The following is a 57,443-nucleotide window of genomic DNA, read 5'->3' as shown; positions in this document are numbered from 1 at the left end:
GTCGGCTCCTCCAGCCAGAGCTGGAGGTTGGCGCCGTCGAGCTGTTCGATGTCGCCGACCATCTGCTCGCGCAGCGCCCAGGCCTCGAGGCTCTTCTCCGCATGCAGCACCATGACTTCGCGGTCCGAGCCCCGCTGCGCCAGCGAGCGGAGGGCCGAGGCGGAGGGGGTGCAGCCGATGCCGGCCGTCGCGAAGACCAGCGGGCCGTCGCCGTCGTCCAGGGTGACGTCGCCATACGGGTTGGACAGCTCCAGCACGTCGCCCACCTGCACATCGTTGTGCAGCACCGGGGAGACCTCGCCGCCGTCGTCGCGCTTCGTGGTGAAGACGCGCCGCGTGGTCGAATCCACGTCGGCGGAGAGCGAATACTGCCGGCACTGCCGCAGCCCGTCGGGCAGGGTGACCTTGACGCTGACGAACTGGCCGGCAACGGCGCGGGTGACCGGGGTTTCGTCGGCGGGTTCGAGCACGAAGGTGACGCAGCCGGCCCCGGCAAAGGTCTTCTCAACGACCCTCCAGGGGGCCCACATCTTGTCGTTGGCCTGCCGCGCGTAGAGGCCCTTTTCGATCTTGATCAGGGCGTCGGCCATCAGCCAGTACACCTCGGTCCAGGCCTCCGCGATCTCCGCGGTGATGACGTCGGCGAGTTCCTCGGCGATGGCTTCGAAGAGGTAGTTGTACACGATCTGGTACTGGTCCTCGGTGATGCCCAGGGAGGTGTGCTTGTTGGCGATGCGGCTGAGCATCTGCTCGGGTACGAGGTCCGGGTTCGCGACCAGCGCCGACGCGAACGCGGCGATGGAGCCGGCGAGGGCCTTCTGCTGCTCTCCGTTGCGCTGGTTGGCCCGGCTGAAAAGGCCGTCGAGCAGTTCGGGGCGGGCAGCGAACATGCGCCGGTAGAAGTTGGGGGTGATGGCCCCGAGCCGCTCGCCGACGAGGGGAAGAGTGGCTTCGATGATGGGGCGGGACTTCTCCGAGAGCATCGTTACTCCTTGGGTCAGAGGTGTTTGACGCCTCAAAAGTAGCACCGCAAATGCTGGTTTAAATCCATGCTTCTACGACGCGTAGAAAAGTTCCTTGAATTAGCGGGGAAGCTCCGGACGGCGTGTGTTCAACATCACAAAAACGGGCTCCATTTGTGACTGGTGCGGCAGGCTCGAGACCACGATGCCGTCGAGTTCGCGGTAGAAGGCTTCGCGGGCACGGCGAAGGGCCCCGCGCAGGCCGCAGTTGTTGTTCAGCGGGCAGCCCCGGCCCTCGGTGCTCTCGCACTCGACGAGGTCTTCGCGCTCGTCCAGTTCGCGCAGCAGCCAGCCCACCGTCGTCGTACGTCCCCGCGCGCTCAGCCGCACGCCTCCGGACCGTCCGCGGACGGCGTCGACGAGTCCCAGCGAGCGCAGCTTGAGGACCGCCTTGCTGACGTGGTTGTACGGGGTGCCGACGCCGTCGGCGATCGCCTGCGTGGTCAGCAGTTCGCCCTCCGGCGACGCGCTGAGCAGCATCAGGGCGCGCAGGCACACATCGGCGAAGGCATTGATCCGCATGCAGGCATTTTAACCCCGCGGGTCAGTTGCTGCCGCCGCCGGCCGGCCAGACGATGCGCTCCTGCGGGTCGATGAACGGGTCGGGATAGATCCACCTTCCCGTGTCATCCGTGCTGTAGGGCTGGATGGCGGCGATGGCCGTGCCCCGGCTGTGTTCGGTGGCGACGTGGATCGCGTCGGTGTCGTGGTCCGGCAGGTAGATGTCGCTGATCACGGCGACGGCGCGGAAGCCGTCCTTCTGCTGCTGCAGCGCGGCGTAGATGTCCTGGATCATCGCGTCCGCGTCCACCTCGCCGGACTCCTCGCCGTCGCCGGTCTCCGGCGGTGCCACGGCGATCAGGCGCAGCTCGCCGCCGTTGTCCAGGACCAGGGCGGCAGGCAGGAAGGCGCCGTGCTCTTCCAGCTGCTCCTGCGCCATGCCCAGGCCGGTGCCGAAGAGCGTGTCGATGTCTTTCAGGATTTCGGGGTCGACGCCGTCGCGCCAGGACACGCTCATGCGCCCTGCCTTACGAGGCTGAGGACCTGGTCCCGGATGCGTTCCATGGTGGCCTTGTCGCGGGCTTCGCCGTTGTAGCGGAGGAAGGGTTCGGTGTTGGAGGGGCGGAGGTTGAACCAGAAGGAGCCGTCGGTGGCGGTGACGGTGGTGCCGTCGAGGTTGTCGATGGTGACGTCCTGGCCGAGGCAGGCGTCGAGCACGTGTTCGATGGCTGAGTCCTTGTCCGCGACGGTGGAGTTGATCTCCCCGGAGGCGTGGTAGGGGCTGTATTCGGCGGCGAGCTCGGAGAGCGGCTTGTCCTGGTGGCCGAGGGCGGCCAGGACGTGCATGGCGGCGAGCATGCCGGTGTCGGCGTTGAAGAAGTCGCGGAAGTAGTAGTGCGCGGAGTGTTCGCCGCCGAAGACGGCCTGTTCGGCGGCCATGACGGACTTGATGAAGGAGTGGCCGACGCGGGTGCGGACCGGGCGGCCGCCGTCCGCGGCGACGAGTTCGGGTACGGCGCGGGAGGTGATCAGGTTGTGGATGATCACGGGTACGGGTTCGCCGGCGGCCTTGGCGCGGGCGATTTCGCGGCGGGCGACGAGCGCGGTGATGGCGGACGGGGAGACCGGGGCGCCGGTTTCGTCGATCACGAAGCAGCGGTCCGCGTCGCCGTCGAAGGCCAGGCCGAGGTCGGCGCCGTGCGCGGTGACGGCGGCCTGCAGGTCGGCGAGGTTTTCCGGTTCCAGCGGGTTGGCCGGGTGGTTGGGGAAGGTGCCGTCGAGTTCGAAGTAGAGCGGTTCGATGTGAAGCGGCAGGGCGGGGAGGATGGCGTTGCCGAGGACGGCGGGGGTGGTCAGGCCGGCCATGCCGTTGCCGGCGTCGACGACGACCTTCAGCGGCCGGATGCCGGTGAGGTCGACGAGCGAGCGCAGGTAGCCGGCGTAGTCGGCCAGGACGTCGCGTTCGGTGATGCTGCCCACGGCGCCGGAGCCGGGGATGCCCTCGGCGAGGTAGCGGGCGGCGGCGTCGCGGATGTCGAAGAGGCCGGTGTCGGAGGAGACCGGCCGGGCGCCGGGCAGGGCCATCTTCATGCCGTTGTACTGGGCCGGGTTGTGCGAGGCGGTGAAGACCACGCCGGCGGCGGACAGGGTTCCGCAGGCGAAGTAGAGCTCGTCGGTGGAAATCAGTCCGAGCATCACGGGGTTGGCGCCGCGGGCGGCCGCGCCCCGGGCGAAGGCGGCCGCGAAGCCGGGGGAGGAGGGTCGCATGTCCCCGCCGACCAGCACGCTCCGGCCGGCCAGGCCGAGGACGTCCACGAAGGCGGCGCCGGTGGCCTCGACCGTGGCCGCGGTGATCGTCTCGTCGACAATCCCGCGCACGTCGTAGGCCTTGAAGGACTCCTGGAAAGAAACACTGAGATCGAGACTGGTCACCCGGCCAGCATATAAGGAATGCCTGTGGACAACCCACCGGGACTGTCAGCCGCGGCTGTAATACTGGGGGACATGGCTGAAACCGAGAGCATGACAGTTCCGCTGGTCGACCAGGCGACGGAGATCCTGCGCCGACTGGTCGGCAATGAGGAGGCCCGCTTCCACGACGGCCAGTTCGAGGCCGTGGAGGCGCTGGTCGCCGGCGGACGCCGGGCCCTGGTGGTGCAGCGCACGGGCTGGGGCAAGTCGGCGGTGTACTTCGTGGCCAGCCTGCTGCTGCGGGCGCGCGGTGCCGGCCCGACCCTGATCGTATCGCCGCTGCTGGCCCTGATGCGGGACCAGGTCGCCGCGGCGGAGCGTGCCGGTGTTCGGGCGGCCGCCATCAACTCGGCCAACCAGCTGGAGTGGGAAGAGGTCCAGGCGCGGCTGGCGGCGGACAGCGTCGACGTGCTGCTGGTCTCGCCCGAACGCCTAAACAATCCCAGATTCCGCGACGAGCAGCTGCCCCGCCTGGTGCAGAGCTCCGGCCTCCTGGTGATCGACGAGGCGCACTGCATCTCGGACTGGGGCCACGACTTCCGGCCCGACTACCGCCGGATCCGCGACCTGATCGCGCAGCTGCCGCCGTCGGTGCCGGTCCTGGCGACGACCGCCACGGCGAACTCCCGCGTGGTCCATGACATCGAGGAGCAGCTGGGGTCCGCCGCGGGCACGGGCGGCGGGGTGCTGACCATCCGCGGTCCGCTGGCCCGGGAATCGCTCCGCCTGGGCGTGCTTCGGCTTTCCGGTCCGAAGGCCCGGCTGGGCTGGCTGCTGACCCATCTGGAGGACCTGCCGGGCAGCGGCATCATCTACAGCCTCACAGTGTCCGCCGCGGAAGACACCGCCCGGCTGCTGCGCGAGGCCGGCCACCAGGTGCTCGCCTACACCGGCCGGACCGATCCCGCGGACCGGGAACTGGCCGAGGCGGCGCTGAAGGAGAACCGCGTCAAGGCGCTGGTGGCCACGAGCGCCCTCGGCATGGGATTCGACAAGCCGGACCTGGGCTTCGTGGTGCATCTCGGCGCGCCGTCGTCCCCGGTGGCCTATTACCAGCAGGTGGGCCGTGCCGGCCGCGGCACTCCCAACGCTGACGTACTGCTGCTTCCAGGCACGGAGGACCGGGACATCTGGGAGTACTTCGCGACCGCCTCGATGCCGAACGAGGGCACCGCCAACGCCGTGCTCCGCGAGCTCGCGGCGCCCGGGACGGTGCTCTCCACGGCCGCTCTGGAGACACTCGTCAACCTGAAACGCTCGCCCTTGGAACTGCTGCTGAAGGTCCTGTCCGTGGACGGGGCGGTACGCAAGGTCGGCGGCGGCTGGGAAGGCACCGGACAGCCGTGGACGTATGACCGCGACCGCTACGAGCGGATCGCGAAGGCGCGGGTGGCCGAGCAGAACGCCATGCTTGATTACGAGAACACCGGCGGCTGCCGGATGGAGTTCCTCGCCCGGGAGCTCGACGACCCTGCGGCCGCTCCATGCGGGCGGTGCGATACCTGCGCCGGGGCCTGGTATCCGGACACGGTGGCCGCCGAAGCGACCGAAAGCGCCGGCGCCTCCCTGCAGCGCGCCGGCGTCGAACTGGAGCCCCGGGCCATGTGGCCCTCCGGGATGTCCCGGCTGGGGGTGGAGGTCAAGGGCAAGATCGGCCCGGCCGAAGCGAATTCGACCGGCCGCGCGCTGGCCCGGCTAACGGACCTCGGCTGGGGCGGCCGGCTGCGCGAGATCTTCGGCCGGGACTCCGCCGACGGCCCGCTGGATCCGCAGACGCTGCAGGCCTGCGTGCGTGTCCTGGCCGAATGGGGCTGGACCGAACGCCCCGTGGCGGTCGTGAGCATCCCCTCCCGCAGCCGCCCGCAGCTGGTCCACTCGCTGGCCCGCGGCCTGTCCGAGATCGGCCGGCTGCCCTACCTGGGCGAGCTCGCCGTGCCCGGCGGCGGTCCGAGGAACGGCCCGGGCGGTAACAGCGCCTTCCGGCTGGCGGACGTCTGGGACCAGTTCCAGGTGCCCGACGGCGGCGAGGCCTGGCTGGCCGAGAACCCCGGACCGGTGCTCCTGGTCGACGACCTGGCCGACAGCCGCTGGACGCTCACCGTCGCGGGCCGCGCCCTCCGCCGCGCGGGCGCCGCTTCCGTGCTGCCCTTTGTGCTGGCACTCAAGGCCTAGCAGGTCGCGCCTGGCGCGGGGCCGGCCCGTGCCGGGCGCGACCTGCCAACGCAAAAGGCCCCTGCGGTGTCCTTTCGGAACCGTCAGGGGCCTGGCGCGGAGACGGGGGGATTTGAACCCCCGGTCGAGTTTAACCCCGACCCTTCATTAGCAGTGAAGTCCATTCGGCCGCTCTGGCACGTCTCCAGGTGCTGTTGCCAGCCCATCAAGACTACCCAGAATTTCCGGCCAGATCAAAACCAGTCCCGGCTGCGGGCGAACAGGGGCGGGGCCGTCCGCCGCGGCGGGTCAGTCCGTGAGCGCGCGCCACAGGAAGGCGTGGGAGAGTGCCTGCAGCCGGGCCGCCTGCCGGTTGTCGCTTGCACCGGCGTGCCCGCCTTCCAGCGCCTCGTGGAACCACACGTTCTCCACACCCAGCTCCAGCATCCGCGCCGCCATCTTCCGGGCCTGCACCGGCCCGACCCGGTCATCCGAGGTGGCCGTCCAGATGAGCGTGTCCGGGTAGTGGGCGCCGGCCTCGAGCAGATGGTAGGGGGAGAACGTGCGGATGAACTCCCACTGCTGCGGATCGGCCGGGTCGCCGTACTCGGCGATCCAGGAGGAACCGGCGGACAGCTGTGTGTAGCGGGCCATGTCGAGCAGCGGGACGCCGCAGGAGACGGCGCCGAACAGGTCCGGGTAGCCGGTGAGCATGTTGCCCACCAGCAGCCCGCCGTTGGAGCCGCCGGAGCAGCCCAGGCGTTCGCGCGAGGTTACCCCGCGGCTGATCAGGTCCCGGGCCACGGCGGCGAAGTCCTCGTAGGCGCGGTGGCGGTCGGCCTGCAAGGCGGCCCGGTGCCAGCCCGGCCCGTACTCGCCGCCCCCGCGGATGTTGGCCAGCACGTACACGCCGCCGCTTCCGGCTTCGTCGGTCCGCTGCAGCCAGGCCCGACCGGTCACCCCGCTGTAGGCGGGAGTGCGGCTCACCTCGAACCCGCCGTACCCGGCCAGCAGGGTCGGGTTGCCGACGTCGTACTCCATGTCCTTGGGTCCGACCTGGAAGTACGGCACCTTGGTGCCGTCCGCGGACACCGCGAAGTGCTGCTCCACGCTGTAGGCGGCGGCGTCGAAGAACGACGGCGACTGCTTGACTTCCGTTGCCGGCCCGCCGATCGTGCCGCGCGAGAGGGTGGAGGGGGTGAGGAAGCCGGTGGCCACGAGCCAGTAGTCGTTGCCATCCTCCTCGTCCACCGCGTAGGCCTCCACCGCATGCAGCGGCGGGCAGTCGTCCAGTTCCCCGGCGGCCCAGCCCGCCGCGGGATCCAGCACGAGGATCCGGGAGGAGACGTCCTGCAGGAGATTCAGCAGCAGGTAGTCGGCGGTCCAGCTCCATGACTGGAGCGAGGTGCTCGCGTCCGGCCGGAAGAGCACGGCCAGGTCCCGGCTGCCGGCCAGGAAGTCGTCGAGCCCGATAGCCAGGAGCGATCCCGCCGGGAAGGTGTCCTCGGCAGGCCGCCAGTCCGTCTGCGGCCGCAGCGTCAGCCACTGCCGGTGCAGGCCGACCTCCACGTCAGTCGGCACGTCGATGGGCAGCCAGTCACCGCCGCGGCGCAGGTAGGTGCGGGCGTTGAAGAAGTCTATGACGTCCACCGCGACGTCGCGTTCGAAGCCCGGTGTGGGATCGTGCACGGCCTGGGCGAGCATGTGCTCACCGGGGATCTCGAAGTACGGCTCGGCATTCGCCAGGGCGGCCCCGCGGCGCAGGACGCGGCTGGTCCGCGGGTAGGACGAGCCGGTCAAGGAGCCGGGGCCGTAGTCCGTGCCGAGCAGCAGGCTGTCCTCGTCCAGCCAGCTGCAGCGGCTCTTGGCCGCGGGGATGTCGAAGCCGCCGGGCACGAACCCACGCGCCTCGACGTCAAACTCGCGGATCCGCACCGCATCTCCGCCGTCCGGCGAGAGCCGCAGCAGTGCCTTCCGGTAGCTGGTGCCGTCGGCGGGGCGCAGGAACCCGGCCCCGGCGAAGACCCAGTCGATGCCCTCGTCCGCCGCAAGCGCATCTACGTCCAGCAGGACCTCCCACTCGGGGTCGTCCGCGAGGTAGCCCGCCCAGCTGGTCCGGCGCCACAGGCCGCGCGGGTTCCGGCGGTCCCGCCAGAAGTTGTAGTAGTAGCCGCCGCGCTTCGTGACGGAGGGGATCCGGTCCTCGGAGTCCAGCACTGCGAGGATGTCTTCCTCTAGCCGCAGGAAGTCCTCGTCCACCAGCCGGGCTTCCGTCCGCGCGTTCTGCCGGTGCACCCACTGCAGCGGCTCCGGGCCGTGGATGTCTTCGAGCCAGATGAATTCGTCCGCGGGAAGGTGGCCGTGCTCCGTCATGCCTTCCATCCTAGGCAAGCCCGGCCCCTTGCCCGGGCAGCCACGGTCGCTGCCGCGGGTGACCGGTCGCTGCACCTGGCAGGCCGGCCCTGTGCCGGCGGCTCCGTTTTGGCGTCCTGCTCCGTTTTGGCGTTCCCGCTCCGGCTCGAGCGGGAGCTTGGAACCGAACCGGAGGCGACCCCTCCCGCCGATAAGCTAAGGGCTATGGATTCCCAGCACGGCCACCGCGTGGCGATTGTGGGCGCCGGTCCTCGCGGCCTCTCCGTGCTGGAACGGCTCCTGGCCCGGCTGCGGCAGCGGCCGCAGGATCGGAAACTGCAGATCCACCTGATCGACCCGTTTCCGCCCGGCCCGGGCCACGTCTGGCGGCACGGGCAGTCGCGGCTCTTCCTGATGAATACCCCGTCGCTGTTCCCCACGGTCGTGCCCGGGGACGGGTTCGACGCCGGCGCCGTGCCTTCCGTCGCCGGCCTCACCTTCGATGCGTGGCGCGAGGGGGTGGCCGCCGGGTCGATCGGCGGCGTGCCCGCGGACGACCGCGACGAGGCGGCGGCTCTGGCGCCGTCGGACTTCCCCAGCAGGCTGCTCTACGGACGCTACCTGGCGTGGATTTTCTCCCGGCTGGCGGAGGAAGCCGGTACCCATGCGGCGCTCTCCGTCCACACCACCGAGGCCGTGCGGCTGCACCGGCACGACGGCGGCTACCGGCTGGACCTGGCCGACGGCGGCGAAGTGGAGGCGGACAGCGTCGTCCTTGCGCTCGGGCACCTGCCCACCGCCCTGAACCCGGAGCAGCAGCGCCTCCAGGACGACGCCGCCCGCTTCGGACTGCACTACCTCCCGCCGAACGTGCCGCCGGACCTGGACTTCGGGCGGATCCCGGCGGGCCGCACGGTGCTGGTCCGCGGCATGGGACTGAACTTCTTCGATGTGATGATCCAGCTGACGGAAGGCCGCGGCGGAAAGTATCTGCCGGCGTCGGACTCCGGACCGATGCGCTACCTGCCGTCGGGCAAGGAACCCCGGTTCGTGGCCGCGTCCCGCCGCGGCACGCCGTACCGGGCCAAGGCCAAACTGGAAAGCTACCTGCCGTCGAGCCTGGACATGCGCTGGTTCACCCCGGCGGCGGCGCGGCTGTTCGCCGAGACCGGCGTGCAGCCGGGCTTCGACCACGACCTCTGGCCGCTGCTGCAGCGGGACGTGCTCTGGGCCTACTACTCCACGCTGGTCCGGGTGGAACCGCTGGCCGTGGCCGTGCCCGCGCGGGATTTCCTGGACGGCCTGCAGGAGCTGTTCGCGCGGAAATCCGCGCCGGGCAGCCGGGTGCTGTTGAATGCCGTGCACGCCTATCTTGCCGAGCGGGTCCTGCCGGACCGGCTGCTCGATGTCGAGGCGCTGGCCAAGCCGTTTGCCGGCCGGAAGTTCGCCTCCGCCGAGGAGTACCAGGCGGCGATGCTCGGGTACCTGGACGCGGATGCGGCCGGATCGGCCGACGGGGAGGACGACCCGCTGAAGATGGCCATCGGCGCCCTGAATGCGGGCCGCAGCCTGCTGAAGGAGGTGGTCGCGGACGGAGGCCTGACCGAAGAGTCCTGGCTGGCCGAGCTGCGCGGCTGGTTCGAACCGCTGGTGGAAGGGCTCGCCAGCGGCCCTCCGGCGCAGAGGATCGAACAGCTCGCGGCGCTGGCTCGCGCCGGCCTGGTGGACTTCGTCGGGCCCGATCCGCACTTCGAGGTGGAGCCGGAGACGGGCCGCTTCCGCGCCACCTCGCCCTGGGTGGATGGAGCCTCCTATTCCGCGGCCCACCTGGTCGAAGCGATGATGCCCGCGAACCGCGTGGCCCACAACGTCTCGCCGCTGCTGCGCCACCTGCTCGAGGACGGCCTGGTCCGGACCAAGCTGATGCTCGGACCGGACCGCCTGCCGGTGCCCACCTCCGGACTGGACGTGACCCTGCCGCCCTACCGGGCGGTCGGGGCCAGCGGCCAGGCCACCCGCGGCCTGTACGTCCTGGGCCTGCAGCTTTCCTCGGCTCAATGGGGGACCGCGATCGCCGCCGAGGCCGGAGCGCCGCCGGAGCAAGGCAGCCGCACCCTCAAGGATGCGGACGACATCGCCTCGCATATTCTGGCTGCGGCCGAAGGCCCGCTACCGGTTGCGGGAGGCTTCATCCCGCCGCGTCTTGATGAAGGTATCGACGACGTCCCATAGCGTGAAGCCGGCGATGCACGGCAAGGGCCGGCGTCCGGAAGAATCCCGGGCGCCGGCCCTTGCGGTCCATTGCCTGCGCAGTCAGCGGCAGTCAGCGGCTGTGCGCCTCCGCCTTCGCCGTCGGCAGGTCCAGGCCGACGATGAGCGGGTCATGGTCGCTGGCCCGATAGGCATCCGGCGCGTAGAAATTGGTGGCGTTGTAGTTGTAGCGGCTGTACTCCAGCGCGACGGACTCGACCGAGTTGATGTTCCAGACGTCGGCACCGGCCACGGCGGCATCCGCGGACGGCGAGGCGAAGATGTGGTCGAGCGAGCCGACCATGCCGTCGAAGCTGTAGGTGTGCTCGCCGGTCTTTTCGCCCTGGTCGATATAGCCGGCCTCGCGGAGCACCCGGATGGGATCTTCCTGCGCATAGGAGTTGAAATCGCCGGTCAGGAAGACCTTGTCCGTGCTGAACTGTTCCTGCAGCCCGTCGGCGAAGGCCACCAGGGACTCGGCCTGGGCCGTCCGCGCCGCGTTCCAGGCGCCCTGGCCGTGGTCCGCGTTTTCGCCGGTGGCCCCGCCGGAGCCCTTCGACTTGAAGTGGTTGGCCACGACGATGAACTTGGTGCCGGCGCCGCCGTGCTTGACCTTGAAGGTCTGTGCCAGTGGTTTGCGGGCATTGGCGAAGGCGTCAGTGTCGTTGTGGATGACGGACTCGTCGATGGTCTGGACGGCGTCCTTCTTGTAGATGAACGCCGTGCGGATGAAGTCCTCGTCCGCCAGCGCCGGCAGTTCCCCGGGCGACCGCACGTAGTCCCACTCCGCGGGTTCGCCCTCGGCGGCCAGTGCCTCGTTCAGTGCGGCGGTCAGGGTCGCCAGGGCGGCGTCGCGGTCCTTGCCGAACTTCGCGGAGTTCTCGATCTCTTCGAGCGCGACAACGTCGGCGTCGAGGGCGTTGATGGCCGCGACGATCTTCGCTTCCTGGCGTTCCAGGTTCTCCGCGTCGTAGGCGCCGCGGGCGTCGCAGTTGCGCGCACTGACCGGATTGCCTTCGCGGTCCGTGTAGGCGGCACAGCCCGCAAGCTGGTCGCCCGTGGTGGTGAAGTAGTTCAGCACGTTGAAGGAGGCGATGCTGACGTTTCCGCCGACTTCCTCCGGCGCCGCGGTGCGCGTGTTGGAGAACGACGCCGGCTGCAGGCCTGCGCGGTCGTCTCCCGTCAGTTCGCCCACGGGCTGGAAGCGCCACAGGTCGAAGCGGTAGTCGAGGATGACGTCCCCGGTGAAGTCGGCGGAGGAGCCGATGCGGACCGGGTCCTCGGGGGACAAGTATGGCAGCGGGATGTCCTTGTTCCGGTCGCTGCCGAGGAAGTTGGTGGTGGCGCCGTCGTCCAGGGTCACGGCGAGGGCCGCGTTCTTCTCCGTCTCGGCCCAGAAGGCGTCCGAGCCGTATGCGCCGACTGCGGTGGGCTGGACGAGCGGCTTTTCGCCGGCGGCCAGGCCGACCTCGCCGTACTGGTTCAGCGAGTAGTTGTCCGTGACGGTGAAGGCGCCCTCGGGGCGCAGCAGCATGCCCTCGAGCTTCTCCCGCTCCGCGTCCGTGGCGGGCCATGCGACGGCCGCAGCCTTCACGGCCTCGGCCGGCTGCGCAAGCTGGGCGAGGCCGCCGTCGTCCACGCTCAGCTGGGTCATGCCGTAGTGCTCGCCGACCTTGCCGGTGACCTCGACGTAGTCGCCGATGGCAACGTCGTCCACCGTGGCGGGGGAGTAGACGAAGATGCCGTCGGACGCGGTACGCGCCGTGGGGTCCTGTTCGCCGCCGGTGCCCGGAGTCTGCAGGTAGTAGCCGTTGAAGCCGCCGCTGGGGTAGGCGGCGGTGACCACGCCGCGGGCGGCCACCGTGTCGCCTGCAAGCGGCGAAACGTTTGACGTGCCCTGTATTTCGGCGATGGTCCGCAGGGCGGGAGCCTCGGGCTCGGGTTGCGGCTCCGGGGCTGTCCCGTCCGAGGCGACCGGCGTGACGGCGTCGCTGAGGGCGAAGTCCGCGGCGTTGTTGTCGCTGTCCACCCCGCCGGAGCGGTTCATCGAGAGCGGGTTCATAGTGCCGTTGGGGGAAGCGGCCGCGGCCGTCTCGAAGGTGTTGGAGCTGCCGTAACCGAGCAGGTCCACCACCCGCTCGTCGTCCAGTACCGAGCCTGTCGCGAGCCCGGTCAGCGCGGTTGCCTGGCCAGCCAGCACTATGGTGCCGGAGCTGCCCGACGGGTTGAGCGCGCCGCTGGCCTGGTCCGCTTCGGGCAGCGCCGCGCCGGTGCCGCCGTTGCTCCCGCCCTGGACCAGGAAGTAGCCGTTGGCCGGGATGGTGCCCTTCAGCGCGACCACCCCGGTGGGCGCTGAGGTGCCGCCCGAGGAGCGGTACTGCAGCGACATGCCGTCGAGTGTGACCGGCGCGTCGCCGGGATTGAAGAGTTCGACGAACTTGTGGGTGTACGGCGCGTTGGCGCTGCCGCCGTTGACATACGCCTCATTGATCACGACGGCGCCGGCAGCGGCCTGCGCAGCCGAGGCGGCGGGTGCTGCGGTAGCGGGCAGCGCGGCGAAGCCGGATGCCAGGACGCCAGCGGCGATGGCGCCGCAGGCGGCCGGTTTCCAGGTGTTCCTGGTCATGGTTCTCTTTCCTTGGGTGCGGGTGGTGGGAATTGGTCAAAGGGAGGGGGCCTCCTTCGCGGAAGGAAGCCCCACGGGAAAGCGCTAGCGTCCTGCCTGCTTGCGGCGCCGGACGGCCAGGACGGCGGCGGTGCCTCCGCCGATCAGGACCAGCGCCCCGATGCCGAGCGGCAGCAGGCCGCTGGCGCCGGTGAACGGCAGTGAGCCGTCGGCCGGGGCGGGCGGGGCCGACGCGTCCGGACCGGCGGTGCCGCCGCCGAGCGGGCTGGTAGTGGGCGCGGAAGTCGGCTCGCCGCCGCCCGGCTGCGGCTGGTCCGCCGGCTCTTCGGCGCCGGGCTGGTCCGTCGGCTGTCCGCCGCTACCGGCCTGCCCGCCGTCCTCGTCCGGGAGGCCCGCCGTCGGGACCTCGATCGGCAGCCGCACCAGCGTGCCGGACGGCGCGGCCGTCAACGTGAAGGCCCCGCCGCGCAGCTCGGACGGAACGGTAAAGGAAACCGTTGCGCCGCCGTCGGTAACGTCGAAGGTGCCCAGCTCCGCCGGCAGCGCCGCGGCGGGAACGGCACGCGAGAAGGCGCTGGCGCCGCTGTCCGCGGGCTCGTAGCGCAGCGTCAGGGTCTTGTTTTCCGGCGCCCCGAGCGAGGTCAGATCCAGTTTGGAGACCTGGAACGAGACGTCCTGGCCCGGTTCGACCGCCGCCGGGACGCCGGAGACCGCGGCCGCACGCCGCTCGAACGATGGGGCCAGCGGGCTGTTCTTCTCCAGGTAGGAAATCCAGGCATCGCGGTCCACCAGCCCGGAGTCCCGGGTGTTGGCGCCGTCGGCGAACACGTGGAAGTTGTCGCCGCCCTGGGCGAGGAAGCTGAAGGTGCCGATGCGGTACTCGCGCTCCGGATCCAGCTGCTGGCCGTCGATCCAGACGCCGGTGATGTGGGAGCCCTGGCCGGCGTCGGCATCGTAGGTGTAGCTGACGTTGTCCGAGAGGCCCAGCTGCAGGTAGGGACGGCTGGGGACTTCGCCGTCCGCGGTCAGCTGCCACTGCTGCTCGAGCAAGGTCTTGAACTGGGCACCCGTCAGCGTGGTGGTCCAAAGGTTGTTGACGAAGGGCAGGACTGCGTTGGCTTCGCCATAGCTGACTTCGCCGTCCCGGCGCCCGTCATCATCCAGCGCCGGGTCGTCGACGTAGTAGAGCTCGGAGCGGAGGCCGCCCGGGTTGACCACGCCGATTTCGGCCCCGCCGAGTTCCTCCGGGGAGAGGGTATCCGCCAGGGAATCCGCGACGAGGTTGCCCAGCGTCGATTCGGAGGCGCGGTCGTCACGCTTGCCGTCCGCGAACGCGGTGGTGATGTCCGCCGTGACGGAGCCGACCGGCTGCGCGCCGACTGCCTTGGCCTCGGCGAGCGCGGTGTCGACGATCTTCTTGACCTCGGCCACCCGCGGATAGGCTTCGGTCAGGGCTGCATCGTCGGCAGTGGAACGTTTGACGATGTCCATCGAGTAGTCCGTCACGTCGAACGTCGGTTCGCCGCCTTCCTCGCCCTCGGTCACCGTGAGCTGGATTCGGCCAACGTTTTCACCGTACTGCCCGGTCTGTACGACGGGCCGGGTCTCATCGCTGCCCGGGATCGGGGCGTCGAAGGCATACCCGAGGTGTGTGTGACCGTTGAAAATAGCGTCGACTTCGGGGGAGGTCTCGTTGACGATCCGTTCGAACACGGGGCTGGCTGCGGTGGCGGTGCCCAGGTCTGCGGACGTGCTCGCACCCTCGTGGTACGACGCGACGATGATGTCCGCTTCGTCGCCCTCGCCGTCGGAGAGTTCCGCCGCCACCCGGTTGACTGCTTCCACCGGATCGCCGAAATCGATGCCGGAGATGCCGCCCGGACTGACCAGTGTCCGGGTGTCTTCGGTAACGACCCCGATGATGCCGACCGTCAGTCCGTCGGCCTCCGCAAGTTCGTATTCGTCCAGCGCGGGTGTCCGGGTGCCCTTCTCGTAGACGTTGGCGCCGAGGTACGCGAAATCGGCCGGGTCCGGACCGGAGATGACATCGCCGGCCAAGTCCTCGTAGCCCTGGTCGAACTCGTGGTTGCCTACGGCCGAGGTCGCGAGGCCGAGCGCATCGAGGACGTCGATGGTCGGCTGGTCGTCCTGCGCCGCGGACGCGAAGAGCGAGGCGCCGATGTTGTCGCCCGCGGACGTGAAGACCGTGCCCTCTGGGTTCTCGGCGCGCAGTTGCTCGACGGTGCCGGCGAACTTGACGGTGTTGGCATCGATGCGGCCGTGGAAATCGTTGATGCCCAACAGGTTCAGCTCGTGGGTCCCGCCGGCGGCGGGGGAGGGCGACCGGGGCTCCGGTTCGGTAGCCGCAGCCGCGGAAGGCAGGGCGGCGAAGGGAAAGGCCAGCAGGCCGATCGAAAGTGCGGCGACCATCGAGGCCTTCGCGGGTGAAGCAGCCTTTGGCACTTTGTTCTCCAGTCTCATTCCCCATCAGGTGCGGCGGCGCGGCCGGCAGGGGAACGCCGGCCGCTGCGAAAGGATGCGGCGCGCGCGCAGGCCCGTTCCACCCCATCGCGACGGGATGAACTGCAGGTTACCGGGCGGTAAGAACACGGGGAATAGTTTCCTGAAACATTGCCTTCAGGACATGCTGTTCGTCATGCCTCCCCTTGACTGGGGGAGCGAAGGCCTATTTGACTGTGCTGATCATGAACGCCGCGCCCGTCGGATCCGCCACCTGGGCCATGCGTCCGTAGGGCGAATCCCACGGTTCCCGGAGCACGGTGCCGCCGAGCTCCAGTACCTTGGCGGCGCCGTCGTCCGCGTTCGCCACGGCCAGGTACACCTGCCAGGTCGAAGGAGCGCCGGCCGGCAGATGGGCCGCGGCATCGTAGATGCCGGCACTTGACTCCTCGAAGGGAGCGTTGAGGGTGTAGCGGAAGTCGGCCGCATCGCTCATCTCTTCGGTTTTCCAGCCGAAGACCTTTTCGTAGAACGTGACAGCGGTGTCGTGGTCGCGGGTGGAGAGCTCGAACCAGGCGGGCGCGCCCTCGTCGCCCTCGCGGCCGAAGCCCTTCATCTGGTCCGGCTGCCAGGCGCCGACGACCGCGCCGGTCGGGTCGAGGAAGACGGCCATGGAGCCCTGGTCCCCGACTTTCATGGGCTTGGCCAGGAGCCGGCCGCCCGCTTCGGCAGCGGCATCGGCGGTGGCCGAGACGTCTCGGCAGGACAGGTATACGGACCACGAGTCGGGCTGGCCCTGCTGTTCGTTCCTGGCCAGGCCGGCCACCGGACGGCCGTCTTTGGAGAAGATGACGTAGTTGCCGTACTCCTCACCGGATGTCTCGGCGGTCCAGCCGAAGAGGCCGGTATAGAAAGCCCGGGCCTTGTCCGGGTCCGAGCTCATCAGGTCGATCCAGCAGGGAATGCCGGACGGGAAGGTTTCGCGGTCTGACATCTGGAGCTCCTTTGCTTCAAACGCAGGGAGACGGTCCGCTCAGGGGCCGGAAGGAGTGTGGAAATGTGGCTGGCGGCGCGCAGGCGGGGCCAATTCCGACAATAGCGGCGGCGGGAAGGACGGACAAGAGCCGTCCGGGCGTCCTGCGGCGGACAACGGACGGCTTCGCATAACGGAGGCCTGTCCACGGAGGAAACCGGTTGGTTAAACGGAAAAGGCCCCGTTGCCGGGGCCCTCGCCGTTCTCAGGAGCGGAAGGTATGGGATTTGAACCCATGAGACGGGGTTGCCGCCTACTGGTTTTCAAGACCAGCTCCTTCGGCCGCTCGGACAACCTTCCCTGACTAGTAGTGTGGCATGGAGGCGCTGGTGATATCAAAAGACCAGCCCGTTTCCCCGAGGTTCCAGGAGGCGCAGATGAAGGCCGTTTTCTACCAGGGCGCAGGCGGACCCGAAGTGGTTGAGCTGCGGGATGTTGCGGCCCCGGAAGCCCGGGCAGGCGAGGTGATTGTCGACGTCGTTGCCGCCGGCCTGAACCGGGCCGATGTCCAGCAGCGCCGTGGTGTCTATCCGCCGCCTCCGGGCGCGAGCGACATTCCCGGCCTTGAGGTCTCCGGCCGGATCTCCTCCGTGGGCGAGGGCGTGGAGGGCTGGAAGGCCGGTGACGAGGTCTGCGCCCTGCTGTCCGGCGGCGGCTATGCCGAACGGGTGGCTGTTCCGGCCGGGCAGCTGCTGCCGGTGCCGCCCGGGGTCTCCCTGGTGGATGCCGCGAGCCTGCCGGAGACCGCCGCGACGATTTTCTCGAACCTGTTCATGGCCGCCGGCGTGCAGGCCGGCGAGAGCGTCCTGATCCACGGGGGCGCGGGAGGCATCGGCACGATGGCCGTGCAGATGGTGCGGGCCTTCGGCGGGATCCCGATGGTGACGGCCGGCTCCCAGGCGAAACTCGACGTCGTACGTCCGCTCGGCGCGCAGCTGCTGATCAATTACCGCGAAGAAGACTTCGTCGAGAAGGTCAAGGAAGCCACCGGCGGGCGCGGGGCGGACGTGATCCTCGATGTCGTCGGCGCTAAGTACCTGCAGCGCAACCTCGACGCGCTGGCCACGGCCGGCCGGCTGGTGGTCATCGGGCTGCAGGGCGGGGCCAAGGCCGAGCTCGATTTGGGGAAGCTGATGGCGAAGCGTGCAGCGGTCATCGGCACAACCCTTCGCGCGCGGCCGGTGGAGGAGAAGTCGGCCATCGTGCGGTCGGTGCGTGAGCATGTCTGGCCGTTGGTGGCTTCCGGCGATATCAAGGTGCAGGTCGGCCGGACTTTCCCGCTGGCGCAGGCAGCCGCGGCGCACGAGTACTTCGATTCCGGCGACCACATCGGGAAAGTCCTCCTAACCGTAGCGGAATAACCGCAGGTCAGCGGGATGGTCCTCGACCGGAGCCAGATTTAGCGACCAAACGCTGTGACCCATAGCATGCTGCTGTTAGCCTGCAAATATAAGGTCGCTTCGTTGATCGAGGGAGCATCATGAGCCAGACATCCGCACCACTGCCTGGACGGGACCCGGACCCGGATTCCACAGTGTTGGTCCAGGACCCGAACCTGCCGCCCGTCGCCCTGGATCCGGCGGTGGTCGACGCCGAAGACCGGAAATGGACGCCCGGGAAGATCGCCATCTGGATCGGCATCGCCCTGCTCGGAGGCGTGAGCTGGAGCATGATTGCCTTTGTCCGCGGCGAGACGATCAATGCCATCTGGTTCGTCTTCGCCGCGGTCTGTACTTATTTCATCGCCTACCGCTTCTACTCGAAGTACATCGAGAACAAGCTCACGAAGCCTAACGACATGCGGGCGACGCCGGCCGAGTACAAGGCAGACGGCAAGGACTACGTCGCCACGGACCGGCGGGTGCTGTACGGCCACCACTTCGCCGCGATCGCCGGCGCCGGGCCCCTTGTCGGACCCGTGCTGGCCGCGCAGATGGGCTACCTGCCCGGAACCATCTGGATCATCATCGGCGTGATCCTGGCCGGTGCGGTGCAGGACTACCTGGTGCTGTTCTTCTCGATGCGCCGCGGCGGCCGCTCGCTGGGCCAGATGGCGCGCGAGGAGCTCGGGCTCATCGGCGGCACGGCCGCGCTGATCGCCACGCTGGCCATCATGATCATCATCGTGGCCATCCTCGCGCTCGTGGTGGTCAACGCGCTGGGCGAGTCCCCGTGGGGCGTCTTCTCCGTGTCGATGACCATCCCGATCGCGCTCTTCATGGGCATCTACCTGCGCTTCCTGCGTCCGGGCAAGGTCAGCGAGGTCTCGATCATCGGGTTCGTGCTGTTGATCGCCGCCATCGCCGGCGGCGGCTGGATCGCCGAAACCGACTGGGGCTCGGCCCTGTTCACGCTGGACCGCACCACCATCGCCTGGGGCATCATCGTCTACGGCTTCATCGCCGCCGTACTGCCGGTGTGGCTCCTGCTGGCCCCGCGCGACTACCTGTCCACGTTCATGAAGATCGGCACCATCATCATGCTGGCCGTGGCCATCGTGCTGGTCCGGCCCGAGATCAACGTCCCGGCCTTCAGCGAATTCGCGGGCCGGGTGGACGGGCCCGTGGTTCCCGGTGCGCTGTGGCCGTTCCTCTTCGTGACCATCGCCTGTGGCGCCCTGTCCGGATTCCACGCGCTGATTTCCTCCGGCACGACGCCGAAGATGCTGCACAAGGAAAGGCAGAGCCGCTTCATCGGGTATGGCGGCATGCTGATGGAGTCATTCGTGGCCATCATGGCGCTGGTTGCGGCGCTCTCGATCGACCGCGGGATCTACTTCGCGATGAACTCCTCGGCCGCCGCCACCGGCGGTACCGTGGAGGGCGCAGTCGCCTTCGTCAACAGCCTCGGTTTGGCCGGGGTGAACCTGACGCCGGACATGTTGACCCAGTTGGCCGAGAACGTCGGCGAGGAATCCGTCGTCTCTCGTACCGGCGGCGCGCCCACACTTGCCGTCGGGCTTGCGCAGATCATGCAGGGTCTGATCGGCGGCCTCGGCATGATGGGCTTCTGGTACCACTTCGCCATCATGTTCGAGGCCCTGTTCATCCTGACCGCGGTCGACGCCGGGACCCGGGTGGCCCGGTTCATGCTGCAGGACACGATCGGCAACTTCATCCCGCAGTTCAAGGACGTCTCGTGGCGGCCGGGCGTATGGATCTGCACGGCCATCATGGTCGCCGGGTGGGGGTACATCCTGATCCTCGGCGTCACGGATCCGCTCGGCGGCATCAACACGTTCTTCCCGCTGTTCGGCATCGCCAACCAGTTGCTGGCCGCCATCGCGCTCGCGGTTTGCCTGGCCATCGTCGCCAAACGCGGCGCCTTCAAGTACATCTGGATTGTGGCACTGCCGCTGGCGTTTGCCTCGGTGATCACCATCTGGGCGTCCATCCTGAAGATCTTCTCCCAGGATGTGCGCGTGGGCTACTGGGCCAATAACGCGGCGTACCGGAACGCGCTGGCCTCCGGCGAGACCAGCTTCGGCAACGCGAAGTCGGTGGCGGAGATGGAGGCGGTTGTCCGCAACACCACGGTCCAGGGCACGCTGTCCATCGTGTTCGTGGTGCTGACCATCATTGTAATTGCGACGGCGATCGCCGCCACGATCAGGGCATGGCAGCGGGGCGGCGGAATCTCCAACGAGGAGCCCGCCACCGTCTCGGCCACCTACGCACCGGCCGGCCTGATCGCCACGCCGGCCGAACGCGAGCTGGAAAAGCAGTGGAACCAGCTGCCGGATGAGCTTCGGCTGGAGCGTGCGCACCATCACGGGCAGCGGTCATGAACCACGCACTGGAACGCGCGCGCGAGGGCTGGCACGGATTTGTCTGGTTCTTCAAGGGAATGATGGGTGAGAACGCCTACCGGGACTACCTGGACTTCCACCGGCGCGCCCACCCCGGCGTCGCACCGATGACCGAGCGGGAGTTTTGGCGGGACAAGACGGACCGGCAGGACCGCAACCCCCAAGGCCGCTGCTGCTGACGCCACCGGCACCCTCCAAGGCACCGCCCGCTGGCGCACAGCGTCCGGGCGGTGCCTTCTTCTGTCGCGGTACGTCGGCGGGACCTGCCCATGTCAAGCCGGAATGTTCCGATCCTCTGGCAAGATGAGACCATGACTGACGAGCAGACACCGCAGGCGGACGATCCGGTGCTCGAGGGCGCGCTGGCGGCCGGCGAAACGGACGCCGACCGGGCCCCGGCCAAGGAGAACGGCACCAAGAAGGGCACCTCGCTCCATGACCTGGTGGACGAGCCGGCCAAGGTCATGCGCATCGGCACCATGGTCCGCCAACTGCTCGAGGAGGTGCGCAGCGCCCCGCTGGATGACGCCGCACGCACCCGCCTGGCGGAGATCCACGAGCGGTCCATCAAGGAACTCGAGGACGGCCTGGCGCCCGAGCTGATGGACGAGCTCGAACGCATCAACCTGCCCTTCGGCGACGACTCGATCCCCTCGGATGCCGAACTGCGGATCGCGCAGGCCCAGCTGGTCGGCTGGCTCGAAGGCCTCTTCCACGGGATCCAGACCGCCATCGCGGCCCAGCAGGCGGCAACCCAGCAGATGGCCGCCCGCCTGCAGCTGCGCCAGCTGCCGCCGGGAACCGTCATCGCGCCCGGCGTCGTCATCGGCGAGGACGGCGAGCCCCGCCGCGCCGAAGGATCCGAATCGGAGAACGCACCGGCCCACCCGCGCCCCGGCCAGTACCTGTAGCGGATGGAGTTCTTCGGCGCCGCCCGGCAGGCCCGCCGGGATGACAAGGAGCTGGGCAAGGGCATCTGGCGGCGAACGCACGACCGCTTCATGCGCGGATTGGACCGCTACCACCAGGTCCTTGAGGGCGTAGCGGACGACGCACTCTATGACGAGCTCGTCGTGATCGCCAACGAACTGTCCGCGCAGCTGCCGCAGGTCCGCGGGTGCTGCGCGCAGGCCCAGAAGCTGCACCCGAGCGACGGACTGGACATTCCCGGCGGCAGCCTGTCGGCCGTCCACCGCTGCCTGTCCAAGGCCGGAAATTCCCTCGCGGCCGCCGCCGAGGCAGCGGCCATGGCGCGGCTGGCGACCGATGCGGCAGGTTCGGCCCGGGCAGCGGAAAGCGTACGACGGCGGGCGGCAATCGTCGTCGAGGACGTCGCCGAGGCGGTCCGGCTGCTGGAGGGGCGGGACGCGCGCTAGCAGTGCGCCGAAACGAAGAATCCCCGCTTCGCACGGAAGCAGGGATTCGGTTCGCCCGGCGCCCGGGGCACCGCGTGCGGAGACATCAGACCACAAGCGGGACCGGGTGTACCTCATCCGCGCGGTGGCCGGCGCGCTCGTGGATCCGTTGCACAGCGTCGGCTGACGGCGCTTCGGACAGGCAGTAGACGACGCCGCTCTCGGGATCTGCCCAGGCCTGTTTGAAGACGACCTTCTCATCGTCCTGGATCGCAAGGTCCGCATTGTGCGCTTCCCTCAGCGCCTCGGCGGTAATCCCGACCATGTTGTGATGAACATCCATGAACTCAGGCATGATGACGTTCCTTTCTTGGCCATGTTGCTGAACGGGCGCTGTTCGGCGTCCGCTGTTCCGGAGGATGGCGGTTGGCGCCGGCACCATCAGGAACGGCGCGGATTCGACAGGTCTGCCCAGGAATCCTAGTTCCATAGTGCTCTTCCCAGCGGAACCATGACAATGGCCCGCGGCGGGAACCTGAGGGGTCAGGCAACAGGCCGGTCCAGCCAGCCGCTGACCGGTCCGGGGGCAGCGGATAAGGAAAAAGCCCTCGGAATCCGGCCGGATTCCGAGGGCTTTTGTTCGGAGCCCCCTGCCAGAATCGAACTGGCGACCTTTTCATTACGAGTGAAACGCTCTACCGACTGAGCTAAGGAGGCGGAGGATTCACTCGGCTGCGCCGGGCGGAATCCACAAGGAATAACTATAGGAGAGCATCCGCGCGCGGGTCAAAACAGGTTCAGCAAACCGCCCCGTCCTTCGGCATCGTGCCGTCGATGAAGTAGGCGTCCACGGCGTCCTGGACGCACTTGTTGCCGCGGCTGTAGGCGGTATGGCCCTCGGCCTCGAAGGTCAGCAGGGACGCGGATTCGAAGGACGCGGCCATGGATTCGGCCCACTCGTACGGCGTCGCCGGATCTCCGGTGGTGCCGACAACCAGGATGGGATCCGCGCCCTCGGCCTTCACCGGTGCCGGCGTCCGCACGGCGTCATAGGACCAGTTCTCGCAGGTTGTCCCGCCGTAGGCCAGGTAGCGGCCGAGGGTGGGGGAGGCGTCTTCCAGCGCCTTGGCTTCCTCGCGCATGGCGTCCAGGCCCGACTCCATCGGGTAGTCGAGGCAATTGATCGCGGTGAAGGCCTCGGTGCTGTTGCCGGTGTAGCTGCCGTCGGGCTGCCGCTCGGCACCGAGGTCCGAGAGCCTCAGCATCTCCGTCGGGTCCCCGCCGAACGCCCCCTTGAGCGCCGCGGTCAGGGCGGGCCAGTTCTGGTCGTTGTAGAGCGGGACGATGAAGCCGGAAACGAACATGCCGACGGTGACCAGCCGGCCGTCCGCGGCCGTCATCGGGTTGTCCTCCACCGCGGCGATCAGGTCGCGGATCTGCCCCACCGCGTCGTCGGCGGTCCCGTCCATGGGGCAGTCGGACGACTGCAGGCAGCTCTCCGCGTAGCTGTGGATGGCGGCCTCGAACGCCTTGGCCTGCCCCAAGGTGACTTCGGCATTGCTCAGCGACGGATCCAGGGCGCCGTCCAGCACCAGGCGGCCCACTCGCTCGGGGAACAGGTCGGCGTAGGTGGCGCCCAGGAAAGTGCCGTAGGAAAAGCCGAGGTAGTTCAGCTTCGCGTCGCCCACCGCGGCCCGCAGGATGTCCATGTCCTTGGCGGCGCTGACCGTGTCCACGTGGCCGAGCACCTCCCCGGTCTTCTCGGCGCACTCCTGGGCCAACTCCTTGGAGTCCCGCGCGGCCTCGGCCAGGCCTGCGTCCGTGTCCAGGTCGTACTGGACCTGCCTCGCTTCGTCCTTCTCCTTGTCCGACATGCATTTCACCGGCGCCGAGCGCTTCACGCCGCGCGGGTCGAAGCCGACGATGTCGTAGTTCCGGCGCAGCTCCTCGGTGGTCATGTATGCGAGCGAGTCCTTCACCGTGTCATAGCCGGAGCCGCCCGGGCCGCCCGGATTCAGCAGAATGGAACCCTTCGAGCCGTTACCGGCCGAGCTGCGGATGGCCGCGATCTCGATCCGTTTGCCGTCCGGCTCGGCGTAGTCCAGCGGTACCTCGACCTTGGCGCACTGGAACTGCTGCTCGCAGTCCTCCCAGGCGACGTCCTGCGTGTAATAGGACTTGAGCGCCTGGTCGACCGTGCCCGGATCCGCGGCGTTCCCCGAGGCCGACGGCCCCGGCGGCTGGGGGAGCAGCCCGCAGCCCGCAAGCATCAGGAGTACGACGGCGGCCGCTCCGGTTGTGAGGGCACGGCGGCTTCGGCGCGGTGATTGGCGCATTAAAGGATTCCACTCCTGGGTCGTCGGCAAGGGGGAGTCGGGGACCGGACGCTGCTTCACAGCAGGCTGACCACCATGGCTTCCATGGCAAGCACGGGCGCCACATTGGTCTGCAGGCGCTTGCGGGCCTGGGCAATCGCGTCCAGTCTGTCCAACGTCTGTTCGGGGGAGGATTGTTCCGCGAAGGCCGACAGCTCGGGCCTCAGGTACTCGTTGACGAGCTCCGTCCGGGTTCCCAGCTGCAGCGTCAGTACGTCGCGGAAGAACGTGGTCAGGTCGATCATCACCCGGTCCAGCGAGTCGCTCACGCTGCGTTTGGCCCGGCGCTTCTGCTCTTCCTCCAGCGCCTTGAGCTGGCTGCGGATGGCCGGCGGCAGCGTTCCGGTTTCCGGTGCTCCCAGCGTGTGCAGCAGGGCCTCCCGCTCGGCTGCATTGCGTTCCTCGGCAGCCGCCGCCGCTTCCGCGTTGGAAAGTTCCACCAGTTCGCCCGCGGCCATCACGGCGTCCGAGACTCCGCGGAGGCGGAGGGGGAGCCGGACGATGGTATCCCGGCGGGTCCGGGCGTCCTCGTTCCGTGCCAGCCGGCGGGCCACGCCGATGTGGCTCTGCGAAACGCGGGCGGCAAACTCGGCCAGCTCGGGGCTGGCCCCGTCCCTGCGGACCAGCAGTTCGGCCACGTCGCCGATGGACGGTATCCGCAGGCCCACCGGGCGGCAGCGTGAGCGGATCGTGACCAGGACGTCCGCCGGGCTCGGCGCGCAGAGGAGCCAGACGGTCCGCGGCGGAGGCTCCTCGATGGCCTTGAGGAGTACGTTGGTGGTGCGTTCGGTCATCCGGTCCGCGTCTTCGATGATGATCACGCGCCAGCGTCCCGAGGACGGCTTGTCCTGCGCCTTGGTCACCCACTCGCGCACGTCCTCGATCCGGAAAGTGACGTTCTCCGTGGCCATGACGGACACGTCCGCGTGGGAGCCGGCCAGCGCCGTGCGGCAGGCATGGCATTCCCCGCAGCCGCGGTCCTCGGCCCGGGGCTGCTCGCAGACCAAGGCGGCAGCGAAGGAGCGGGCCGCGTTGGAGCGGCCGGAACCGGGCGGCCCGGTGAACAGCCAGGCATGGTGCGGGTGCTCGGCGGCCGCGGCACGGCCGAGCTGCTCCACCACGGCGTCCTGCCCGGGAAGGTCTGTCCAGACGCTCATCCGGGCATCCCGCAGATCCGTTCCATGATGGCCTCGGTCAGCTCGGCCCGGTCCTGCCCGGCGTCCAGCACCAGGTAATGCTCCGGCCTGGCGGCCGCAAGCTCGAGGAAGGCTGCGCGGATGCGCGAGTGGAAATCGTCCGGCTCCGATTCCATCCGGTCTTCGGTGCCCTCCGCAGCACGGCGGTCGCGGCCGCGTTCCGGGTCCACGTCAAGCAGGACCGTGAGGTCCGGAAGGACTCCGCCGGTTGCCCACAGATTGAGTTCGCGGACGGCTTCGAGCCCGAGCCCGCGGCCGGCGCCCTGGTACGCCACCGAGGAGTCGATGAAGCGGTCGCACAGGACAATCTCCCCTCGTTCCAGCGCGGGCACGATGACCTGCCGGACATGGGCGGCGCGCGAGGCGGCGAAGATCAAGGCCTCGGTGCGCGAATCGATGTCCCCTTGGCCGTGCTCGAGGACCAGGGCACGCAGCTTCTCGCCCACCGGTGTTCCGCCGGGCTCCCGGGTGCGGAGCACGGTACGGCCGATCGATTCCAGGCGGGCCTGGACCGCGGCAGCCTGCGTGGACTTTCCGGCCCCGTCGCCTCCTTCGAAAGCGATGAACAAGCCGCCGTTCCTCGCCGGCGCGGCGGCCGCCGCAGGGACAGGCAGGGGATGGCTCACGGAAGTCACCAGACCAGCCTATCGGGTCCGGCGGGGCGCCGAAGAAGTCACAGTTATCCTGTGGAGAGCCGCCGGGTCTACCCTTCTTGCATGACCCAGCACGCGTCCCAGCATCCCGAATTCCTGGCGCCGGACACCGTTGTGGTGGCCGGCGGCCGCCCCGACCGAACCCACGACGCCCCGGTCAACCCGCCGGTGGTGCTGTCCTCGACGTTCGTCGGCCAGGGCGAGGTCTATGAAGGGGACCGTGCCTACGGGCGCTACGCGAACCCGAGCTGGGATCCGTTCGAGGAGACCCTCGGCCAGCTGGAGGGTTCGGAGCTTCCCGCCCTCGTCTTCGCCTCCGGCCTCGCCGCCGTCTCCGCCGCGTTGTCGCTGGTGCCCTCCGGCGGCGTCGTCGTGATGCCGCGGCACAGCTACCAGGGCAGCCTGGCATTGTCGCAGGACCTGGCCGATCGCGGTGCCCTGACGGTCCGTCCCGTGGACATCGCCGACACCGAGGCAGTCAAGGCGGCCCTGGAGGGCGCCGACGCCCTGTGGCTGGAAAGCCCCACCAACCCGATGCTGGAGATCGCCGAGATGGGCGTCCTTGCCGCGGCGGCGCACGACGCCGGGGCTTTGGTGATCGCCGACAACACCTTCTCCACCCCGCTGGGCCAGCGCCCCATGAACAGCGGAGTCGACGTCGTCGTACATTCGGTCACCAAGTACCTGGCCGGCCACTCCGACGTCGTACTCGGCGCAGTGGTGACCTCCGATCCCGCACTCCGCACTCGCCTGCTGTCCTACCGCTCGCTGCGCGGCGCGATCGCCGGGCCGTTCGAGGTCTGGCTGGCCCTGCGCGGTCTGCGCACCCTCGCCCTGCGGATCGAGCGCTCGCAGGCGACGGCCATGGAGCTGGCCCGCAAGCTGCAGGAACACCCCCGCGTGGAGGCCGTGCGCTACCCGGGGCTGCCCGGCGACCCCGGACATGAGCGGGCCGCCGCCCAGATGGACGGCTTCGGCTCCATCATCGCCATCACGGTCAGGGGCGGCGCCGAGGCTGCGGACGCGGTGGTGGAAGCCCTGCAGTTGTGGACCCCCGCGACGTCGCTGGGCGGAGTCGAGTCGCTGATCGAGCGCCGCCGGCGCCACGCCAACGAGCCCGCCTCGGTGCCCGAACACCTGCTGCGGCTCTCCGTCGGAATCGAGAACGCCGCGGACCTGTGGGCCGACCTCGACCGGGCACTGCAGAAAGTGCAGGACTAACCGGACCCCGACCCGTTAGGCTGGAGACGTGCTGATTGCGTATGAGATTCAGGAATGGCTCTACCGGTGCCTGGGCTACGTGGCCCTCGGCATCGAACTGTGGGCGCTCATCGACTGCGTGGGCCGCAAGGGCGAGCACTTCCAGGCCGCTTTCAAGCGCACAAAGGGTTTCTGGATCGGCATGACCGCCGCGGCGACCGCGGTCGGCGCGCTGTCCCTCTTCGGCGGAGGGTTGGGCACCTGGATGCTGTTCCAGCTGGCCGCCGTGATCGCAGCCTCCGTCTACCTGGCGGACGTCAAGCCGGCGCTGAATGAGCTCAAGGGCTCCGGCGGCAGCGCCTACGGGCCCTACGGCCCCTGGTAGGCAGGGGACGTCCTAGTCCGGGCGCACGGCCGCCCAGCCGACGGTGATTTCCCCGAGCCGCCACCGCGCCGGGCCGTCCTGCACGGGCCAGCCGGCCTTCCGCATCATCCGGCACATGGACAGCCACCGCTGGCGGTTCCCGAAAGGCGCGACGGCGGCGGATTCCGCCCAGCACCGGTCCAGCGCCTGCAGGTAGGTGTGGACGCGTTCGCCGGAAACATTGTGGTGGATCAGCGCCTTTGGCAGCCGCTCGGCCACATCGGAGGGCCGCTCGAACGCGCCGAAGCGCAGCGAGATGCTCAGCGAAACCGGGCCGCCCGGCTCCACCGCGACCCACGTGGCCCGGCGCCCGATCTCGTCGCAGGTGCCGTCGATGAACAGCCCGCCCGGGGCCAGCCGCTCCCGCACGGTGTCCCAGTGCGCGCCGTACTCGGACTCGGCGTACTGCCGCAGGACATTGAAGGCCCGTACCACCGCGGGCCGGCGCCCCGGCACCGGGATCTCGAACCCGCCCTGCCGGAAGCTCAGCCCGGGGCGTTCCAGCGGCTTCGCCCGCAGGACGCGGTCCGGCTCGATCTCGACGCCGATCACCTCCACGTCCGGGCGCAGCCGGGAGACCCGGTGGTGAAGTTCGACGGCGGTGGTCGGCGATGCGCCGTAGCCCAAGTCGATCACGAGCGGGTCCGCGGCCGTGCGCAGGAGGGCTCCCCGCGGACCGCACAGCCAGCGGTCCATCCGGCGCAGCCGGTTCGGGTTGGTGGTGCCCCGCGTGACCGCTCCGATCGGCTTGGCGTTTTTCGGGCGGACGGCAGCTGCGGGACGGGAGCTCGGCACGAGAAAACAGAATAGACGCCGCAGGCGCCCGGTTGTTCCATTCAGCAGGCCCGAGTGCGTAACGTCACGGCACGGGAGAGGGCCCGGCATGGGCTGGCGGATAGGATGAACGCCATGACTGCCTCGACGAACTACAAGTTGATTCTGCTGCGGCATGGCCAAAGCGACTGGAACGAGAAGAACCTTTTCACCGGCTGGGTGGATGTTCCCCTGACCGACCAGGGCCGGGCCGAGGCCAAGCGCGGCGGCGAGCTGCTGGTCGAGGCAGGCATCCTCCCGGACGTGCTCTACACCTCCCGGCTCAAGCGTGCCATCGTCACCGCGAACATCGCCCTTGAGGCCGCTGACCGCGACTGGATCGACGTCAAGCGCAGCTGGCGGCTGAACGAACGCCACTACGGCGCCCTGCAGGGCAAGGACAAGACGCAGATCCGCGAGGAGTTCGGCGACGACCAGTTCATGCTGTGGCGCCGCTCCTACGACACCCCGCCGCCGGAGCTGGACGACTCGAGCGAATGGTCTCAGGCGAAGGACCCGCGCTACGCAGACCTGGCTTCGGTCCCGCGGACCGAATGCCTCAAGGACGTGCTGGAGCGCTTCCTGCCTTACTGGGAATCGGACATCTCCAAGGACGTACTCAGCGGCCGCACCGTCATGGTCACCGCGCACGGCAACTCCCTGCGCGCGCTGGTCAAGCACCTCGACGGCATCAGCGACGACGACATCGCGGCGCTGAACATTCCGACCGGCATCCCGCTCGTCTACGAGCTGGACGAGAACCTGAAGCCGGTCAAGGCCGGCGGCACCTACCTGGACGCCGACGCGGCAGCCGCGGCGATCGAGGCAGTGGCCAACCAGGGCAAGAAGTAGCAGCCCCGAAACACACAGAAGGCCGGTTCCGCTGCAGCGGAAACCGGCCTTCTGCCTGCTCGGATGCCGGCTAGACGGCGTCGCCGTTGACGGTCCACTCGCCGGTCACCAGGTAGGTCACCTTGCGGCTCACGGAAATTCCGTGGTCGGCGAAACGTTCGAAGTAGCGGCTCGCCAGGGCAACATCGACGGCGGTCGCGGGCGAGCCCGAGAAGTCCGGGGCGGCAATGGCCTTGAAGATCCCGGCGTGGAGCTCGTTGACCCGGTCGTTGCGCCGGGCGATATCGCGGGCGAGGTCCAGGTCCCGGGTATCCAGCAACTGGGTCAGCAGCCTGGAGATGGCGATGTCCTGCTCGGCGAACTCGTCGAAGGTCGGGCGCAGGTGCTCGGGGACCACCAGTTCCGGGTAGCGCATCCGGGCCAGCTGGGCGATGTGGCGCGCCAGGTCGCCCATCCGCTCGAGCGAGGCGCTCATTCGCAGCGAGCCCACGATGACGCGCAGGTCGGAAGCAACCGGGCCCTGCAGGGCCAGGATCTCGATGGCGCGTTCGTCCAGGTTGTTCTGGAGGAAGTCGATCCGAGCATCGGAGGCGATGACGTCCTGCGCGAGTTCGGTATCCGCAGTAGTGAAAGCCGTGTTCGCCTTCTCGATGGCCTCGGTCACGAGCCGCGAGATCTCGACCAGCTGTTCGCCTACCTGATGGAGCTCCGCTTGAAATACCTTTCGCACAGGCCGTCCTTTCATTTTGTCTTTAGCCACACTCAGTCGACCGCGCAGTAGTCACAGTCACAGTGGAGACTGCCACCGCGCCGTTAACATCCGGTGCTTCTCTAAGTGAACGTTAGTTGAACCCCTGACCGAATGCCACCAAATCCGAGGAGGGTGACGTCCGCGGCGGCATAAGCTAGAGGCGTGGAACCTCTGATGATCGCCCTGCTGGCCGGGCTGGTCGGATTGCTGCTGGGCGCCTTCGGCGTGCTGTCCTTCCGGCTCAGCGAACGCCAGCGACGCCAGGTGGAGGTTGCCGAGCCCACCATCCGTGAAGGCGCAGCGGAAGTCCTCGCCGTCGTCGGACGTGCGTACGTCATCGTGGACGTGATCGACGGCGTGGTGCGGGCAAGCCCGGGCGCCTACGCCTACGGGCTGGTGCGCGGCCACACCGTGGTCCATAAAGAACTCCTGGAGCTGACCGCGAGGGTCCGCCGCGACGGCGTGATCGAAGAGCGCCAGTTGGAACTGCCGCGGGGCCCGTTCGGGCAGGGCAGCATCATTGTGCAGGTTCGCGTGGCACCGATTGGGGACGACTACATCCTGCTGCTGGCCGACGACCGCACGGAAATCACCCGCACCGAGGCCATGCGCAACGACTTCGTGGCCAACGTCTCGCACGAACTGAAGACTCCGGTCGGGGCGTTGTCGCTGCTCGCCGAGGCGATCGAGGGCGCTGCCGACGACGAGGAGGCGGTCCGCCGGTTCGCGCTGCGGATGCAGAAGGAAGCTGCGCGGCTGGGCGCGCTGGTGCAGGACATCATCGAACTCTCCCGGCTGCAGGGCGCCGACGTCGTCCAGACAGGCACGGCCGTGGACCTGAACTCGGTGGTGGCCGAGGCAGTGGACCGCAACCGGCTGACCGCGGACAGCAAGGACATCCGGATCATCGTCGGCGGAAAGGTCGAGGAGAAGGTCTATGGGGACCCCGACCTGCTGATGACCGCCCTGCGGAACCTGATCGAGAACGCCATCCGGTACTCGCCCGAACACTCCAAGGTGGGCGTGGGCCTGCGCTTCCGCGAGGGGCTCGCCACCATCTCCGTAACCGACCAGGGGCCCGGCATCACGGCCGAAGAGCAGGAGCGCATCTTCGAACGGTTCTACCGCGTGGACGCCGCCCGCTCCCGCCAGACCGGCGGAACCGGCCTCGGGCTGAGCATCGTCAAACACATCATTTCCCAGCACGGCGGGGAGGTGTCGGTGTGGTCGCAGCCCGGGCAGGGATCGACCTTCACCGTCCGCCTGCCGGAGATGGACCAGGCCGAAGAGGAAACGGAGGCCGGCGGCGAGCCGGCTGAGCCGACAAAAAAGGGCTCCAACGGGGCCCGTGAGCAAGGAGTTAGTGCTTGACCCGCATTTTGGTTGTCGAAGACGAAGAGTCGTTGAGCGATCCGCTCAGCTATCTTCTGGGGAAAGAGGGCTTTGAAGTGCAGGTTGTCGACAACGGGCTGGACGCCGTTGTCGAGTTCGACCGCTCGGGCGCCGACCTGGTCCTGCTGGACCTCATGCTTCCGGGCCAGTCCGGCACGGAGGTTTGCCGCCAGCTGCGCCAGCGCTCGAACGTGCCCGTCATCATGCTGACCGCCAAGGACGCCGAAATCGACAAGGTCGTCGGCCTGGAGCTCGGCGCGGATGACTATGTCACCAAGCCGTACTCATCCCGCGAGCTCGTCGCGCGGGTCCGGGCGGTGCTGCGCCGGCAGGGCGAGCCGGAAGAGCTGATTTCCAACACGGTGCAGTCAGGCCCCGTGCGGATGGACGTGGAACGGCACGTGGTCAGCGTTTCCGGGGAACCGATCTCGCTGCCCCTGAAGGAATTCGAACTGCTCGAAATGCTCCTCCGCAACGCGGGCCGGGTCCTCACCCGCGGGCAGCTGATCGACCGGGTCTGGGGTTCCGACTACGTCGGAGACACCAAGACGCTCGACGTCCACGTTAAGCGCCTGCGCGGGAAGATCGAACCGGACCCGTCCGCACCCCGGTACCTGGTGACGGTCCGCGGGCTGGGCTACAAGTTCGAGCCCTAGGCAGACGCCTCGTCCGGCGCGCAGAAGCGTGGACGCAGGGGCTCCCGCCGGCGAAGCAAACGAAAAGGAGGGCCGCATCCGTTCAAGGATGCGGCCCTCCTTTTCGTGAGTCCGGTAGGGGCGATGCCCTATTAGTGACCGGCCTCGGCTGCTTCAGTGGTAGCGGAACCGGAGGGAGCCGGGGCGCCGCTTTCGGCAGGCGCAGGGGTGGCCGACCCGGAGCCCGGAACGAAGGGCTTGTACTCTGCCAGCGCCCCGTCCAGTACGGGGACACCGAGCTCGGTGGACTCCGAGTTGACCTTTACATCGATGTTCACCAGTGCGCCCGGATCCGCGCCAGGGGTATCGACGATTGTTTCGTTCTCATCCTGCTCAAAGCGGATCTGGCCGTTCGCGGGAACAGTGACGCTCGCCGTGCCGCCCGTGCCGGTCACCGTAAGCTGCACGGGGGAGTCGGAGGTGTTGCTGGCCGTGCCCAGCACCCGTGCCTGCGAGTCGCCGTCGGCGGCAACGAGCATTAGGTTGCGCAGCAGGATCGGGCCGACGTTGGCCACGATGCCGTCGCTTGCGGCGTACGAGTAGGTAGTCGCCTGGTCGTTAATGGTGCTGCACCCAGCGGACCCCAGGAGGGCTAGCGCGGCGGTGCCGACTGCTAGGGCACGCTGCACACGGTTCTTCGGCGCAATCTTCACGGCAGGGACTCCTCATTCAAAGGCTTTACATCGAGCGGGAGCTGTACACAGCTCAGCCATAGCCTACCGGCAGTCCCGGCAAAAGTTTGATTCCTCCGGCGTAACCAACCCGGCCGCATGCACCAAAGTCGCTCTTCGTCAAGGGGTGGCCAGCGCCGAATCGCTGCAATGGCGCGGATCGGGGCCCGACCGGCGGCCCGGGGAGACCGTAAGCGGCATGATAAACTTGTCTGTGGGAAAGGGGAAAGTCCACATGGTATTTGAGGTCGGCGAGACGGTTGTTTACCCTCACCACGGTGCTGCGAAGATCGAAGAGATCAAGATGCGCACCATCAAGGGCGAAGAGAAGATGTATCTCAAGCTCCGAGTGGCTCAGGGTGACCTGACCATTGAGGTTCCGGCGGAGAACGTAGATCTGGTAGGCGTTCGTGACGTGGTGGGCAAGGAAGGCCTGGAGCACGTGTTTGACGTACTCCGTGCCGAGTTCACCGAAGAACCCACGAACTGGTCGCGCCGCTACAAGGCCAACTTGGAGAAGCTCGCATCCGGCGACGTTATCAAAGTTGCCGAGGTAGTGCGCGATCTGTGGCGGCGGGAACAGGACCGCGGCCTGTCGGCAGGCGAAAAGCGCATGCTGGCCAAGGCGCGGCAGATCCTGGTTTCGGAGCTGGCCCTTGCGGAAAAGACAGACGAAGACAAGGCGGCGGCAGTGCTGGACGAGGTGCTTGCGTCCTAGCAGCCTAGACTGCCCCTGAAGGCCCCGGCGGCCGGTCCCCACGGACCGGCCGCCTTTTTCGTGCCGGTAGGCTTGACGCGTGCCTACACCTCCCACGCTCCGTATTGGCGTCGTCATCGTGGCCGCGGGTTCCGGCCAGCGGCTCGGCTACGGCATCCCCAAGGCCGAGGTCGGACTGGCAGGACGCACCCTGCTGGAACATGCGCTCGACTCGGTCCTTGCCTCCGGCGTGGCCGCCTGCCTCTGCGTTGCGGTTCCCCCGGGCGACACCAGGCTCCGCGGCATTTGCGCGCGCGCCGGCGGAAAGACCCCGGTAACGGTGGTGGAGGGCGGCAGCAGCCGGGCGGATTCCGTCGGCAGGGCGCTGGCCGGGCTGGGGCCCGGGCTGGACGCCGTCCTTGTCCACGATGCCGCACGTGCGCTGACGCCGCCCGAGGTCTTCCGCCGCGTCGCAGCAGCGCTGGCTTCCGGGGCGCAGGCCGTCATCCCCGCCGTCCCGGTGGCGGACACGATCAAGACGGCGAGTCCGAGTTCGCCGCAGGAGCGCAGCATCGCCGGCGAGAAGGTTGCCGGGACTCCCGAGCGGGCCATCCTGCGCGCGGTCCAGACCCCGCAGGGCTTCGATGCCCGGATCTTGGCCGAGGCTCACGGCTGGCTGGAGTCCGCAGGCGAAGACGCCGAAGGAATCACGGACGACGCGATGCTCGTCGAGCGCAGGGGAGTGACGGTTTTCCTGGTGCCCGGTTCCGAAGAGGCCCTCAAGATCACCACCGAATTGGACTTGATGACGGCGGAGGCGCTGGCGGCCCGCCGGCTCGCCTCGGCTGCGGCACCCGGACAGGAAGGCCAACAATGAGCGGCTCCCCCAATTTTCCGCGCACCGGCATCGGTGTCGACGTGCACGCCTTCGCCCCCGACGACGAGCCGCATCCCCTCTGGCTGGGCGGGCTGCTTTGGGAAGGCGAGCGCGGCCTGTCGGGGCATTCGGACGGCGACGCCGTCGCCCACGCCGCCGCGGACGCGCTGTTCTCCGCGGCCGGCTTGGGCGACCTCGGAACGCATTTCGGTACAGACCGCCCGGAGTATGCCGGCGCCTCCGGTGTCCGGCTGCTGGGTGAGGCGGCGCGGATCGTGCGGAACGCCGGCTTCGAGATCGGCAACATTGCCGTCCAGGTCATCGGCAACCGGCCCAAGTTCGCACCCCGCCGCGGGGAATCGGAGGCGGTGCTGGGCAAAGCGGCCGGTGCAGTGGTCAGCGTTTCGGCGACCACGAGCGACGGGCTCGGCTTCACCGGCCGCGGCGAGGGCATCGCAGCCGTCGCGACCGCCGTCGTCATGGCAGTTGCGCCCCAAGCCGCAGGCGCGGCTAATCTGGAGCGGTGAGCCTGAGATTCTATGACACCGCCGCCGCAGAAATCCGCGAGTTCGTCCCGCTGGAGCCGGGCAAGGTAGGCCTGTACTACTGCGGAGCCACGGTGCAGGGGGATCCCCACGTCGGCCACATCCGCTCGGGCATCGCCTTCGATCAGCTGACCAGGTGGCTGCGCTACAGCGGCTATGAGGTCACGGTCGTCCGTAACGTCACGGACATCGATGACAAGATCCTCGCCAAGTCGGCTGCCTCGTTCGAACCCTTCGACCCCGCCGACCAGGACGCGCCGACCATCGCCAACGAGCCCTGGTGGGCGCTGGCCTACCGCTACGAGCAGGCCTTCCAGCGCGCCTACGACACGCTGGGAGTCGCGCGGCCCACCTATGAGCCCCGCGCCACGGGGCACATCCCGGAGATGCACCAGCTGATCCAGCTGCTGATCGACCGGGGCCACGCCTACCCGGCGCTCGACGACTCCGGCGACGTCTATTTCGACGTGCGTTCCTGGGCGGAGTACGGCTCGCTCACACGGCAGAACATCGAGGACATGCAGGCCGCGCCCGACGCCGGTCCCCGGGGCAAGCGCGATCCGCGCGACTTCGCGCTGTGGAAGGGGTACAAGGAGGGCGAACCTGCCACCGCCAGCTGGCCCAGTCCGTGGGGCACGGGCCGCCCGGGGTGGCACCTCGAGTGCTCCGCCATGGTCACAAAGTACCTGGGCACCGCCTTCGACATCCACGGCGGCGGGCTGGACCTGCGGTTCCCGCACCATGAAAACGAGGTGGCGCAGTCGCGGGCGGCCGGCCACGGGTTCGCCAGCTTCTGGATGCACAACGGCATGGTCACCTACGAGGGTGAAAAGATGTCCAAGTCGGTCGGCAACATCGTGACTCCGGCCGAGATGCTTGCGATCGCCCGTCCGCTGGTGGTGCGCTACTACCTCGGACAGGCACAGTACCGTTCCGCGCTGGACTACAACCCGGGCTCCCTCGCGGAGGCCGCGGCCGCCGTCGAACGCATTGAAGGCTTCATGCAGCGGGCGCTGGCTTTCCTCTATGGCGAGGGGGCCGCGGTGCCGGCATCCAGGGAGCGGGTGCCGGAGGCCTTCGAAGCGGCAATGAACGACGACCTGAACGTCCCGCAGGCGCTGGCCGCCGTACACGAGGCGGTCCGCGCCGGCAACACGGCCCTGGACGCCAAGGACAAAGATGCGGCGGACCGGGCCCTGCACCAGGTGATCGCCATGACGGACGTGCTGTACATCAATCCGCTGGATCCGCACTGGCGCAGCGACGCCGGCGACGGCCTCGAACACCAGGCCCTCGACGCCCTCGTCCGCGCGCAGCTCGAGGAACGCCGCTCGGCCCGCGAGGCCAAGGACTGGGCGCGGGCGGATGCCATCCGGGACACCTTGGCTGCGGCCGGGATCACGGTAGCGGACTCCGCGGACGGCGCCACGTGGTCCGTGGCGGACCGCTAAACTCTATTTGACCGGCATCATCCCAATGCGACCGGCGTCCGCCGGGTCCGGTGCAGACGCTGCCAGCTGATCGAAGGTAAGTAACATGGCCAACAAACCCCGCCCCGGAGCGGTGCGCAAGTCCAAGAAGGGCCCCACCACGGGCACCGGAGGGCACGGCCGCAAGGCTCTCGAGGGCAAGGGCCCGACGCCGAAAGCCGAGGACCGGCCCTACCACAAGGCGTACCGCGCCAAGCAGCTGGCCGAGCGTTCCTCGGCCCGCCGGGCCAGCGGCAAGGCCGCTCCCGCCCGCCGGGCCGGCGGCAAGGCAGCCGAGGAGATGGTCACCGGACGCAACTCGGTGGTGGAAGCGCTGCGCGGAGGCGTGCCGGCGAAGGCCCTGTATGTCGCAGTCCGCGTGGAGATGGACGACCGGGTCAAGGAGTCGCTGAAGATCGCGGCCGAGCGCGGCATCCCCGTGCTCGAGGCGCAGAAGCCGGAACTGGACCGGATGACGGAGGACGCCGTCCACCAGGGCCTGGTCCTGCAGGTGCCGCCCTACGATTACCCGGATGCGCTGGACCTGGCCGAGGAAACCATGGCCAAGTTCACCAAGGGCTACATCCGCAATGCCCCGCTCTTCGTCGCGCTGGACGGCATCACCGATCCGCGCAACCTGGGCGCCATCATTCGTTCGGTGTCCGCGTTCAGCGGCCACGGCGTGATCGTGCCCGAGCGCCGGGCCGTCGGCATGACGGCCTCGGCGTGGAAGACCAGCGCCGGTGCGGCCGTCCGGGTCCCGGTGGCCCGCGCGGCCAACCTGAACAACACCCTCAAGGCCTTCAAGTCCATGGGCATCTTCGTCCTGGGCCTCGACGGCGGCGGCGACGTGTCGCTGCCCGGACTGGAGCTGGCCACGGAGCCGATCTGCCTGGTCGTGGGTTCCGAAGGCAAGGGCCTCTCGCGCCTGGTGCGCGAGCACTGCGACCAAATTGTGTCCATCCCCATCGATTCCGACATGGAATCGCTGAACGCTTCCATGGCCGTGGGCATCAGCCTCTACGAGGTCTCCCGGCAGCGCGCCGGGCAGTAGCCTTTCACCGGAAGCAGAAAGCCTTGGCCGAACCACAAGAGAAGATCCCCGCCGAACCCCGGCTCCGCCGCGACCACCTGTCGAGGCCTTTTCCGCTGGGCGTCAGCGACGCGGGGATCGATGCCGGCGGCCTGGTGAACGTGGCCGTCTTCGCTCCGGAGCTGAAGGCCGTGGATGTCCACTTCACAGCCGGCGGACAGTGGCGCAGCGCCCCGTTGACCGAACTGACCGACGGCATCCACCACGGGGTGGTGTCCGGCCTGGGGGAGGGGAGCCGCTACGGCTTCTGGCCCCGCGGCGGCCAGGTGAAGCACCGCCAGCTGCTGGTGGACCCGTACGCGCGTGCCATCACGGACGACGGCGGGATCTTCCATTCCGTGTTCGTCGAACCTGGCTTCGACTGGGACGGCGCCCGGCCGCCGCAGGTTCCCTGGCGCGACACCGTGATCTACGAGTGCCACGTCAAGGGCCAGACCATGCTGCACCCGCAGATTCCGGCGGAACTGCGAGGCACTTATGCCGGTTTGGCCCACCCCGTCATGGTTGAGTACCTGCTGAACCTCGGCATCACTTCGGTCCAGTTGCTGCCCGTGCACTTCCACCTGGACGAGCCGCATCTCCAGGAGCTCGGCCTGTCCAACTACTGGGGCTACAACACCCTCGGCTTCTTCGCTCCGCACGAGGCGTACGCGACGGCCGCGGCGCGCCGGGCGGGGCCCAAAGCCGTGCTGGACGAATTCAAGACCATGGTGAAGACCCTGCACGAGGCCGGGCTCGAAGTGATCCTGGACGTCGTCTACAACCACACGGCCGAGGGCGGCAAACACCAGCGCACCTATTCGTACCGCGGCCTGGCCGACCACGCCTACTACCGCCACGAGGTACACGGCAACTACCTGGACACGACCGGTTGCGGCAACACCCTCAACCTCAACGAGCCCCGGGTGCGTCAGCTCGTCGTGGATTCGCTGCGCTACTGGATCGAAGAATTCCAGATCGACGGCTTCCGCTTCGACCTGGCCGTCTCCCTGGCCAGGGACGGGAACAACCACTTCGACCCGAACCACCCTTTCCTCCAGGCAGTAGCCGCCGACCCGGTGGTTTCCAGGGCCAAGCTGATCTCGGAGCCGTGGGACGTCGGCCCGGGCGGCTGGCAGACGGGCAACTTCCCGCAGGGCTGGGCGGACTGGAACGACCGGTTCCGGGATGCGGCCCGCAGCTTCTGGCTGGAGGACGCCAACGCGCTGAACCACGGCGGAAGCGGATCCTCGGTGGCGCGGCTGGCCAGTTGCCTCGCCGGCTCGGCCGAGGTCTTCTCCGGTTCCGGCCGCGGGCCGCTGGCTTCGGTAAATTTCGTCACCGCCCACGACGGCTTCACCCTGGCGGACCTGACGGCCTTCGACCGCAAGCACAACGAGGACAACGGCGAGGAAAACCGGGACGGCTCCAACTACAACCGCAGCTACAACCACGGTGTCGAAGGGGCCACCGGTGACAGCGCCGTGCTGGACGCCCGGGCCCGCGCGGCCCGGAATTTGATGGCCACCCTGCTGCTTTCGCTCGGTGTCCCGATGATCACCGCCGGGGACGAGCTTGGGAGGACCCAGCACGGCAACAACAACGTGTACTGCCAGGACAACGAGCTTAGCTGGCTGCACTGGCTGCCGGACGACCGGCAGGAGCAGATGTTCCGGACCACCCGGCGGCTGCTGCGGATCCGCAGGATCTTCCTGGCCAACCAGCCGTATGGGTATCCGGCCACGGAACACGGCTCGTACCTGCTGTGGTTCAACGAGGCCGGCGAGCCCATGACCCAGGACCAGTGGACGGACCCGTCCAGCCGCACCGTCCAGCTGCTGATGGGATCTCCCAACGGCAGCATCGACGGGCTCGTGGTCGTCAACGGCCGGCTCGAGCCGCGGAAGATCCTGATGCCCAGCTCCGCCGCCCTGCGGGATTTCGGCGTCGCCGAGAACCATGGCCGGACCTTCGAGCTGCTCCTGACCACCTCCGACTATGACGACCGCCGCCGCGGAGCCCGGATCGCGAGCGGGGAGCGCGAAATCATCGGCGCCAATTCGATCAGCATCTACCGCGCCTGAATCCCTCCTGCCGCACAAAGGCGGCAACGACGGCGGACGCCAAGGTCCGCCGGCGTTGCCGCCTTCAGTGCAGCCTGCGCCTTAGTACTGCCGCGGCTGGTCCTCCTGGACGTTGGTGCGGGCCTCGTCGGCACGCGACTTCACGTCCTCGGCGGCGTACTTGCCTTCCTCCTTGACGTGTTCGGCGGAATCCTGCGCCGAGGACTTGAGCTGTTCCGCCGCCTCGCGGGCCGGCTCCTTCAAGCCCTGGGCTACCTGCTGGGCCGAGCCCTTGGCTTCCTCCACAAGCGGCTGGGCCTCTTCCTTCACGCGCTCGGCAGCGCGCTGTTCCGCCCTGGTGGCCGGGAACAGGGAGGAGACCAGCATGCCGGCGCCGAAGGCGATCAGGCCGGCCGCCAGCGGGTTGCCCTCGGTCTTGCGGGCAATGGTGTGCGGCGCCTCCTGCACGGCGTGGCCGGCGTCGTGGGCCGCGGAACGGGCGGAATCAGCGGTGTCATGGACGGTGGACCTGGCGGAGCCGAGGGTGTCGTCCGCGCTCCCCATGACCTTGTCCTTGGCCCGGCTGAAGGTGCCCTTCACCTTGTCGGTCTGCCGGTGCACGATGTTCGACGGCGAGACCTTCTCGGCGACGGCGTCTACATCGGTGCCCAAGCGGCCGCGGGTGCGTTCGATATCGGCCCGGATTTCTTCAGGTGACTGGCTCATCGTGCATCCTCACTTGGTTTGAGAGTTTCGGGAATTTTCTTGACGGATTCCTGCGTCCGCGGAATACCTTGGACGCTCTTCAGCTGCTTCTTGCCTGCGGCCGCGAGAATCGCTGCGATGATCGCCCAGATGACGGCCACGATGATCGCGGACCAGACGTAGCCCGAACCTTCATCCAGGGCGAGGCCGAGCCCCCACCAGAGGGCGATCGAGAGGAAGAGCAGGACGAAGTGGCCGGCGATACCGGCGCCGGTCAGCATGCCTGCGCCCTTGCCGGCTCGGGTGGCTGACTCCTTGGCCTCGGCCTTCGCCAACTCCAGCTCCTGGCGCATCAGCACGGACATGTCGCGTGAGACGTCGGAGAGCAAGTCTCCAAGAGAGCTGGTTTCGGCCTTGACTTCGGCTTCTGTCGGCGGAGGGTTGCCGGCTTCCGGGTAGCGCTCACTCATCGGCTGCCACCGCCTTCAAATGGATCCCGCTCCGGGATAGCCGTGCCGCGACCGAGATCGGTGTCCGTCTCCGGGTAGCTGATGCTCTCCGGCGATCCTGCCGCACCGCCGACCGAGCCGGAGGTGTCGTACCGGTCCGTGGCGCCGGTCGGGGTGGCGGTCGGGTAGCCGATGGTTTCCGGGTAGCCCGGGGCGCCGCCGTAGCCGGATCCGGCCGGCCTGTCCGGGGCTGCGAAGCCCCTCGCGCTCCGTGTGTCGTACTCCGTCCCGGTCCTGCGGGCCGATCCCGAGGTGCCGCTGTCCGCGGTCAGCCCTCGGGTGAGCCGGCCGGCGACCAGTCCCGCGCCGGCGGCGATGGCCAGGAAGGCCCCGGGCCGCTGCCGGGCGAACCGCTTGACCTCGTCAAGCAGCGATCCCGGATCCCGATTGTCCAGCCAATCCGCGACCGAGTGGGCCTTGTCGGAGGCCTGGCTGACCAGATGGGTCGCGTTGCCGGACTGCTCGGAGTTCCGCGCCATGGACGCGAGCTCTTCGCCGATGGACCGCAGGCCCGAAGCAACCTTCTGCTGCTGCGTGCCGGCCTGGCTGTACACGTCGTCGCCGAGCTGGGACATCAGGGAGCGGGCCTGCTCCTTGGCCTCGTGGGCAACCTGCTTCGCTTCGGTCTTGGCGGTTTCCGCCACGTGCTGGCCGGCGGCTGCGCCCTCACGGCCCACTTCCTTGGCCTCCTGCTTGGCCGTTTCGGACTTGGACTGCTCCGGCTCGTAGGTCGTTACCGGTTCGGTGAGGGGCTCGGCCGGCCGTGCCGGCGGGAGGGTCTCGCCGCCGACTCCGCCCGGACGTCCAAAGGTGCCGCCTGTCGGGCCGAGGCCTGCGGTGTCGTCGTCATAGTTACCTGGGGTGTTGGTCGTCATAGCAGTTCCTTCTCCTGGTTCGGTCAGTCGATGGGGCGGATGGGCAAACTAGGTGCGCCTGCTGTCCTCGCGGCTCTCGCCGAGGTCGCGGCGCAGCGAACGTCCACGCTCTATGTCCTCCTTTTCCTTTTTGAGTTGCTTGTCGCTCTTGCGGGTATCGCGCGGCGGCAGCTGGATGGTCTCTTCCGCCTCGATGCCTGCCTGCAGCTGGCGCCCGCGCTCGGCCTCAGCGTCGAATTCGGCGCCGAAGAGCAGCGACAGATTCGACAGGTAGAACCAGAGCAGCAGGACAATCACGCCGCCGATGGCGCCATAGGTGCGGTTGTAGTTGGAGAAATTCGCGACGTAGAAGGCGAATCCCAGCGTGGTGACCGCCAGGACCAGCAGGGCCAGGAACGCGCCCATGCTCATCCAGCGGAATTTCGGCTGCTTCACGTTCGGCGTCGCGTAGTACAACAGGGCGACCACGAGGACCGCGAAGGCGACGAGGACCGGCCATTTCGCGATGTTCCAGACGGTCAGCGCCGCCTCGCCCAGGCCGATGGTCGCGCCGATCGCCTCGGCAACCGGTCCCGACAGCACCAGGATCAGCATCATGACGGCTGCGAGCAGCACGACGACGAGCGTGACCGCGAGCATCGTGGGCCGGAGTTTCCAGAAGGGCCTGCCTTCATCGACCTCGTAGATACGGTTCATCGCGCGGCCGAACGCCCCGACATACCCCGAGGCGGACCACAAGGCGCCCGCAATACCGACGACGAGCGCCAGCCCGGCCGTGGGCGCGTTCGCCAACTGCTCGATCGGCTGCCGCAGGGTGTCGGCGGCCTGCCCGGGGGCTACGCGCTCAAGCGTGTCCAGCATCGCCGTCGTCGTCTGTTCCCCCTGGCCGACAATGCCGAGGATGGACACCAAGGCGAGCAGCGCCGGGAACAATGACAGCACCGCGTAGTACGTCAGCGCCGCGGCCAGGTCGGTGCACTGGTCGGCCGAGAACTCGCGGACGGATTTCCGGAAGATGTACTTCCACGAGGGCTTCCGGATCTCCGCAGGAGTGTCCGGCTTCCGCTCATCCTCCGGATGGGGGGCCGTAGCGGCCTTGGACGAGCTGTCCTCCTTTTCCATGCCTCCTCCTTTCGGCGGTTTCGTTAGTAACGGGCGCAACAAGACTCATGCTATTTCTAAGTATGCTTATAAGTAAGGGGTATCGGCAGAAAGGCCCGGAATGAGGAAGCCCACAGCGCGAGGTCCGCTGAGCAGCGCAGTATTAGCGAACCTTGCCGGAACGCCGCAGGACCAGTTGGCGGAAGCGCTGCCGCTCCCCGGCCCGGATGCCTGGCCGGAACCGGAAGATTTTGTGTACGACGGCGACGTGCAGCTTGCGCTGTTCTGCCTCTATGAGCTGCATTACGGGGGCCTGGACGGCGTCGACGACGGCTGGGAATGGCACCCGGAGCTGATCCGGGCGCGGACCGGCCTCGAGCGCAGCTTCGAGGGGGCCCTGCGCCGGATGGCTGACGTGCCGTCGCTGCCCGAGCCCGCTGCGGAGCCCGTGGCCGCAGGGCTGTTCGCCCTCACCGCGGACGACGGCGGTCCGAGCCTGTCGCGGTACGTCGCCAAGGAGGCAACCGGCGAGCAGCTGCGCGAGTTCCTGATCCTCCGTTCGATCTACCAGCTCAAGGAGGCGGACCCGCACAGCTGGGCGATCCCGCGCCTGGACGGACGGGCCAAAGCGGCGCTGGTGGAGATCCAGTCGGACGAATATGGCGGCGGCCGGCCCGAGCGCATGCACTCGGGGCTGTTTGCCAGGGCAATGCGTGGAGCAGGGCTGGACGATGCCTACGGTGCCTATGTAGATGCCGTCCCTGCCGTGACCCTCGCGGCGGTCAACATGATGTCGCTGTTCGGCCTCAACCGGCGGCTCCGCGGAGCGATCGTGGGGCATCTGGCCGCGTACGAGATGACGTCGTCGATCCCCAACAAGCTGTACAGCCGCGGGTTCCGCCGGCTGGGCTACGGAGCGGACGTCCGCGACTACTTCGACGAGCACGTCGAGGCGGACGCCGTGCACGAACAGATTGCGGGGCGCGACATGGCAGGAGGGCTCGCCAAAGCGGAGCCCGCGCTGCTGGCGGACATCTTCTTCGGCGCTGCCGCCGCGCTCGCGGTGGACGCACTCGCCGGCCGGCACCAGCTGGAGGCCTGGCAGGCGGGGCGGTCGGCGCTCCTGGTCCCCGCCGAAGCCCCGGCATGACGGCCTCGCCGGACCTGGCGGAGGCGGAGTACATCCTGCCGCTGCGCTGGTCCGAGGACAGCAGGCTCGAAGAGCTGACCGAGTACCTCCGGGTGCTTTCCGGCTGGATCCGCGTCACCGTGGTGGACGGCTCGCCGCCGGAGGTGTTCGAGGCACACCGGCGTGCCTGGCAGGGCCTGGTCCGGCACATCCGTCCGGAACCGGGTATCGGCCGGAACGGCAAGGCGGCCGGCGTTATTACCGGAGTGCGCAGCAGCGGGAGCGAGTTCCTGGTCCTGGCGGACGACGACGTCCGGTACACGCTGCCCGGACTGCGCCGGTTGGTGGCCCTCCTCGGGGACGCAGAGCTCGTGCGGCCGCAGAACTACTTCCTCCAGTGGCCATGGCACGCCCGATGGGACACCGCGCGGTCGCTGCTCAACCGGGCCTTCGGCTCCGACTATCCCGGGACGCTCGGCGTCCGGCGGAGCATACTGGAGGCCGCCGGCGGCTACGACGCCGATGTCCTGTTCGAGAACCTGGAGCTGATCCGCACGATCGAGGCCGCAGGCGGGCGGCAGATCCGGGCCGACGGCCTGTACGTCGGGAGAATCCCGCCCGCATCGGCGCACTTCCGCGGGCAGCGGGTCCGGCAGGCCTACGACAGCTTTGCGCAGCCGGCAAGGCTTGCCGCCGAACTGTCGCTGCTGCCGCTGTTGTGCTGGGCGGCGCGCCGGCCCGCGCGGCTGGTCGCGGTGCTTGCCGCCTCGGTCGCCTTGGCCGAGGCCGGGCGGCGGCGGCACGGCGGCGCCGCGGTCTTCCCGCCGGGTTCGGCACTGTGGGCGCCCTGCTGGGTGCTCGAGCGCGCGGTCTGCAGCTGGCTGGCCGTCGGGCTGCGGTTGGCCGGCGGGGTGCACTATGCCGGCGGGCGGATTCCACGGGCCGGGACATCGGCCCGGCAATTGCGACGGCGACATCGGACGCAGGCCGCCGCTGCACCGGTCCAACGACGAGGAGGCCAGCAAGCATGGCTGTAAGAGCAACGAACCCCGAACCCGCTGCGGCAGCGGAGCAACCGGAGGAAGCCGAAGCAAACCCGGGGCTGCCCGCCGCCGGGCAGCCGCCGGAAGAGCCGGCCGGCGAACCGCGCCGCGGGCCGGCGGCAGCGACGCTGGTGGCCTGCCCGAACGGACCGCTGCTGTTGCGCGGAGACGTCGAGATCCTGACGGAAACCGGGGAACCGGTGCCGCGCCTGCGCCGGACCGTGGCCCTGTGCCGCTGCGGCGCGTCCTCCATCAAGCCCTACTGCGACGGCACGCACAAGCTCACCGGCTTCACCACCGGGCCGACGCCGACTGCGGCCGGCCCGGCACAGGACGGCTGAGCGTCCCGCCGGCGCCCAAGGTCAGGCGTTGGTGACCAGGCCCAGTTCCGTCTTGGAGGCCAGCGACGGGTGCTGCGGCAGGACCCGGACCGTGTAGCCGAAGGAACCCGAGCGGTCGATCTGGACCTCCCCGGAGAACAGGAAGCGGCCGTCGCCGAGGTCTTCCTTCAGCATGAGCTGGTCGAACGAGGTATCGAGGAGCTCATCGCCTTCGCTGACCTTGCCGTGCGCGATTTCCACGCAGACGTCTTCGGGGGCCAGGGAACCGAGCTGGATGAACGCGCTGACCCGCACGAGGTCGCCGATCTGCGGGTCGTCCTGCATGCCGAGCGAGTCCACATGCTCGACGGCAACGTCCTTCCACGCATGGTGGACCCGCGTCGTCCAGCCCGCAAGGTTCCGCGCCGCCGCGAATTTGTTGTTCCTGATTGCGCGGCCGGACATGGAGGCCGGCGTATACAGCTGGCGCACGTAGTCCTCGACCATCCGTTCGGCCGAAACGGCCGGCCCCAGGTTCGCCAAGGTGTGCCGGATCATGGCAATCCACTGATGCGGCAGCTGGTCGTCCGTCGCCAGCGGCTCGGACGGCCCGGCGGCGCCCGCGCCCTCGGCTGCTTCGTCCGCGTAGAAGCGCGGCGCCACATGGTTCTCCAGCAGGCCGTACAGCGCCGAGGCCTCGATGTCGTCCCGCTCGTCGGCGGTGAACAGCGAATCGGCCCCGCTCGCGGTCGACGGGTTGGCGGTCGGGATCGCCCAGCCGTTGTCGCCGTCGTACATTTCGTCCCACCAGCCGTCCAGCACGGATAGGTTGAGGCCGCCGTTGATGGCCGCCTTCATGCCTGAGGTGCCGCAGGCCTCCAGCGGACGCAGCGGGTTGTTCAGCCAGACGTCGCAGCCCGGGAACAGCGTGCGGGCCATGGCAATGTCGTAGTTCGGCAGGAAGACGATCCGGTGGCGGATCTCCGGGTCGTCCGTGAAGCGCACCAGGTCCTGGATCATGCGCTTGCCCTGCTCGTCCGCCGGATGCGACTTGCCGGCGATGACCAGCTGGATCGGATGCTCCGGATGCAGCAGCAGCGCCTTCAGCCGCGCGGGATCCCGCAGCATCAAGGTCAGGCGCTTGTACGTGGGGACGCGGCGGGCAAAGCCGATGGTCAGGACGTCCGGGTCCAGCACATGGTCGGTCCACGCGAGCTCCGCGTCGGTCGCCCCGCGCTTCTTCCAGGAGGAACGCAGCCGGCGCCGGACATCCTCGATCAGGTTGCCGCGCAGCTCACGCCGCAGCTGCCAGATTTCGGCGTCGGAGACGTCGTAGACCTTGTCCCACTGCCGCTCCCGGACGCTGCCGTTGCCGAACTTGGCCAGCGCCAGTTCGGCGATGCGCGGATCCACCCAGGTCGGCACGTGGACGCCGTTGGTGACGGAGGTGATGGGTACCTCGTTGGTGTCGAAGCCCGGCCACAGCCCCGAGAACATGCCGCGCGAGACGACGCCATGCAGCTTGGCCACGCCGTTGGCCCGCTGCGCCAGCCGCAGGCCCATCACGGCCATGTTGAACTTGATCGGATCCCCGCCGCTGTAGTTCTCTTCGCCGAGCGCCAGGATCTTGTCGATGGGAACGTTCGGTGCCAGCCCAGCCCGGAAGAAGTGCCCCACCTGCAGCCGCTCGAAGCGGTCGATGCCGGCCGGCACGGGAGTGTGCGTGGTGAACACCGTGTTGGCCCGGCCCGCAGCGAGGGCTTCGTCCCAGGTGAGCCCCTCGTCCATGAGTTCGCGGATGCGTTCGATGCCGAGGAAGCCGGCGTGGCCCTCATTCGTGTGGAAGACCTCGGGAGCGGGGCAGCCGGTCAGCCGCTGGAAGATGCGCAGCGCCTTGACGCCGCCCATGCCGAGCAGGAGCTCCTGCTGCAGACGGTGGTCGCCGCCGCCGCCGTAGAGCCGGTCGGTGATGTGCCGGGCAGCCTCGTCGTTGCCGGCCACGTTCGAGTCCAGGAGCAGCAGCGGAACGCGTCCGACGTCGGCGCGCCAGATGTGCGCGAGCAGGCGGCGGTCGTTGGGGAGCGGCAGTTCCACCTGTGCCGGGGTCCCGTCCGCCTCGCGGAGCAGCGAGAGGGGAAGCCCGTCCGGGTCCAGCACAGGGTAGGTTTCCTGCTGCCAGCCGTCGCGGCTCAGGGATTGCTTGAAGTAGCCGGCGGCGTACAGCAGCCCGACGCCGACCAGCGGTACGCCCAGGTCGGACGCTGCCTTGAGGTGGTCGCCCGCGAGGATGCCCAGGCCGCCGGAATACTGCGGCAGCACAGACGTGATGCCGTACTCGGGGGAGAAATAGGCGATGGAGGTCGGCGCATCGGGGCCCAGGCTCTGGTACCAGCGGCTGCCGGTCAGATAGCGGTCCAGGTCCTGGCTCACCTCGCGGACCCGCGCGACCAGGTCCTCGTCAGCCGCGAGCGCCTGCAGCTGCTCGCGGCTGAAGGAGCCGAGCAGGGCCACCGGATCGTGGCTCTGCCGCCACAGCTTGGGATCGAGGCGCTCGAATAGCTGCTGGGTTGGCCGATGCCAGGACCAGCGCAAATTGCTCGCGAGCCGCGCCAGCGGCTGGATGCGCTCGGGAAGTACAGTGCGGACGGTGAACCTGCGGATTGCCTTCACCCGGCCTACGGTAGCGCAGATCACGGCGGTGCATGGTTTCGAATTTGTAAACGCGAAGCGAACGCGTCGTTTTTGTTCCGGCTTCCGGCTTGGCCTTAGCAAACGGCCCTTTTTGTCGCTAACGTCTAGCGTGTGAGCACATTCACCGAGGATCCGCGCCCAGCCCCGTCCCAGGCCCACCTGCGTTTCGGCAGGATTCCGATCACCGATGTCGCCCCGGTGATCGAAAGCGGCCGTTTTCCGGCCAAGGCGATCGAGGGCGAAGACATCCCCGTTGCCGCCACGGTCTTCCGCGAGGGCCACGACCGGATCGGCGTCACGGTTGTCCTTTATGACCCGGACTCCAATGAGGTGCAGCGCCGCCAGTTGGATCCGCCCGCCAAGGGCCTGGACCGCTGGCACGGCGTCGTCCGCCCCGGTGCCCCGGGACTCTGGAGCTTCGCGATCGAAGGCTGGGCGGACCTGTACGCCACTTGGCACCATAATGCCGAGGTCAAGATAGCCGCCGGCGTGGACGTAGACCTGATGCTGGCCGAGGGCGTCCACCTGTTCAACGAAGCCGCGGCACAGGAGGGGAGGCCGGCGGACAACGCCGAAGTGCTGCGCCAGGCGGCCGGCATCCTCGCGGACGGCGGCCGTTCGGTGGAGGAACGACTGGCCGCAGGCGGCTCGCATGAGGTGCTTTCCGCGGTCCGCAGCCATCCCATCCGCAGCCTCGTCACGACGTCGGAAAAGTACCCCCTGCTGGTGGAACGCGAGCGGGCCGGGCGCGGCGCCTGGTACGAGTTCTTCCCGCGCTCCGAAGGCGCGGTCTTCGACCACGTCGCGAACACCTGGACGTCGGGTAACTTTACGACGGCGGCGCGCCGCCTTCCGGCCGTTGCCGCCATGGGCTTCGACGTCATTTACCTGCCGCCGATCCACCCCATCGGTTTCACCAACCGCAAAGGACCGAACAACACCCTGCATGCGGGTCCGATGGATCCGGGTTCGCCGTGGGCCATCGGCGCCGCATCCGGCGGCCACGACGCCATCCACCCGGACCTGGGCAACTTCGACGATTTCGATGCCTTCGTCGCGGCCGCCGCGTCGAACGGCCTCGAAGTGGCGCTGGACCTGGCGCTCCAGGCTGCGCCGGACCACCCATGGGCTACCGAACACCCGGAATGGTTCACGACCCGGCTGGACGGCACCATCGCCTACGCGGAGAACCCGCCGAAGAAGTACCAGGACATCTATCCGCTCAACTTCGACAACGATCCGGACGGCCTCTCGGAGGAAGTGCTGCGCATTGTCCGGCTGTGGATCAGCCACGGCGTGAAGATCTTCCGCGTGGATAACCCGCACACCAAGCCGGTCTGGTTCTGGGAATGGCTGATCGGAGAGGTCAACCGCACCGATCCGGACGTCGTTTTCCTCGCCGAGGCCTTCACGCGGCCCGCGATGATGCACGCGTTGGGCCGCGCCGGTTTCCAGCAGTCCTACAGCTACTTCACGTGGCGCAACACAAAGCAGGAGATCGAGGAGTACTTCACCGAGGTCAGCCACGAAAGCGCCGATTACTTCCGGCCGAACTTCTTCGTGAACACCCCGGACATCCTCACCGAGTACCTGCAGTATGGGGGACCGGCCGCGTTCAAGATCCGCGCCGTGCTGGCCGCGACCGGCAGCCCGCTGTGGGGCGTCTATGCCGGTTATGAACTGTGCGAGCACGTCGCCCGGCCCGGTGCCGAGGAGTACATCGACAACGAGAAGTACGAGTACAAGGCCCGCGACTTCGCCGCCGCCGAGGCCGAAGGCCGCTCGCTCTCGCCCTACCTGACCAGGCTCAACGGGATCCGCCGGTCCCACCCCGCCCTCGGCGAACTGCGGAACCTGACCGTCCACAGCAGTACGGACGACGCGACCGTGGTCTACTCCAAGCACAAGGAGGAACTGCCGGGCGGGGGCAAGGACACGATCATCGTCGTCGTCAACGTGGACCCGCACAGCGCCCGCGAATCCACGGTCAGCCTGGACCTGGGCGCGCTTGGCCTCGACCCGCAGGACCTGGGCGATGACGGCCTCTTCTGGGTGGATGACCTGATCAGCGGCGAGAGCTGGCGCTGGGGCGAGCACAACTACGTCCGCCTGGATTCCTACCATGAGCCCGCCCACATCCTGCATATCCGGAGGAGCCGCTAGTGGCCAATCCGTTCCAACTGCACGCACCCGGCCTGGCCCATGACCCGCACTGGTACCGCAAAGCGGTCTTCTACGAAGTGCTGGTCCGCGGGTTTGCCGATGCGAACGGGGACGGATCCGGCGATTTCTCGGGCCTGATCGAGAAGCTCGACTACCTGCAGTGGCTGGGCATCGATTGCCTGTGGATCCCGCCGTTCTTCAAGTCGCCGCTGCGCGACGGCGGCTACGACATCGCGGATTACTACGATGTGCTGGACGAGTTCGGGACGATCAGCGACTTCAAGCGGCTCGTGGCCGAAGCCCACGCCCGGGGCGTGCGCGTCATCATCGATCTTCCGCTCAACCACACCTCGGACCAGCACCACTGGTTCGAGGCTTCGCGGCGGGAACCGGAAGGCCCGTTCGGCGACTTCTACGTCTGGAGCGACACGGACGAGAAGTACCAGGACGCGCGCATCATCTTCGTCGACACCGAGGAATCGAACTGGACGTTCGACCCGATCCGGCGCCAGTTCTTCTGGCACCGCTTCTTCAGCCACCAGCCGGACCTGAACTACGAGAACCCCAAGGTCATCGAGGCGGTTTTCGACGTGGTCAGGTTCTGGCTGGACCAGGGGATCGACGGCTTCCGGGCCGATGCAATTCCGTACCTGTTCGAGGAGGACGGCACCAACTGCGAGAACCTGCCCGCGACGCACCGGTTCCTGCAGGACCTGCGCGCCATGGTGGATGCCGAATACCCCGGCCGCGTCATCATCGCCGAGGCGAACCAGATGCCGAACGAAGTGGTCGAGTACTTCGGGCAGCGGGACGAGGCGGATGGCTTTATTCCGGAATGCCACATGTGCTTCCACTTCCCGATCATGCCCCGGCTCTTCTACGCACTGCGGGACCAGAAGGCCGCGCCGATCATCCGGACCATGGAGGAAACGCCCGAGATCCCCGCAGGGGCGCAGTGGGGTACCTTCCTGCGGAACCACGACGAGCTAACACTCGAGATGGTGACTAACGAGGAGCGGGAGGCCATGCTCGGCTGGTATGCCCCGGACTCCCGGATGCGCGCGAACATCGGCATCCGGCGGAGGCTGGCGCCGCTGCTGGACAATTCCCGCGCCGAACTGGAACTCATCCACGCGTTGCTGCTGTCCCTACCGGGCTCCCCGTTCCTGTACTACGGGGACGAGATCGGGATGGGCGACAACATCTGGCTGGACGACCGTGACGCCTCAAGGACGCCCATGCAGTGGAACCCGGACCGCAACGCCGGCTTCTCCACCGCGGACCCCGGCAAGCTCTACCTTCCGGTGGTCCAGTCGCTCGTCTACAACTACAACTACGTCAACGTCGAAGCCCAGCTGGCGCACAGCAGTTCCCTCCTCCACTGGGTCCGGCAGATGCTCGCGGTCCGCAAGTCGCATCCTGCCTTCGGCCTCGGCACCTACCGCAACGTGCCGACCGAGGCGGAAACGGTGCTGGCGTTCCTCCGGGAAATTCCGCCGGATGATCCCTCGGGCGCGGAACCCGAGGCCCTGCTCTGCATCTTCAACCTTTCCCAGCACCCGGTCGCGGCGCCGCTGCGGCTGCCCCAGTTCGCCGGACGCGGCCTCCGCGATCTTTTCGGCGGCCTGCCGTTCCCCGTCCTCGATGACGCCGGCCAGGTGACATTGACCCTGGGAAGCCACGATTTTTTTTGGCTGCGCATCCGCTCAGCCCGATCCAATCCGGCATCGCCGGTGACCGAAGCCATCCCCGTGATCACTCCGGTGAGCACCCGAACAGAGGTGGAATCCCCGTGAAGACTCCCGTAATGACGCTGCCCGAACTGCTGCGCGACTGGCTGCCCGGCCAGCGCTGGTTCCCCGCGCAAGGCAAGGACATCTCGCTCAAGCGCCTCGGCGGGGTGCGGCTGCAGGACCCAAGCGGCGAGGCCGGCCTTGAAGTGCACATTGCCGCCGTCGAGACCGACGAAAACTCCCTCGTCGTCAACGTCCCGGTCAGCATCCGCACGCGCCCCCTCGAAGGCGGGGACCAGGCGCTGATCGGCAAGCTCGGGCCGGACGCCGAACACGTCGACGAGCGCTGGGTCTACGACGGCACCCACGACCCGGTCTTCATCGCGGCCTGGCTGGAGCTGATGAGGGCGGAGTCGGAGACTTCCGACGGCCGGACCCGGGGCCACGCCGGCGCCGGCTTCGCCGACCGCCAGCCTTTCACGCCGCCGCTCGACGCCTCGGTGCTGACCGGCGAACAGTCCAACACCTCCGTCGTCGTCAAGCGCGGCAATGAAGCCCTGATCGTCAAGTTCTTCCGCGTGCTCGAAGCCGGACCCAACCCTGATGTGGAGATCGGCGCGGTCCTCAGCGAAACGGGGGCCCGCGAAGTGCCGGCCACGTACGGCTGGGTCACCGGCGGCTGGCTGACTCCCGGGCAGGACGACTCGTCCGAGGCCGACGAACTGTGGGACTCCGGGCACCTGAGCGTGCTCCGCGAGTACATCAGCAACAGCGAAGACGCCTGGCGCAGTGCCTCAGCGGCGGCCCTGGCCAACACCGACTACTCCCGCGAGGCGGAGGAACTGGGCCGCACCACCGCGCGGATCCACCGCCGGCTGCGGGACGGATTCGGCGGCCACCAGGCCACGGACGAGGAGTTCGCGGTCCTGGTGGGCGACCTGCAGGAGCGGATCCGCTGGGGCTGGCAGCAGGCGGCCGCCGAAGTCGGTCCGTACAACGACACCGTGGAGGACCTGCTGACCCGGCTCGCCGAACTGAAGGACCGGCCGGAAGTGCAGCGCATCCACGCGGATTACCATCTGGGCCAGGTACTGCACTCCGCCGAGCGCGGGTGGGTCGTGCTGGACTTCGAGGGCGAGCCGCTGAGGCCGCTGAGCAGCCGCGGCGCCGATGACCTGGTGCTGCGGGACGTGGTCGGCATGCTTCGGTCCTTCGACTACGCCGGTGGCGTGGCCGTCACCTCGGCCAGCGGCGCTGGGGCGGCGGAGACGGAAGCCGCCGCGGAGCGCTGGGTCGATGCAGCCACCCGGGCCTTCACCGCAGGTTACGAGAGCGAATCGGGCATGCAGGTGGACAGCGGCTCCCCGTTGTTCGTCGGTCTGTGGCTGGACAAGGCGCTGTACGAAGTCGTGTATGAGCAGCGGAACCGTCCCCAGTGGCTTAACGTGCCGGTCAAGGCCGTGCGCCGCGGCCTGGAGCAGCTCCGCGGCGGAACCAGCGGGACGGCAGGCCGGACCGACGGGCCGAAGCATGCCGCCGAACCCGCCGCGGCGTCCCTCCCACTCGCGGAGACCTCCGCCCTCGCTGGCGATCCCGTGCCCGTCGACGCACACGTCCTCGCCGCCGTCGCGCATGGAAGCTATTACCAGCCGCACGCCGTGCTGGGCGCGCATCTCGACGACCATGGCAATGTCACTGTCCGGACGCTGCGGCCGCTGGCCGATTCGGTCACGCTGGTCACCCCGACCGTGCGCGTGCCGATGAGGCATGAACAGGACGGCATTTGGGTCGCCACGCTGCCCGCCGAACGCGCCGGCCATGTTCCGGACTACCGGCTGCAGGTCGCCTACAGCGGCGGCGCCCCCGAGATCGTGGACGATCCGTACCACTACCTGCCGACTGTCGGCGAGATCGACCTGCACCTGATCGGCGAGGGCCGGCACGAAACGCTCTGGACCGTCCTGGGATCCCACGTGCGGCACTACACCTCCACACTCGGCGAGGTGACCGGGACGAGCTTTGCGGTGTGGGCGCCCAATGCCCAGGCCGTTCGTGTAAAGGGCGATTTCAACGGCTGGAACGGAACCGTCCACGGCATGCGCTCCATGGGCGGATCGGGCGTATGGGAACTGTTCATTCCGGGCGTCGCCTCCGGCAGCATCTATAAGTACGAACTGCTCGGCCGCGACGGCCACTGGCACGAAAAGGCGGACCCGCTGGCCCGCTGGACCGAAGTGCCTCCGCTGACCGGCTCCCGCGTGGTGGATTCGCGCTACAACTTCACGGATTCGGAATGGATGGCGCGCCGCGCGGCCCGGGATCCGCACAACTCGCCGATGAGCGTCTATGAGGTCCATCTCGGCTCCTGGCGGCTCGGGCTGGACTACCGCGACCTGGCCGAAGAGCTGGTCGACTATGTCCGGTGGCACGGCTTCACGCACGTCGAGTTCATGCCCGTGGCGGAGCACCCGTTCGGCGGGTCCTGGGGCTACCAGGTCACTTCGTACTACGCGCCGACCTCGCGGTTCGGCCACCCCGACGACTTCAAGTACCTGGTGGACAAGCTGCACGCCGCCGGGATCGGCGTCATCGTCGACTGGGTGCCTGCGCACTTCCCCAAGGACAGCTGGGCTCTCGCCCGGTTCGACGGGGAACCGCTGTACGAACACTCGGACCCGCGGCTGGGCGAGCACCCGGACTGGGGCACGCTCATCTTCGACTTCGGCCGCACGGAGGTGCGCAACTTCCTGGTCGCCAACGCGCTGTACTGGCTCGAGGAGTTCCATATCGACGGGCTGCGGGTCGACGCGGTCGCCTCGATGCTCTACCGCGACTACTCGCGCAAGGAAGGCGAATGGTTCCCGAACGTCCATGGCGGCCGGGAGAACCTGGAGGCGATCTCGTTCCTGCAGGAAGTCAACGCCACGGCGTACAAGCGCGTTCCGGGCATCGTTACCATTGCGGAAGAGTCCACGGCGTTCGACGGCGTGACCCGGCCAACCAGCGCCGGCGGCCTCGGTTTCGGGCTGAAGTGGAACATGGGCTGGATGCACGACACCCTCGAGTACATCGCCGAGGACCCGATGTACCGCGTCTACCACCACAACAAGGCCACCTTCTCGATGGTCTACGCCTACACGGAGAACTTCCTGCTGCCGATCAGCCACGACGAGGTCGTGCACGGCAAGGGCTCGATGCTCCGCAAGATGCCGGGGGACCGCTGGAAGCAGCTGGCCAACCTCCGTGCGTACCTGGCGTTCCAGTGGGCCCATCCTGGTAAGCAGCTGATCTTCATGGGCACGGAATTCGGCCAGGAATCCGAGTGGTCGGAACAGCACGGGCTGGACTGGTGGCTCGCGGAAAACGTGCCGCACAAGGGCCTGCAGAAGCTGGTCCGCCAGCTGAACACGCTCTACACCGGGACCCCCGCCCTGTACGAGCGGGACAACGAGCCCGCGGGCTTCCAATGGATCGATGAGAACGACGGCACCCGCAACACCCTCTCGTTCATCCGCTGGGACACCCACGGGAACCCGCTGGTCTGCGTCGTCAACTTCGCCGGACATCCTCATGAGAGCTTCCGCCTCGGGCTGCCGTGGGCCGGCAGCTGGAGCGAGGTGCTCAATACCGACGACGAGGAGTACGGCGGGTCCGGGGTCGGCAACCCGGGGAATATCGAAGGCATCGAGGGTGCCTGGAACGGACATCCGGCCTCCGCGGTTGTCAACGTTCCGCCGCTCGGCGCGATCTACCTCAAGCCCACCCCGCAGGCCTGACCCCGGGTCGATACGACCCACGGGCCAAGCCTGGGATGCTCGGGCCGGCGGGGCCCAAAAAGCCCCGTCGGCCCGTCGTTTGGCGGCGAAACAGGCAGGCCTTGCCGAGGCACGCCACCCGGAATTTACATTCCCGTAACCGAGGTGTATAGTTTTTATCGCGCTGAACGGAACGTTGACAGCCCCAATCCCGCATGTAGCACCGATCGGAGATCGGCTGGTACGAAGCGGGGCGGGACGATTTGACAGGAACGGGAAGCGCGGGTAAGTTAGAAAAGTTGCTCCGGAGCGATGCGGGGGCCCTTGAGGGGTTGTCGTTGGTGCCGGGTGCTCCTGTTGTTTGAGAACTCAATAGTGTGCCAAGTTTGTTGATACCAATTTTTTTGTTGGTTGAGATTGTGTCGTGGTGTGCCACCCCCGTGGTGTGCTGCGATGTTTTTCAGTCTGGATTTGAATTTTGTGCATGCCCGGCCGGCTAATTTTCCTTGGCTGGCGGGTGTGTGTCTGTTGGAACATTAACGGAGAGTTTGATCCTGGCTCAGGACGAACGCTGGCGGCGTGCTTAACACATGCAAGTCGAACGATGATCCGGTGCTTGCGCCGGGGATTAGTGGCGAACGGGTGAGTAACACGTGAGTAACCTGCCCTTGACTCTGGGATAAGCCTGGGAAACCGGGTCTAATACCGGATATGACTTCCTGCCGCATGGTGGGGGGTGGAAAGATTTTTTGGTTTTGGATGGACTCGCGGCCTATCAGCTTGTTGGTGGGGTAATGGCCTACCAAGGCGACGACGGGTAGCCGGCCTGAGAGGGTGACCGGCCACACTGGGACTGAGACACGGCCCAGACTCCTACGGGAGGCAGCAGTGGGGAATATTGCACAATGGGCGCAAGCCTGATGCAGCGACGCCGCGTGAGGGATGACGGCCTTCGGGTTGTAAACCTCTTTCAGCAGGGAAGAAGCGGAAGTGACGGTACCTGCAGAAGAAGCGCCGGCTAACTACGTGCCAGCAGCCGCGGTAATACGTAGGGCGCAAGCGTTGTCCGGAATTATTGGGCGTAAAGAGCTCGTAGGCGGTTTGTCGCGTCTGCTGTGAAAGCCCGGGGCTCAACCCCGGGTCTGCAGTGGGTACGGGCAGACTGGAGTGCAGTAGGGGAGACTGGAATTCCTGGTGTAGCGGTGAAATGCGCAGATATCAGGAGGAACACCGATGGCGAAGGCAGGTCTCTGGGCTGTAACTGACGCTGAGGAGCGAAAGCATGGGGAGCGAACAGGATTAGATACCCTGGTAGTCCATGCCGTAAACGTTGGGCACTAGGTGTGGGGGACATTCCACGTTTTCCGCGCCGTAGCTAACGCATTAAGTGCCCCGCCTGGGGAGTACGGCCGCAAGGCTAAAACTCAAAGGAATTGACGGGGGCCCGCACAAGCGGCGGAGCATGCGGATTAATTCGATGCAACGCGAAGAACCTTACCAAGGCTTGACATGGGCCGGATCGCCGCAGAAATGCGGTTTCCCTTCGGGGCCGGTTCACAGGTGGTGCATGGTTGTCGTCAGCTCGTGTCGTGAGATGTTGGGTTAAGTCCCGCAACGAGCGCAACCCTCGTTCTATGTTGCCAGCGGTTCGGCCGGGGACTCATAGGAGACTGCCGGGGTCAACTCGGAGGAAGGTGGGGACGACGTCAAATCATCATGCCCCTTATGTCTTGGGCTTCACGCATGCTACAATGGCCGGTACAAAGGGTTGCGATACTGTGAGGTGGAGCTAATCCCAAAAAGCCGGTCTCAGTTCGGATTGAGGTCTGCAACTCGACCTCATGAAGTCGGAGTCGCTAGTAATCGCAGATCAGCAACGCTGCGGTGAATACGTTCCCGGGCCTTGTACACACCGCCCGTCAAGTCACGAAAGTTGGTAACACCCGAAGCCGGTGGCCTAACCCGTTTGGGAGGGAGCCGTCGAAGGTGGGACCGGCGATTGGGACTAAGTCGTAACAAGGTAGCCGTACCGGAAGGTGCGGCTGGATCACCTCCTTTCTAAGGAGCGCCTCGAACCGTTTTGCGCGGCCTTCCAGTGTGTTGGTTGCGGGGGTTCGCAGGAGAGCCCGTTGCGGATGCGTTTGT

44 protein-coding genes, 3 tRNA genes and 1 rRNA gene (1 of these 48 running past the window's edge) are annotated in these 57,443 nt (G+C 68.1%); 25 read left to right on the top strand and 23 right to left on the bottom strand.

Annotated features, from left to right (window positions below):
* From AHIS1636_RS16310 to AHIS1636_RS16295, 4 genes are all read right to left on the bottom strand, one after another.
* A protein-coding gene (locus tag AHIS1636_RS16310) for a globin domain-containing protein (protein ID WP_264796896.1) crosses the window boundary here: on the bottom strand, positions 1 to 983 show its 5' portion. It extends 190 nt beyond the left edge of the window; only the first 983 of its 1,173 coding nucleotides appear in the window; its start codon is at positions 981 to 983; its stop codon lies beyond the left edge, outside the window.
* 99 nt (positions 984 to 1,082) lie between these two features.
* Positions 1,083 to 1,544, bottom strand: a complete 462-nt coding sequence (locus tag AHIS1636_RS16305) for an RrF2 family transcriptional regulator (protein ID WP_264796895.1) — start codon at positions 1,542 to 1,544, stop codon at positions 1,083 to 1,085.
* 22 nt (positions 1,545 to 1,566) lie between these two features.
* Positions 1,567 to 2,040, bottom strand: a complete 474-nt coding sequence (locus AHIS1636_RS16300) for a hypothetical protein (RefSeq protein ID WP_264796894.1) — start codon at positions 2,038 to 2,040, stop codon at positions 1,567 to 1,569.
* On the bottom strand, positions 2,037 to 3,455 hold the full coding sequence (locus AHIS1636_RS16295) for a phosphomannomutase/phosphoglucomutase (protein ID WP_264796893.1): 1,419 nt from the start codon (positions 3,453 to 3,455) through the stop codon (positions 2,037 to 2,039). Before AHIS1636_RS16295 ends, AHIS1636_RS16300 begins: the two co-directional genes overlap by 4 nt.
* Before the next feature lie 72 nt (positions 3,456 to 3,527).
* Here AHIS1636_RS16295 and AHIS1636_RS16290 point away from each other — a divergent pair, with 72 nt between their 5' ends.
* Complete coding sequence (locus AHIS1636_RS16290) at positions 3,528 to 5,666, top strand: RecQ family ATP-dependent DNA helicase (protein WP_264796892.1); 2,139 nt, start codon at positions 3,528 to 3,530, stop codon at positions 5,664 to 5,666.
* A 97-nt stretch (positions 5,667 to 5,763) separates the two neighbouring features.
* Here the strand turns inward: AHIS1636_RS16290 and AHIS1636_RS16285 are convergent.
* Positions 5,764 to 5,852 (bottom strand) — tRNA-Ser (locus tag AHIS1636_RS16285).
* 102 nt (positions 5,853 to 5,954) lie between these two features.
* Complete coding sequence (locus tag AHIS1636_RS16280) at positions 5,955 to 8,018, bottom strand: prolyl oligopeptidase family serine peptidase (protein WP_264796891.1); 2,064 nt, start codon at positions 8,016 to 8,018, stop codon at positions 5,955 to 5,957.
* A 204-nt stretch (positions 8,019 to 8,222) separates the two neighbouring features.
* On the opposite strand from AHIS1636_RS16280, the gene AHIS1636_RS16275 reads away from it, so the two are divergent.
* Positions 8,223 to 10,229 (top strand): FAD/NAD(P)-binding protein, encoded by a 2,007-nt coding sequence (locus AHIS1636_RS16275; protein ID WP_264796890.1) that lies wholly within the window; start codon positions 8,223 to 8,225, stop codon positions 10,227 to 10,229.
* A gap of 91 nt (positions 10,230 to 10,320) precedes the next feature.
* Here the strand turns inward: AHIS1636_RS16275 and AHIS1636_RS16270 are convergent, their stop codons facing one another.
* From AHIS1636_RS16270 to AHIS1636_RS16255, 4 genes are all read right to left on the bottom strand, one after another.
* On the bottom strand, positions 10,321 to 12,873 hold the full coding sequence (locus AHIS1636_RS16270; protein WP_264796889.1) for an ExeM/NucH family extracellular endonuclease: 2,553 nt from the start codon (positions 12,871 to 12,873) through the stop codon (positions 10,321 to 10,323).
* Between the two features lie 84 nt (positions 12,874 to 12,957).
* Complete coding sequence (locus AHIS1636_RS16265; RefSeq protein ID WP_264796887.1) at positions 12,958 to 15,336, bottom strand: bifunctional metallophosphatase/5'-nucleotidase; 2,379 nt, start codon at positions 15,334 to 15,336, stop codon at positions 12,958 to 12,960.
* A gap of 223 nt (positions 15,337 to 15,559) precedes the next feature.
* Positions 15,560 to 16,327: a VOC family protein gene (locus AHIS1636_RS16260; protein ID WP_264796886.1), complete on the bottom strand. Its 768-nt coding sequence runs from the start codon at positions 16,325 to 16,327 to the stop codon at positions 15,560 to 15,562.
* Between the two features lie 251 nt (positions 16,328 to 16,578).
* Positions 16,579 to 16,666: transfer RNA gene (locus tag AHIS1636_RS16255), tRNA-Ser, on the bottom strand.
* A 77-nt stretch (positions 16,667 to 16,743) separates the two neighbouring features.
* Here AHIS1636_RS16255 and AHIS1636_RS16250 point away from each other — a divergent pair.
* From AHIS1636_RS16250 to AHIS1636_RS16230, 5 genes are all read left to right on the top strand, one after another.
* On the top strand, positions 16,744 to 17,727 hold the full coding sequence (locus AHIS1636_RS16250; protein ID WP_264796885.1) for an NAD(P)H-quinone oxidoreductase: 984 nt from the start codon (positions 16,744 to 16,746) through the stop codon (positions 17,725 to 17,727).
* A gap of 119 nt (positions 17,728 to 17,846) precedes the next feature.
* Positions 17,847 to 20,153: a carbon starvation CstA family protein gene (locus tag AHIS1636_RS16245; protein WP_264796884.1), complete on the top strand. Its 2,307-nt coding sequence runs from the start codon at positions 17,847 to 17,849 to the stop codon at positions 20,151 to 20,153.
* Positions 20,150 to 20,353, top strand: coding sequence for a YbdD/YjiX family protein (locus tag AHIS1636_RS16240; RefSeq protein WP_264796883.1), 204 nt, complete (start codon positions 20,150 to 20,152; stop codon positions 20,351 to 20,353). Before AHIS1636_RS16245 ends, AHIS1636_RS16240 begins: the two co-directional genes overlap by 4 nt.
* A gap of 132 nt (positions 20,354 to 20,485) precedes the next feature.
* Positions 20,486 to 21,085 carry a bacterial proteasome activator family protein gene (locus AHIS1636_RS16235; RefSeq protein WP_264796882.1) on the top strand — a complete coding sequence of 200 codons (600 nt, stop codon included), beginning with the start codon at positions 20,486 to 20,488 and terminating at the stop codon, positions 21,083 to 21,085.
* A 3-nt stretch (positions 21,086 to 21,088) separates the two neighbouring features.
* Positions 21,089 to 21,550: a hypothetical protein gene (locus AHIS1636_RS16230; protein ID WP_264796881.1), complete on the top strand. Its 462-nt coding sequence runs from the start codon at positions 21,089 to 21,091 to the stop codon at positions 21,548 to 21,550.
* A gap of 85 nt (positions 21,551 to 21,635) precedes the next feature.
* Here the strand turns inward: AHIS1636_RS16230 and AHIS1636_RS16225 are convergent, their stop codons facing one another.
* The 5 genes from AHIS1636_RS16225 to tmk form a co-directional block, all read right to left on the bottom strand.
* Positions 21,636 to 21,884 carry an SCO4226 family nickel-binding protein gene (locus tag AHIS1636_RS16225; protein WP_264796880.1) on the bottom strand — a complete coding sequence of 83 codons (249 nt, stop codon included), beginning with the start codon at positions 21,882 to 21,884 and terminating at the stop codon, positions 21,636 to 21,638.
* Between the two features lie 289 nt (positions 21,885 to 22,173).
* Positions 22,174 to 22,246: transfer RNA gene (locus AHIS1636_RS16220), tRNA-Thr, on the bottom strand.
* Between the two features lie 80 nt (positions 22,247 to 22,326).
* Positions 22,327 to 23,865 (bottom strand): alpha/beta hydrolase, encoded by a 1,539-nt coding sequence (locus AHIS1636_RS16215; protein WP_264796879.1) that lies wholly within the window; start codon positions 23,863 to 23,865, stop codon positions 22,327 to 22,329.
* A gap of 56 nt (positions 23,866 to 23,921) precedes the next feature.
* Positions 23,922 to 25,061, bottom strand: a complete 1,140-nt coding sequence (locus AHIS1636_RS16210) for a DNA polymerase III subunit delta' (protein ID WP_264796878.1) — start codon at positions 25,059 to 25,061, stop codon at positions 23,922 to 23,924.
* Positions 25,058 to 25,735 carry a dTMP kinase gene (tmk, locus tag AHIS1636_RS16205; protein ID WP_373875865.1) on the bottom strand — a complete coding sequence of 226 codons (678 nt, stop codon included), beginning with the start codon at positions 25,733 to 25,735 and terminating at the stop codon, positions 25,058 to 25,060. Before tmk ends, AHIS1636_RS16210 begins: the two co-directional genes overlap by 4 nt.
* 81 nt (positions 25,736 to 25,816) lie before the next feature.
* Between tmk and AHIS1636_RS16200 the strand changes: the two genes are divergently transcribed.
* A complete protein-coding gene (locus AHIS1636_RS16200) occupies positions 25,817 to 26,974 on the top strand; it encodes a trans-sulfuration enzyme family protein (RefSeq protein WP_264796877.1) in 1,158 nt (385 codons plus the stop codon).
* A 28-nt stretch (positions 26,975 to 27,002) separates the two neighbouring features.
* Positions 27,003 to 27,338 (top strand): DUF2516 family protein, encoded by a 336-nt coding sequence (locus AHIS1636_RS16195; protein ID WP_264796876.1) that lies wholly within the window; start codon positions 27,003 to 27,005, stop codon positions 27,336 to 27,338.
* A 12-nt stretch (positions 27,339 to 27,350) separates the two neighbouring features.
* Here AHIS1636_RS16195 and AHIS1636_RS16190 read toward each other — a convergent pair whose 3' ends face one another.
* A complete protein-coding gene (locus AHIS1636_RS16190; protein WP_264796901.1) occupies positions 27,351 to 28,073 on the bottom strand; it encodes a class I SAM-dependent methyltransferase in 723 nt (240 codons plus the stop codon).
* 213 nt (positions 28,074 to 28,286) lie between these two features.
* On the opposite strand from AHIS1636_RS16190, the gene AHIS1636_RS16185 reads away from it, so the two are divergent.
* The gene (locus tag AHIS1636_RS16185) at positions 28,287 to 29,042 is read left to right on the top strand and encodes a phosphoglyceromutase (RefSeq protein ID WP_264796875.1); all 756 of its coding nucleotides are present in this window, start codon (positions 28,287 to 28,289) and stop codon (positions 29,040 to 29,042) included.
* 70 nt (positions 29,043 to 29,112) lie between these two features.
* On the opposite strand, the gene phoU is transcribed toward AHIS1636_RS16185, so the two are convergent.
* Positions 29,113 to 29,772 (bottom strand): phosphate signaling complex protein PhoU, encoded by a 660-nt coding sequence (gene phoU, locus AHIS1636_RS16180; RefSeq protein ID WP_264796874.1) that lies wholly within the window; start codon positions 29,770 to 29,772, stop codon positions 29,113 to 29,115.
* Positions 29,773 to 29,967: 195 nt separating this feature from the next.
* Here phoU and AHIS1636_RS16175 point away from each other — a divergent pair, with 195 nt between their 5' ends.
* Positions 29,968 to 31,164: a sensor histidine kinase gene (locus AHIS1636_RS16175; RefSeq protein WP_373875866.1), complete on the top strand. Its 1,197-nt coding sequence runs from the start codon at positions 29,968 to 29,970 to the stop codon at positions 31,162 to 31,164.
* Positions 31,161 to 31,841, top strand: a complete 681-nt coding sequence (locus AHIS1636_RS16170; RefSeq protein WP_264796872.1) for a winged helix-turn-helix domain-containing protein — start codon at positions 31,161 to 31,163, stop codon at positions 31,839 to 31,841. The genes AHIS1636_RS16175 and AHIS1636_RS16170 overlap by 4 nt, the downstream gene beginning before the upstream one ends.
* A gap of 131 nt (positions 31,842 to 31,972) precedes the next feature.
* Here the strand turns inward: AHIS1636_RS16170 and AHIS1636_RS16165 are convergent, their stop codons facing one another.
* Positions 31,973 to 32,533: a hypothetical protein gene (locus AHIS1636_RS16165; RefSeq protein WP_264796871.1), complete on the bottom strand. Its 561-nt coding sequence runs from the start codon at positions 32,531 to 32,533 to the stop codon at positions 31,973 to 31,975.
* Between the two features lie 253 nt (positions 32,534 to 32,786).
* On the opposite strand from AHIS1636_RS16165, the gene AHIS1636_RS16160 reads away from it, so the two are divergent.
* From AHIS1636_RS16160 to glgX, 6 genes are all read left to right on the top strand, one after another.
* Positions 32,787 to 33,269, top strand: a complete 483-nt coding sequence (locus AHIS1636_RS16160) for a CarD family transcriptional regulator (RefSeq protein ID WP_262107805.1) — start codon at positions 32,787 to 32,789, stop codon at positions 33,267 to 33,269.
* 79 nt (positions 33,270 to 33,348) lie between these two features.
* Positions 33,349 to 34,125, top strand: coding sequence for a 2-C-methyl-D-erythritol 4-phosphate cytidylyltransferase (ispD, locus tag AHIS1636_RS16155; RefSeq protein WP_264796870.1), 777 nt, complete (start codon positions 33,349 to 33,351; stop codon positions 34,123 to 34,125).
* A complete protein-coding gene (gene ispF, locus AHIS1636_RS16150) occupies positions 34,122 to 34,652 on the top strand; it encodes a 2-C-methyl-D-erythritol 2,4-cyclodiphosphate synthase (protein ID WP_264796869.1) in 531 nt (176 codons plus the stop codon). The genes ispD and ispF overlap by 4 nt, the downstream gene beginning before the upstream one ends.
* Entirely contained in the window at positions 34,649 to 36,121 is a 1,473-nt protein-coding gene (gene cysS / locus AHIS1636_RS16145) for a cysteine--tRNA ligase (protein ID WP_264796868.1), read from the top strand. Before ispF ends, cysS begins: the two co-directional genes overlap by 4 nt.
* Before the next feature lie 85 nt (positions 36,122 to 36,206).
* Complete coding sequence (gene rlmB, locus AHIS1636_RS16140) at positions 36,207 to 37,193, top strand: 23S rRNA (guanosine(2251)-2'-O)-methyltransferase RlmB (protein WP_264796867.1); 987 nt, start codon at positions 36,207 to 36,209, stop codon at positions 37,191 to 37,193.
* A 23-nt stretch (positions 37,194 to 37,216) separates the two neighbouring features.
* A complete protein-coding gene (gene glgX, locus AHIS1636_RS16135; RefSeq protein WP_264796866.1) occupies positions 37,217 to 39,295 on the top strand; it encodes a glycogen debranching protein GlgX in 2,079 nt (692 codons plus the stop codon).
* Positions 39,296 to 39,376: 81 nt separating this feature from the next.
* On the opposite strand, the gene AHIS1636_RS16130 is transcribed toward glgX, so the two are convergent.
* The 4 genes from AHIS1636_RS16130 to AHIS1636_RS16115 are packed head-to-tail and all read right to left on the bottom strand — an operon-like array spanning position 39,377 to position 42,485.
* Entirely contained in the window at positions 39,377 to 40,000 is a 624-nt protein-coding gene (locus AHIS1636_RS16130; RefSeq protein ID WP_264796865.1) for a DUF3618 domain-containing protein, read from the bottom strand.
* Positions 39,997 to 40,449 carry a phage holin family protein gene (locus tag AHIS1636_RS16125; protein WP_264796864.1) on the bottom strand — a complete coding sequence of 151 codons (453 nt, stop codon included), beginning with the start codon at positions 40,447 to 40,449 and terminating at the stop codon, positions 39,997 to 39,999. Before AHIS1636_RS16125 ends, AHIS1636_RS16130 begins: the two co-directional genes overlap by 4 nt.
* Positions 40,446 to 41,363, bottom strand: a complete 918-nt coding sequence (locus tag AHIS1636_RS16120) for a hypothetical protein (protein WP_264796863.1) — start codon at positions 41,361 to 41,363, stop codon at positions 40,446 to 40,448. The genes AHIS1636_RS16125 and AHIS1636_RS16120 overlap by 4 nt, the downstream gene beginning before the upstream one ends.
* A 48-nt stretch (positions 41,364 to 41,411) precedes the next feature.
* Positions 41,412 to 42,485, bottom strand: coding sequence for a YihY/virulence factor BrkB family protein (locus tag AHIS1636_RS16115; RefSeq protein ID WP_264796862.1), 1,074 nt, complete (start codon positions 42,483 to 42,485; stop codon positions 41,412 to 41,414).
* A 100-nt stretch (positions 42,486 to 42,585) separates the two neighbouring features.
* Between AHIS1636_RS16115 and AHIS1636_RS16110 the strand changes: the two genes are divergently transcribed.
* Genes AHIS1636_RS16110 through AHIS1636_RS20395 form a run of 3 tightly spaced genes read left to right on the top strand, consistent with a single transcriptional unit; the run spans position 42,586 to position 44,977 of the window.
* Positions 42,586 to 43,614, top strand: a complete 1,029-nt coding sequence (locus tag AHIS1636_RS16110; RefSeq protein WP_264796861.1) for an iron-containing redox enzyme family protein — start codon at positions 42,586 to 42,588, stop codon at positions 43,612 to 43,614.
* Complete coding sequence (locus AHIS1636_RS16105) at positions 43,611 to 44,630, top strand: glycosyltransferase family 2 protein (RefSeq protein WP_264796860.1); 1,020 nt, start codon at positions 43,611 to 43,613, stop codon at positions 44,628 to 44,630. The genes AHIS1636_RS16110 and AHIS1636_RS16105 overlap by 4 nt, the downstream gene beginning before the upstream one ends.
* Positions 44,621 to 44,977, top strand: coding sequence for a CDGSH iron-sulfur domain-containing protein (locus tag AHIS1636_RS20395; RefSeq protein ID WP_309298621.1), 357 nt, complete (start codon positions 44,621 to 44,623; stop codon positions 44,975 to 44,977). Before AHIS1636_RS16105 ends, AHIS1636_RS20395 begins: the two co-directional genes overlap by 10 nt.
* A gap of 21 nt (positions 44,978 to 44,998) precedes the next feature.
* Here the strand turns inward: AHIS1636_RS20395 and glgP are convergent, their stop codons facing one another.
* Positions 44,999 to 47,626, bottom strand: coding sequence for an alpha-glucan family phosphorylase (gene glgP, locus AHIS1636_RS16095; protein ID WP_264796859.1), 2,628 nt, complete (start codon positions 47,624 to 47,626; stop codon positions 44,999 to 45,001).
* 132 nt (positions 47,627 to 47,758) lie between these two features.
* Between glgP and AHIS1636_RS16090 the strand changes: the two genes are divergently transcribed.
* The 4 genes from AHIS1636_RS16090 to AHIS1636_RS16075 all read left to right on the top strand — a co-directional run bounded on the left by AHIS1636_RS16090 (position 47,759) and on the right by AHIS1636_RS16075 (position 57,356).
* A complete protein-coding gene (locus AHIS1636_RS16090; protein WP_264796858.1) occupies positions 47,759 to 49,810 on the top strand; it encodes an alpha-1,4-glucan--maltose-1-phosphate maltosyltransferase in 2,052 nt (683 codons plus the stop codon).
* Complete coding sequence (gene treS, locus AHIS1636_RS16085) at positions 49,810 to 51,606, top strand: maltose alpha-D-glucosyltransferase (protein WP_264796857.1); 1,797 nt, start codon at positions 49,810 to 49,812, stop codon at positions 51,604 to 51,606. Before AHIS1636_RS16090 ends, treS begins: the two co-directional genes overlap by 1 nt.
* 11 nt (positions 51,607 to 51,617) lie before the next feature.
* Positions 51,618 to 55,319, top strand: coding sequence for a 1,4-alpha-glucan branching protein GlgB (gene glgB, locus AHIS1636_RS16080; RefSeq protein WP_264796899.1), 3,702 nt, complete (start codon positions 51,618 to 51,620; stop codon positions 55,317 to 55,319).
* Between the two features lie 515 nt (positions 55,320 to 55,834).
* Positions 55,835 to 57,356 (top strand): 16S ribosomal RNA (locus AHIS1636_RS16075).
* The last annotated feature ends 87 nt before the right edge of the window (positions 57,357 to 57,443 follow it).

This window comes from Arthrobacter mangrovi (genome assembly GCF_026011795.1).
Classification (GTDB): Bacteria; Actinomycetota; Actinomycetes; order Actinomycetales; family Micrococcaceae; genus Crystallibacter; species Crystallibacter mangrovi.
Note: the sequence above shows the minus strand (reverse complement) of the source record. Positions and strands in the feature narration are given on the sequence as shown.

What these genes read in the sequence shown, in the direction of transcription:
- AHIS1636_RS16305 (WP_264796895.1), bottom strand. Translation starts at nt 1,544, where the DNA reads ATGCGGATCAATGCCTTCGCCGATGTGTGCCTGCGCGCCCTGATGCTG.
- AHIS1636_RS16300 (WP_264796894.1), bottom strand. Translation starts at nt 2,040, where the DNA reads ATGAGCGTGTCCTGGCGCGACGGCGTCGACCCCGAAATCCTGAAAGAC.
- AHIS1636_RS16290 (WP_264796892.1), top strand. Translation starts at nt 3,528, where the DNA reads ATGGCTGAAACCGAGAGCATGACAGTTCCGCTGGTCGACCAGGCGACG.
- AHIS1636_RS16280 (WP_264796891.1), bottom strand. Translation starts at nt 8,018, where the DNA reads ATGACGGAGCACGGCCACCTTCCCGCGGACGAATTCATCTGGCTCGAA.
- AHIS1636_RS16275 (WP_264796890.1), top strand. Translation starts at nt 8,223, where the DNA reads ATGGATTCCCAGCACGGCCACCGCGTGGCGATTGTGGGCGCCGGTCCT.
- AHIS1636_RS16270 (WP_264796889.1), bottom strand. Translation starts at nt 12,873, where the DNA reads ATGACCAGGAACACCTGGAAACCGGCCGCCTGCGGCGCCATCGCCGCT.
- AHIS1636_RS16260 (WP_264796886.1), bottom strand. Translation starts at nt 16,327, where the DNA reads ATGTCAGACCGCGAAACCTTCCCGTCCGGCATTCCCTGCTGGATCGAC.
- AHIS1636_RS16250 (WP_264796885.1), top strand. Translation starts at nt 16,744, where the DNA reads ATGAAGGCCGTTTTCTACCAGGGCGCAGGCGGACCCGAAGTGGTTGAG.
- AHIS1636_RS16245 (WP_264796884.1), top strand. Translation starts at nt 17,847, where the DNA reads ATGAGCCAGACATCCGCACCACTGCCTGGACGGGACCCGGACCCGGAT.
- AHIS1636_RS16240 (WP_264796883.1), top strand. Translation starts at nt 20,150, where the DNA reads ATGAACCACGCACTGGAACGCGCGCGCGAGGGCTGGCACGGATTTGTC.
- AHIS1636_RS16235 (WP_264796882.1), top strand. Translation starts at nt 20,486, where the DNA reads ATGACTGACGAGCAGACACCGCAGGCGGACGATCCGGTGCTCGAGGGC.
- AHIS1636_RS16230 (WP_264796881.1), top strand. Translation starts at nt 21,089, where the DNA reads ATGGAGTTCTTCGGCGCCGCCCGGCAGGCCCGCCGGGATGACAAGGAG.
- AHIS1636_RS16225 (WP_264796880.1), bottom strand. Translation starts at nt 21,884, where the DNA reads ATGCCTGAGTTCATGGATGTTCATCACAACATGGTCGGGATTACCGCC.
- AHIS1636_RS16215 (WP_264796879.1), bottom strand. Translation starts at nt 23,865, where the DNA reads ATGCGCCAATCACCGCGCCGAAGCCGCCGTGCCCTCACAACCGGAGCG.
- AHIS1636_RS16210 (WP_264796878.1), bottom strand. Translation starts at nt 25,061, where the DNA reads ATGAGCGTCTGGACAGACCTTCCCGGGCAGGACGCCGTGGTGGAGCAG.
- AHIS1636_RS16200 (WP_264796877.1), top strand. Translation starts at nt 25,817, where the DNA reads ATGACCCAGCACGCGTCCCAGCATCCCGAATTCCTGGCGCCGGACACC.
- AHIS1636_RS16190 (WP_264796901.1), bottom strand. Translation starts at nt 28,073, where the DNA reads ATGGACCGCTGGCTGTGCGGTCCGCGGGGAGCCCTCCTGCGCACGGCC.
- AHIS1636_RS16185 (WP_264796875.1), top strand. Translation starts at nt 28,287, where the DNA reads ATGACTGCCTCGACGAACTACAAGTTGATTCTGCTGCGGCATGGCCAA.
- AHIS1636_RS16175 (WP_373875866.1), top strand. Translation starts at nt 29,968, where the DNA reads ATGATCGCCCTGCTGGCCGGGCTGGTCGGATTGCTGCTGGGCGCCTTC.
- AHIS1636_RS16160 (WP_262107805.1), top strand. Translation starts at nt 32,787, where the DNA reads ATGGTATTTGAGGTCGGCGAGACGGTTGTTTACCCTCACCACGGTGCT.
- ispF (WP_264796869.1), top strand. Translation starts at nt 34,122, where the DNA reads ATGAGCGGCTCCCCCAATTTTCCGCGCACCGGCATCGGTGTCGACGTG.
- rlmB (WP_264796867.1), top strand. Translation starts at nt 36,207, where the DNA reads ATGGCCAACAAACCCCGCCCCGGAGCGGTGCGCAAGTCCAAGAAGGGC.
- AHIS1636_RS16130 (WP_264796865.1), bottom strand. Translation starts at nt 40,000, where the DNA reads ATGAGCCAGTCACCTGAAGAAATCCGGGCCGATATCGAACGCACCCGC.
- AHIS1636_RS16125 (WP_264796864.1), bottom strand. Translation starts at nt 40,449, where the DNA reads ATGAGTGAGCGCTACCCGGAAGCCGGCAACCCTCCGCCGACAGAAGCC.
- AHIS1636_RS16120 (WP_264796863.1), bottom strand. Translation starts at nt 41,363, where the DNA reads ATGACGACCAACACCCCAGGTAACTATGACGACGACACCGCAGGCCTC.
- AHIS1636_RS16115 (WP_264796862.1), bottom strand. Translation starts at nt 42,485, where the DNA reads ATGGAAAAGGAGGACAGCTCGTCCAAGGCCGCTACGGCCCCCCATCCG.
- AHIS1636_RS16110 (WP_264796861.1), top strand. Translation starts at nt 42,586, where the DNA reads ATGAGGAAGCCCACAGCGCGAGGTCCGCTGAGCAGCGCAGTATTAGCG.
- AHIS1636_RS16105 (WP_264796860.1), top strand. Translation starts at nt 43,611, where the DNA reads ATGACGGCCTCGCCGGACCTGGCGGAGGCGGAGTACATCCTGCCGCTG.
- AHIS1636_RS20395 (WP_309298621.1), top strand. Translation starts at nt 44,621, where the DNA reads ATGGCTGTAAGAGCAACGAACCCCGAACCCGCTGCGGCAGCGGAGCAA.
- glgB (WP_264796899.1), top strand. Translation starts at nt 51,618, where the DNA reads ATGACGCTGCCCGAACTGCTGCGCGACTGGCTGCCCGGCCAGCGCTGG.